This is a genomic window from Paenibacillus sp. FSL H8-0317, from assembly GCF_045040685.1.
GTDB lineage: Bacteria > Bacillota > Bacilli > Paenibacillales > Paenibacillaceae > Paenibacillus.
This window is the reverse complement of record NZ_CP150294.1, coordinates 1,903,160-1,960,830: the sequence shown is the minus strand read 5'-3', so window position 1 is coordinate 1,960,830 and position 57,671 is coordinate 1,903,160. Positions and strand designations below refer to the sequence as shown.

54 protein-coding genes and 1 tRNA gene (1 of these 55 cut by a window edge) are annotated in these 57,671 nt (G+C 45.3%); 14 read left to right on the top strand and 41 right to left on the bottom strand.

Annotation, left to right across the window (positions count from 1 at the left end; all coding sequences use genetic code 11):
* Window positions 1–4: 4 nt before the first annotated feature.
* The 3 genes from MHB43_RS09105 (at window position 5) to MHB43_RS09095 (ending at window position 2,171) form a co-directional block, all read left to right on the top strand.
* The gene (locus tag MHB43_RS09105; RefSeq protein WP_256975042.1) at window positions 5–421 is read left to right on the top strand and encodes a helix-turn-helix domain-containing protein; all 417 of its coding nucleotides are present in this window, start codon (window positions 5–7) and stop codon (window positions 419–421) included.
* Window positions 422–436: 15 nt separating this feature from the next.
* Window positions 437–850 (top strand): ImmA/IrrE family metallo-endopeptidase, encoded by a 414-nt coding sequence (locus MHB43_RS09100; RefSeq protein WP_222215865.1) that lies wholly within the window; start codon window positions 437–439, stop codon window positions 848–850.
* A 115-nt stretch (window positions 851–965) separates the two neighbouring features.
* Complete coding sequence (locus tag MHB43_RS09095) at window positions 966–2,171, top strand: tyrosine-type recombinase/integrase (RefSeq protein WP_405131789.1); 1,206 nt, start codon at window positions 966–968, stop codon at window positions 2,169–2,171.
* Between the two features lie 95 nt (window positions 2,172–2,266).
* Here MHB43_RS09095 and MHB43_RS09090 read toward each other — a convergent pair.
* The 10 genes from MHB43_RS09090 to leuB form a co-directional block, all read right to left on the bottom strand.
* Window positions 2,267–2,337, bottom strand: a tRNA-Gly gene (locus tag MHB43_RS09090).
* A 160-nt stretch (window positions 2,338–2,497) separates the two neighbouring features.
* Window positions 2,498–4,624 carry an EAL domain-containing protein gene (locus MHB43_RS09085; RefSeq protein WP_339183477.1) on the bottom strand — a complete coding sequence of 709 codons (2,127 nt, stop codon included), beginning with the start codon at window positions 4,622–4,624 and terminating at the stop codon, window positions 2,498–2,500.
* A gap of 289 nt (window positions 4,625–4,913) precedes the next feature.
* Entirely contained in the window at window positions 4,914–5,870 is a 957-nt protein-coding gene (locus MHB43_RS09080; protein ID WP_047842252.1) for an aldolase catalytic domain-containing protein, read from the bottom strand.
* A gap of 83 nt (window positions 5,871–5,953) precedes the next feature.
* Window positions 5,954–7,267, bottom strand: coding sequence for a hypothetical protein (locus tag MHB43_RS09075; protein WP_405131788.1), 1,314 nt, complete (start codon window positions 7,265–7,267; stop codon window positions 5,954–5,956).
* Window positions 7,264–8,379: a DUF58 domain-containing protein gene (locus tag MHB43_RS09070; protein ID WP_237176229.1), complete on the bottom strand. Its 1,116-nt coding sequence runs from the start codon at window positions 8,377–8,379 to the stop codon at window positions 7,264–7,266. Before MHB43_RS09070 ends, MHB43_RS09075 begins: the two co-directional genes overlap by 4 nt.
* 4 nt (window positions 8,380–8,383) lie before the next feature.
* Window positions 8,384–9,349: an AAA family ATPase gene (locus tag MHB43_RS09065; protein WP_405131787.1), complete on the bottom strand. Its 966-nt coding sequence runs from the start codon at window positions 9,347–9,349 to the stop codon at window positions 8,384–8,386.
* A gap of 121 nt (window positions 9,350–9,470) precedes the next feature.
* Complete coding sequence (locus tag MHB43_RS09060) at window positions 9,471–10,577, bottom strand: PAS domain-containing sensor histidine kinase (protein WP_076209212.1); 1,107 nt, start codon at window positions 10,575–10,577, stop codon at window positions 9,471–9,473.
* A gap of 447 nt (window positions 10,578–11,024) precedes the next feature.
* Window positions 11,025–11,441 (bottom strand): hypothetical protein, encoded by a 417-nt coding sequence (locus MHB43_RS09055; protein WP_017689649.1) that lies wholly within the window; start codon window positions 11,439–11,441, stop codon window positions 11,025–11,027.
* A 356-nt stretch (window positions 11,442–11,797) separates the two neighbouring features.
* Window positions 11,798–12,337, bottom strand: coding sequence for a peroxiredoxin (locus tag MHB43_RS09050; RefSeq protein ID WP_036610146.1), 540 nt, complete (start codon window positions 12,335–12,337; stop codon window positions 11,798–11,800).
* Window positions 12,338–12,615: 278 nt separating this feature from the next.
* A complete protein-coding gene (leuB, locus tag MHB43_RS09045; protein WP_036610148.1) occupies window positions 12,616–13,701 on the bottom strand; it encodes a 3-isopropylmalate dehydrogenase in 1,086 nt (361 codons plus the stop codon).
* A gap of 233 nt (window positions 13,702–13,934) precedes the next feature.
* Between leuB and MHB43_RS09040 the strand changes: the two genes are divergently transcribed.
* Window positions 13,935–14,915, top strand: a complete 981-nt coding sequence (locus MHB43_RS09040) for an aldo/keto reductase (RefSeq protein WP_221822893.1) — start codon at window positions 13,935–13,937, stop codon at window positions 14,913–14,915.
* Between the two features lie 261 nt (window positions 14,916–15,176).
* Here MHB43_RS09040 and MHB43_RS09035 read toward each other — a convergent pair whose 3' ends face one another.
* The 4 genes from MHB43_RS09035 to ilvB all read right to left on the bottom strand — a co-directional run bounded on the left by MHB43_RS09035 (window position 15,177) and on the right by ilvB (window position 20,343).
* Entirely contained in the window at window positions 15,177–16,718 is a 1,542-nt protein-coding gene (locus MHB43_RS09035; protein WP_076209215.1) for a 2-isopropylmalate synthase, read from the bottom strand.
* 140 nt (window positions 16,719–16,858) lie between these two features.
* Entirely contained in the window at window positions 16,859–17,851 is a 993-nt protein-coding gene (gene ilvC, locus MHB43_RS09030) for a ketol-acid reductoisomerase (protein ID WP_036669754.1), read from the bottom strand.
* A 261-nt stretch (window positions 17,852–18,112) separates the two neighbouring features.
* Window positions 18,113–18,595 (bottom strand): acetolactate synthase small subunit, encoded by a 483-nt coding sequence (gene ilvN / locus MHB43_RS09025; RefSeq protein WP_024628317.1) that lies wholly within the window; start codon window positions 18,593–18,595, stop codon window positions 18,113–18,115.
* Window positions 18,592–20,343, bottom strand: coding sequence for a biosynthetic-type acetolactate synthase large subunit (gene ilvB, locus MHB43_RS09020; RefSeq protein ID WP_036610160.1), 1,752 nt, complete (start codon window positions 20,341–20,343; stop codon window positions 18,592–18,594). Before ilvB ends, ilvN begins: the two co-directional genes overlap by 4 nt.
* 604 nt (window positions 20,344–20,947) lie before the next feature.
* Here ilvB and MHB43_RS09015 point away from each other — a divergent pair.
* Window positions 20,948–21,391, top strand: a complete 444-nt coding sequence (locus MHB43_RS09015) for a GNAT family N-acetyltransferase (protein WP_237176231.1) — start codon at window positions 20,948–20,950, stop codon at window positions 21,389–21,391.
* 6 nt (window positions 21,392–21,397) lie between these two features.
* On the opposite strand, the gene MHB43_RS09010 is transcribed toward MHB43_RS09015, so the two are convergent.
* From MHB43_RS09010 to MHB43_RS08970, 9 genes are all read right to left on the bottom strand, one after another.
* On the bottom strand, window positions 21,398–21,787 hold the full coding sequence (locus MHB43_RS09010) for a hypothetical protein (RefSeq protein WP_047842246.1): 390 nt from the start codon (window positions 21,785–21,787) through the stop codon (window positions 21,398–21,400).
* Between the two features lie 215 nt (window positions 21,788–22,002).
* Window positions 22,003–22,965 carry an ABC transporter permease gene (locus MHB43_RS09005; protein WP_091014847.1) on the bottom strand — a complete coding sequence of 321 codons (963 nt, stop codon included), beginning with the start codon at window positions 22,963–22,965 and terminating at the stop codon, window positions 22,003–22,005.
* Window positions 22,966–24,045 carry an ABC transporter permease gene (locus MHB43_RS09000; RefSeq protein ID WP_036610168.1) on the bottom strand — a complete coding sequence of 360 codons (1,080 nt, stop codon included), beginning with the start codon at window positions 24,043–24,045 and terminating at the stop codon, window positions 22,966–22,968.
* On the bottom strand, window positions 24,038–25,576 hold the full coding sequence (locus MHB43_RS08995) for an ABC transporter ATP-binding protein (RefSeq protein WP_036610171.1): 1,539 nt from the start codon (window positions 25,574–25,576) through the stop codon (window positions 24,038–24,040). Before MHB43_RS08995 ends, MHB43_RS09000 begins: the two co-directional genes overlap by 8 nt.
* Window positions 25,577–25,874: 298 nt before the next feature.
* On the bottom strand, window positions 25,875–26,915 hold the full coding sequence (locus MHB43_RS08990) for a BMP family protein (protein ID WP_221822889.1): 1,041 nt from the start codon (window positions 26,913–26,915) through the stop codon (window positions 25,875–25,877).
* 579 nt (window positions 26,916–27,494) lie between these two features.
* Window positions 27,495–27,854: a 50S ribosomal protein L20 gene (gene rplT / locus MHB43_RS08985; protein WP_017689664.1), complete on the bottom strand. Its 360-nt coding sequence runs from the start codon at window positions 27,852–27,854 to the stop codon at window positions 27,495–27,497.
* A gap of 88 nt (window positions 27,855–27,942) precedes the next feature.
* Complete coding sequence (gene rpmI / locus MHB43_RS08980; protein WP_017689665.1) at window positions 27,943–28,146, bottom strand: 50S ribosomal protein L35; 204 nt, start codon at window positions 28,144–28,146, stop codon at window positions 27,943–27,945.
* 24 nt (window positions 28,147–28,170) lie between these two features.
* Entirely contained in the window at window positions 28,171–28,665 is a 495-nt protein-coding gene (gene infC, locus MHB43_RS08975; protein WP_017689666.1) for a translation initiation factor IF-3, read from the bottom strand.
* 335 nt (window positions 28,666–29,000) lie between these two features.
* A complete protein-coding gene (locus tag MHB43_RS08970) occupies window positions 29,001–30,239 on the bottom strand; it encodes a glycosyltransferase family 2 protein (RefSeq protein WP_036610177.1) in 1,239 nt (412 codons plus the stop codon).
* Between the two features lie 710 nt (window positions 30,240–30,949).
* Here MHB43_RS08970 and MHB43_RS08965 point away from each other — a divergent pair.
* Both MHB43_RS08965 and MHB43_RS08960 read left to right on the top strand, forming a co-directional pair.
* Window positions 30,950–31,477: a phosphatase PAP2 family protein gene (locus MHB43_RS08965; protein ID WP_017689668.1), complete on the top strand. Its 528-nt coding sequence runs from the start codon at window positions 30,950–30,952 to the stop codon at window positions 31,475–31,477.
* 51 nt (window positions 31,478–31,528) lie between these two features.
* Window positions 31,529–32,680, top strand: coding sequence for an MGDG synthase family glycosyltransferase (locus tag MHB43_RS08960; protein ID WP_221822887.1), 1,152 nt, complete (start codon window positions 31,529–31,531; stop codon window positions 32,678–32,680).
* A gap of 140 nt (window positions 32,681–32,820) precedes the next feature.
* Here the strand turns inward: MHB43_RS08960 and MHB43_RS08955 are convergent, their stop codons facing one another.
* The 3 genes from MHB43_RS08955 to MHB43_RS08945 form a co-directional block, all read right to left on the bottom strand.
* Window positions 32,821–34,374 carry an ABC transporter substrate-binding protein gene (locus tag MHB43_RS08955; protein WP_405131786.1) on the bottom strand — a complete coding sequence of 518 codons (1,554 nt, stop codon included), beginning with the start codon at window positions 34,372–34,374 and terminating at the stop codon, window positions 32,821–32,823.
* 100 nt (window positions 34,375–34,474) lie between these two features.
* Window positions 34,475–35,338 carry a carbohydrate ABC transporter permease gene (locus MHB43_RS08950; protein ID WP_405132409.1) on the bottom strand — a complete coding sequence of 288 codons (864 nt, stop codon included), beginning with the start codon at window positions 35,336–35,338 and terminating at the stop codon, window positions 34,475–34,477.
* A gap of 96 nt (window positions 35,339–35,434) precedes the next feature.
* On the bottom strand, window positions 35,435–36,340 hold the full coding sequence (locus tag MHB43_RS08945; protein WP_237176236.1) for a sugar ABC transporter permease: 906 nt from the start codon (window positions 36,338–36,340) through the stop codon (window positions 35,435–35,437).
* 408 nt (window positions 36,341–36,748) lie between these two features.
* Here MHB43_RS08945 and MHB43_RS08940 point away from each other — a divergent pair, with 408 nt between their 5' ends.
* Window positions 36,749–39,001 carry a helix-turn-helix domain-containing protein gene (locus MHB43_RS08940; RefSeq protein WP_339183456.1) on the top strand — a complete coding sequence of 751 codons (2,253 nt, stop codon included), beginning with the start codon at window positions 36,749–36,751 and terminating at the stop codon, window positions 38,999–39,001.
* Between the two features lie 132 nt (window positions 39,002–39,133).
* Here MHB43_RS08940 and trmB read toward each other — a convergent pair whose 3' ends face one another.
* A complete protein-coding gene (gene trmB / locus MHB43_RS08935; protein ID WP_076252463.1) occupies window positions 39,134–39,889 on the bottom strand; it encodes a tRNA (guanosine(46)-N7)-methyltransferase TrmB in 756 nt (251 codons plus the stop codon).
* 152 nt (window positions 39,890–40,041) lie between these two features.
* Window positions 40,042–40,242, bottom strand: coding sequence for a hypothetical protein (locus MHB43_RS08930; protein ID WP_017689675.1), 201 nt, complete (start codon window positions 40,240–40,242; stop codon window positions 40,042–40,044).
* Window positions 40,243–40,560: 318 nt separating this feature from the next.
* Between MHB43_RS08930 and MHB43_RS08925 the strand changes: the two genes are divergently transcribed.
* From MHB43_RS08925 to MHB43_RS08910, 4 genes are all read left to right on the top strand, one after another.
* A complete protein-coding gene (locus tag MHB43_RS08925) occupies window positions 40,561–41,514 on the top strand; it encodes a TIGR01212 family radical SAM protein (protein WP_339183453.1) in 954 nt (317 codons plus the stop codon).
* Window positions 41,515–42,099 (top strand): class I SAM-dependent methyltransferase, encoded by a 585-nt coding sequence (locus tag MHB43_RS08920; protein WP_339183451.1) that lies wholly within the window; start codon window positions 41,515–41,517, stop codon window positions 42,097–42,099.
* A 189-nt stretch (window positions 42,100–42,288) separates the two neighbouring features.
* Window positions 42,289–43,266 (top strand): type I phosphomannose isomerase catalytic subunit, encoded by a 978-nt coding sequence (locus MHB43_RS08915; RefSeq protein ID WP_405131785.1) that lies wholly within the window; start codon window positions 42,289–42,291, stop codon window positions 43,264–43,266.
* 41 nt (window positions 43,267–43,307) lie between these two features.
* Window positions 43,308–44,288 carry an alpha/beta hydrolase gene (locus MHB43_RS08910; RefSeq protein WP_339183447.1) on the top strand — a complete coding sequence of 327 codons (981 nt, stop codon included), beginning with the start codon at window positions 43,308–43,310 and terminating at the stop codon, window positions 44,286–44,288.
* A gap of 130 nt (window positions 44,289–44,418) precedes the next feature.
* On the opposite strand, the gene odhB is transcribed toward MHB43_RS08910, so the two are convergent.
* The 6 genes from odhB to MHB43_RS08880 form a co-directional block, all read right to left on the bottom strand.
* Window positions 44,419–45,690, bottom strand: a complete 1,272-nt coding sequence (gene odhB, locus MHB43_RS08905) for a 2-oxoglutarate dehydrogenase complex dihydrolipoyllysine-residue succinyltransferase (RefSeq protein ID WP_405131784.1) — start codon at window positions 45,688–45,690, stop codon at window positions 44,419–44,421.
* A 5-nt stretch (window positions 45,691–45,695) separates the two neighbouring features.
* Window positions 45,696–48,569: a 2-oxoglutarate dehydrogenase E1 component gene (locus MHB43_RS08900; RefSeq protein WP_405131783.1), complete on the bottom strand. Its 2,874-nt coding sequence runs from the start codon at window positions 48,567–48,569 to the stop codon at window positions 45,696–45,698.
* 634 nt (window positions 48,570–49,203) lie between these two features.
* The gene (locus tag MHB43_RS08895) at window positions 49,204–49,638 is read right to left on the bottom strand and encodes an NUDIX domain-containing protein (protein ID WP_339183441.1); all 435 of its coding nucleotides are present in this window, start codon (window positions 49,636–49,638) and stop codon (window positions 49,204–49,206) included.
* Between the two features lie 52 nt (window positions 49,639–49,690).
* Window positions 49,691–50,176, bottom strand: coding sequence for a GNAT family N-acetyltransferase (locus MHB43_RS08890; protein ID WP_339183439.1), 486 nt, complete (start codon window positions 50,174–50,176; stop codon window positions 49,691–49,693).
* Between the two features lie 386 nt (window positions 50,177–50,562).
* The gene (locus MHB43_RS08885; protein ID WP_339183437.1) at window positions 50,563–51,045 is read right to left on the bottom strand and encodes an 8-oxo-dGTP diphosphatase; all 483 of its coding nucleotides are present in this window, start codon (window positions 51,043–51,045) and stop codon (window positions 50,563–50,565) included.
* Between the two features lie 238 nt (window positions 51,046–51,283).
* The gene (locus tag MHB43_RS08880; RefSeq protein WP_339183435.1) at window positions 51,284–52,072 is read right to left on the bottom strand and encodes a DUF3891 family protein; all 789 of its coding nucleotides are present in this window, start codon (window positions 52,070–52,072) and stop codon (window positions 51,284–51,286) included.
* Between the two features lie 192 nt (window positions 52,073–52,264).
* Between MHB43_RS08880 and coaA the strand changes: the two genes are divergently transcribed.
* Window positions 52,265–53,194 carry a type I pantothenate kinase gene (gene coaA / locus MHB43_RS08875; RefSeq protein ID WP_036610217.1) on the top strand — a complete coding sequence of 310 codons (930 nt, stop codon included), beginning with the start codon at window positions 52,265–52,267 and terminating at the stop codon, window positions 53,192–53,194.
* Between the two features lie 64 nt (window positions 53,195–53,258).
* Window positions 53,259–53,621 carry a DUF423 domain-containing protein gene (locus MHB43_RS08870; RefSeq protein ID WP_076252477.1) on the top strand — a complete coding sequence of 121 codons (363 nt, stop codon included), beginning with the start codon at window positions 53,259–53,261 and terminating at the stop codon, window positions 53,619–53,621.
* 69 nt (window positions 53,622–53,690) lie between these two features.
* On the opposite strand, the gene MHB43_RS08865 is transcribed toward MHB43_RS08870, so the two are convergent.
* From MHB43_RS08865 to MHB43_RS08835, 7 genes are all read right to left on the bottom strand, one after another.
* Entirely contained in the window at window positions 53,691–54,242 is a 552-nt protein-coding gene (locus MHB43_RS08865) for a histidine phosphatase family protein (RefSeq protein ID WP_405131782.1), read from the bottom strand.
* Window positions 54,243–54,266: 24 nt separating this feature from the next.
* Window positions 54,267–55,049 carry a glutamate racemase gene (gene murI, locus MHB43_RS08860; RefSeq protein WP_405131781.1) on the bottom strand — a complete coding sequence of 261 codons (783 nt, stop codon included), beginning with the start codon at window positions 55,047–55,049 and terminating at the stop codon, window positions 54,267–54,269.
* A 115-nt stretch (window positions 55,050–55,164) separates the two neighbouring features.
* Window positions 55,165–55,551: a hypothetical protein gene (locus tag MHB43_RS08855; protein WP_405131780.1), complete on the bottom strand. Its 387-nt coding sequence runs from the start codon at window positions 55,549–55,551 to the stop codon at window positions 55,165–55,167.
* Window positions 55,552–55,617: 66 nt separating this feature from the next.
* Complete coding sequence (locus MHB43_RS08850; protein ID WP_221822843.1) at window positions 55,618–55,758, bottom strand: hypothetical protein; 141 nt, start codon at window positions 55,756–55,758, stop codon at window positions 55,618–55,620.
* A gap of 78 nt (window positions 55,759–55,836) precedes the next feature.
* Complete coding sequence (locus tag MHB43_RS08845; protein WP_405131779.1) at window positions 55,837–56,496, bottom strand: GNAT family N-acetyltransferase; 660 nt, start codon at window positions 56,494–56,496, stop codon at window positions 55,837–55,839.
* Between the two features lie 59 nt (window positions 56,497–56,555).
* Complete coding sequence (locus MHB43_RS08840; RefSeq protein WP_405131778.1) at window positions 56,556–56,927, bottom strand: hypothetical protein; 372 nt, start codon at window positions 56,925–56,927, stop codon at window positions 56,556–56,558.
* Window positions 56,928–57,024: 97 nt separating this feature from the next.
* Window positions 57,025–57,671, bottom strand: the 3' portion of a protein-coding gene (locus MHB43_RS08835) for a serine/threonine protein kinase (protein WP_405131777.1). It continues 229 nt past the right edge of the window; the window shows 647 of its 876 coding nt (coding positions 230–876); its start codon lies off the right edge, out of view; the stop codon is at window positions 57,025–57,027.

Sequence of the window (57,671 nt, the reverse complement as noted above, 5' to 3'; positions counted from 1 at the left end):
TGTTGTGGAGATAGCAGATAAAATCTTGGAGTTAATGAAAGAAAACGGGGTTACAAAATACCGTCTTGCCAAGGAAACAGGTGTCTCTTACACAGGTGTTACTAAAATACTTTCAGGACAAACGAAGCACCCTCAAATAGATTCAATTAAATTGATTGCCGATTACTTTAATAAACCGCTGACTTATTTCACTGATGAAGCAAATCCAAACCAAGCAAACCAAGTGCCTGAATGGGCGACTTCCAAAGATAAAAGGGATTTTAAAAAGATGCTAGAAGACGATGGGGAATTAATGTTTGATGGGGTCCCACTCGATGAGAATGACAAGAACAGGATTAAAGATATGCTGACTGGGCTATTCTGGGAAGCCAAGCAAATGAACAAACAGGCGCGCAAAAAGAGTAAAGACAACAATGAATAATGGTAGGTGGTTCTAGTGGATGACATTGTTAAAAAGTTGATCCGTAAGCATAAAACCAATGATCCATTTTCTCTTGCGCGCTGCCTGAATATTAATATCCGCTTTGCGGATCTCGGGAAAAATACGCGGGGAATATATCATAAAGCTCTACAAAGAAGATTCATCATCATACATAATGATTTGTCGCCCGAATGGCAAAGGTTCATATGTGCCCATGAACTTGGCCATGACCGGCTTCATAGAGGAGTTAACCGATTCTTTATCGAAGAGCATTCGTTCTTCAATCCTGGAAAGTTTGAACGCCAAGCCAATGAATTTGCCGTCAGCTTATTAACAGCAGGAGATAGCATATCAAGTGGAGAGTCCATCCATGAACTATTTAGACGTAATCACATCCCGCTTGAATTGATCAATTACATACAGAATTAAATATAGCGTAAATTTTCACTACCAAAAAACCGAACATATGTTCACTTTAAGGAGGTGATTTGTATGTAATTGGATAAATAATTATCCTATATCAGTTCCAGAAAGGAAGAATGACATGGCTTGGAGTGAACATCTAGGTGGTAACAAGTACAAAATTGTTGAGCGGGACCCCTCAAAGGCGTCCAGACCGAAAAGGTCTGTTACTGTCTACATGCCGGAAGAGATCGCACGTTCAAAATCAGAGAAGAAAAAGGAAGCCTGGCTTGCGCTTGAAGAAGCTAAATGGAGTGAACAAGTAATTGCAGGAAAGGCAGTCAAACAGGAGGACATCACTTTCAAGGATTTTATTCCGAAATGGGAGAAAGGCTACGCTGCCGGGAATATGGGCGAATACACGCAGAACGTGAACCTGTATAATCTCAACAAATATGTAGTTCCAGAGTTTGGCCATCTGAAAATTAGTAAAATAACAACTCTGCAGCTCGTTACATTCTTTGGAGAACTGAAGCGTGAGAACGGAAAAGAGTTCGCTACCAATTCGAAATTGAATATCTATAAAGCTGCCAAGTCGGTTTTTGACGCTGCCCATGATTGGGAGCTGATTGCGAAGAACCCAATGGCTGGCGTTAAGAGACCACAAACCAGCAAGAAGGAAAAGAAAGTTATGCGCGGTGTGAAGAAGGCATTCAATAGTTCGGAGACAGAAACGGTCCTGCTGGCTCTCTACGACCTTCCAGATAGATGGAGGCTGTATTTTACCGGGTCCCTCCTTGGAGGATTCCGACGAGGAGAAATGTTGGCCGTGGAGTGGACAGATGTTGATCATGATCGGGGAGCTATCTGGATCGATAAACAGATTACATTTGATAAGGACGGGAAAAAGATTGAAGGTGAAGTGAAGACAGAGGAATCTGAAGGCTGGGTAGCTATGCCGAAGTGGTACATGGCTCAGCTAAAGGAATATGAACGGAAGTGGAGAAAGGAAAAACTACAGTGCAAAGATTGGGCTGGAGAGAACAAATCATATGTATTTCATGGCGGTAAAGGAATTATGTACTTCCCTACAACGCCCACCAGTACCTGGCGAAAGTTTCTACTGAAGAAAAGTATTCCACATGTCAAACTACATGGACTTCGGCACACGGCAGCCATGCTGCTCAGAGAAAGCGGCGCGGATCTCAAAACTATGCAGGAGCGATTGAGGCATACCAAGATCGGAACAACTGCGGATATCTACACTCATTCGTCTGACATGATCTCCAGAGAGGCAGCAGACCGTTTAGAGGTGTTTGATCCTAAAAGATTGCGATTTGCCCCATGAGTTGCCCCATAAACAAAAATAGTCTGTCATTTGTCGAATTTAGGGTAAAGAAAAAACCCTTGCGCCACAAGGGTTTCAGGTGTTACAAAGTATAAAGCGGGTGATGGGAATCGAACCCACGCTATTAGCTTGGAAGGCTAAAGTTCTACCATTGAACTACACCCGCATGATTGAAGATTTAATTGTTATGTTCCTTAGGAATTTAACAGTGTTTTTACAAATAATAATATACCATGATCCTCTATAGCATGCAAGTCACATTTCCCATTTTTTTCATTACACATCCATCAAAAAAAGCAGGAGCACCCTCGCGCCCCCGCTGTTTCCTATCCTGTAGGCTTATCCACATCTCTCAAAAACTGCTTTTCAAATTCAGCGGCTTTAATCGGTTTGCTGAAGAAATAACCCTGAGCCTCGTGACAATGTTGATTGCGAAGAAAGACCATCTGATCTTCGTTCTCCACGCCCTCAGCTGTGACTTTCAGTTGTAAATGATGCGCCATTGAAGTGATGGTGGATACGATCGCGGCGTTATTGCTGTCCTCCATGACTTCATTGACGAATGAACGGTCAATCTTGAGCCGATCAATCGGCAGATCCTTCAGATAGTGCAACGAGCTGTATCCCGTTCCAAAATCATCAATACTGATATGCACACCAATTTCTTTGATTTTGCGCAACTGTTCGAATGACCGGTCTTTATCAAATGTCATGCTCTCTGTAATCTCCAGTTCAAGCCACACAGGCTCTAGTCCCGTCTCTTTGAGAATGCCATTGATATTGTCCAACAAATGGGAGTGCCTGAATTGTCTCATGGACAGATTCACCGAAACACACAGTTTACGATAACCGGCTTCCTGCCACTGTTTGTTTTGTGCACACGCCTCACGAAGCACCCATTCGCCAAGTGGCACAATGAGCCCACTCTCTTCTGCCAGAGGAATAAATTCCGCCGGAGATACCGAGCCTCGCTGCGGATGCTGCCAACGCACCAGGGCTTCCATGCCAACGATTAGTCCACTTTGCAGATTAACCTGCGGCTGGTAGACCAGGTAGAACTGACCCCGATCCAACGCTTTGCGCAGATCATTCTCAAGCTGCAAACGCTCCTGTGCCTTCATCTGCATCGCATGGGCAAAACGATTCAGTTCCATTCCTTGTTCCTTTGCACTGTGCAAAGCCGTATCTGCATTCTGAATAATCTCCAGTGGTGACTCCCCATCGTGTGGGAAAATGGCCATCCCGATTCCAAGTGTAAGATGATACTCATTGCCATCAACCAAGACGGGCTTCTCAAAAAGCTGCAAAATGGATCTTGTCCGACGCAACGCTGTATCGGTTGAACTAAAATCTGTCATCGTTAATGCAAACTCATCTCTTCCCAATCCAAAGACTTCTTCTCCTGGAAGTGACGAATGTTTCAGTCGTTGACCTACCTGACGCAAAACCCGGTTAGCTGCTTGCTGTCCGAGCGAATCATTAATGGTTTTGAACCGATTAATATTCAGGACCAGTACACCAACAAGCTGTTCCTGCACCACGGCATCATCCATCATTTTTTTCAACCGCTGTGAAAGGCGACGACGGTTTGGAAGTCCCGTTACATCATCATGATGAGCAATATAGTTCATCTTGGCTTCCGCCACCTGCTGTTGCAGGAAAGGCGTGTCCACTACGGACGTATACAGTCCTTTTTGAATGAAAAAATATGCCATACAATTACTCAGCAATCCTAATAACAGATTGAGATCGTTCACCCCAGTTGCTGAAACAAAATAACATTCACCAAAAAAGAAACACAGAATGCCACATAGAATGGTTGGTAGATCAGCATCTTTGGTTTTTTTCCATTGCACAAACATAAGAACCGCAATAATGCCATAGAGCAATCCGACCATAAGATGAACTCGGGTGAAGATACCACCCAGCACTTCCCCGTCAAGCATACTCGGCAACATGCTCCATTCCTGAATAGCCATTATGTACAAAATAACAAAGGTACCCAATGTCCCACTGAACAGTAAGAATTTGCGTGGTAATGCAATTTCTTTCTCATGTAAGGTATACACGAGCAGTAAACCTACTGAACATACCAAAGATCCCATGGTTGACATCATTAAGGAGAACTCCGATTCCATCATGGCTCCATTTGGGATCTCTTCTGCAAATGAAACAATATGAACCAATTCAAACAGACCAATCAATAAAAAGAGTGTTGTCAATAATGCCCTCCGAAGAGTTAGCTTCTGTGTCCGAAACAACCAGCTTTGATTGTAAATGCCGATACAAGCAGCTACCGCGGCAAATCCACCCAAGAGTGTCAAAACTGGGTAACCCGATATGATCAGATCAGAGCTTGAAGAAGAACGAAACCATTGACTTGCGAGGAAACACAATAAGCCGCACACAGCGACCCAACTTATGTTTCTCTGATCTTGCAGATTAACCTTCATACCGTGTTTTCCTTCCCGGGATCACCTATCCTGAATTACATTAACCAAACTTAAAAATTTACTACACGATTCGACAAAAATCATATTAACCAACGTTCAATTCACATGCATACACATGCTATCTGGTACATAATAACATTTAATTTTGTATACGTGAACTAAAAAATAGTTACTCCTAGGAATATTTATTCATAAATATAGAGAAAAACAAGGCATTAAGAACTAAAAAAACATGAATCTCCAGTTAGAGTCCATGTTTTCCTATTTTGCAACTGTATTTCAGACTATATTACTTATCAAAATTCACTTCTGGTGTTGTTAATTTATCATAGAAATCAACAACCTTATCCTTGTCTTCCGATGAACGAATCGCCATCGCTGAACGTGGATGCTCGTCCAACGCACCTGTAATCATGTAAGGCAGAATGTAACCCCATTCTTCTTTTTCTCTCAGTGGAACCATCAACTGTTCCAATACACCAAGCACTGGACGCAAGTTGTATTTTGTTCCTTTGAGATGAGCTACAAGCAATTCGGTTGGACAGTTTCCTGCCGCACGTCCCATACCATACACAGAAGCATCAAGCAGTTCAACGCCAAGTTCTGCCGCAACCAATGTGTTAGAAAACGCAAGTTGCATATTATTATGTGTGTGAACACCAAGACGCTTGTTAGGCAAGTGAGTCTTGAACTTCTCTACCAGATATTTCACATCATTATGGTCCAAGCTACCGTAGGAGTCTACAATGTAAACAACATCCACAGCGCTTTCTTTGATCAATTCAAATGCTTCCAGCAATTCATTCTCCATAACATTGGAGAGTGCCATAATATTCAGTGTAGTTTCATATCCACGATCATGGAATGTTTGAACCAGTGCAAGTGCCTTGTCTACATCTTTGCTGTAGCAGGCAACCCGGATCAGATCCAGCATGCTCTCACTGCGAGGCAAGATATCATTTTCGTCCACACGACCTACGTCAACCAGTGCAGACAGTTTGGTATTGCCTTTTTGAGGAATAACTTTACGCAGGAAATCATCGTTCAGGAAACGCCATGGTCCTGCTTCCTCGGCGCCTTTAAGCAACTTCGGAGAGTTCTTATATCCAATTTCCATATAATCAACGCCAGCTTCATTCAATCCAGCATATAGCTGTTGAACAAAGTCCACGCTAAAGTCCCAATTATTCACCAATCCGCCATCACGGATCGTACAATCTACAATTTTGCAATGATTTGTCTTCATTAATGTCTGCTCCTTTTCTGACCAACTTGTGTATTCCTCTCATGATACTTGAACGTGACAAGAAAAGTAAAGGGATTCCGGACTTATTTACTTCGATAAGATCTCCAGATTCGGTCAATCTCAACCATATCGGAACGATCGGGAGCTTTCTCTCCATAACGGACGGCATTATACGTATCTGGCAGTCTCGAAGACAGCTCATCTTCTTCTACCTTCACACCATTCTGAATAATGGTCTGTGCAGCCTCCAGCGGAGTGTGCGTCCCTTGTATTACCACGCCTCGATGAGCAGCTCTTTCAATCCAAGTCCGATAGTAATACCGAACACGTTCAGCATCCTGTGCAGGGGGCGCCTCTTTCTTACGAAACCAATTCTTTCGGACTTTTGCTGGCGCATCAAGCGTCTCACTGACATCGATATACTCCGTCCGTGGTTCTGCCTTCTTTTCACCTGGTTGTAACATCCCCTTGAATCGATCCATAAGTCTGTTTATCGTTTTTTGTCCCAACCTCAGAAGCAGCCACAGAATTGCTCCTGCTACAGCACACATCACTACCCATCCGAGGATGTTCCAGAAGACTGAGGGCTCGGATGGCGGCTCTCTCCAGTCATTCGGTATATTTAGCGGCTGATTGGGGTTGTCCATTGGTAATCGTGGCTCCTCGCCGGAAATCGGACCAAACCATCCCCTGATCCATGCGAGCAAGCGATCACGTAGCGGTCCCAGCCAGGCAGCCAGACTTGGGAAAGCACCAATCGCGACGATAACAATAAACATCCACATGAACCGCTGATGATTCGCACGTGCAAAATCTCTTAATACCAATCTTCTCTTGCCATCATTGAGTATTGCCTGATCCAGTTGCAGCATATATCGTCCAACCAGCCAAAAGGCAAAACTGATCACTCCCGCAATATAGATCCATAGGGTATAGGTTCGTATCGGCTGCATGAATTCCAACGAGTTCGAAGCAATCATAAGCACGATCGCACTGATTACACCTATAATCTGCAAGCGCCATAACAACACAGAATGAAAGACTGGCTGGAAGGTCAGCCCTGCATAAGCCGAGATGACTCCACACAGTACCAATGTGATGATATCCGGCAACGGGAGAATGAGGCTCATCCCAACAACGAGTGCGAAGAGAAATCCTATGACGAGTGCCGTTACTCCACGAATGAATGTATTCTTCTCGCTAAAACCTGGAATTTTATGCTGAATGAACTGTCCCAACCAACCTACAAGAACAACCAGGATGAATAATGTGAACGGCAAATGTTCCATTGCGTAGAATGAAGCAAGCGTAAATATCGGAAAAAGGTATATGCCCACCATCAAGACGGCAAGCATCGCTATGAGTCCTTTGGTCGTCGCTACCGGTCTGTTCCTCATGCACTCACCGCCTTCGTATTACCCTTCATGTCCTCCACCGGGAGAATCGTCACACGATGTCCTTGTTCGTGCAGACGTGCAATCTCGTGCTCCATAGCGGCAGATACATAGGATGTAATCAGCAGATAGCTGCGGATTTGCTGTGCTTCTTCATTCAGACGTACTTCATCATTTAGGAATTGCTCCATGGGCACCATACATTTCAACTCTGTCTCAGCCATAGCTTCCAGTAACCGTTCCAGATGAGGCGTGCCATAATCTGGCTCAATCCGAAGTGTATCGCGCCCTCCACCCACATGATAACCATTATGAGCGAAGCCTGCCGGTAGTCCTCTACCGATGGCATCCACTGCAGCCGTGGCAGCGTAACGGAGTGCCCGTTCAATCTTTTCCGGTCGAGTGACAACACTCCACATATCTGCAGATTCCTGAATGTTGACTACAATCCAGGATTGCGGATCAGCCGTCCATCCCTGCTTGTAGACTTGTAATTCACCTGTACGTGCACTCGCTTTCCAGTGAATACGATTCATGGGGTCGCCTGCACCATAAGGCCGAACACCCAGGATCAAGAAAGGATCTTCAACGATCCATCGTGATACTTCCACTTCTCCCTGCCATACCTGATAAATTGCAGGAAGATCCTCTGCATTCATTAATGAAGGATACACGATCATAGACATTTGCAGAGGAATCGGTTTGGTGGAACGCCACACGCCAAAGAGATCCCCACCTGTCATCGTTGCTGTATTTAATGGATAAATCCCACGCTGAGTACATGTAAAAGGATGCTTGCGCGTAATACGAGTAAACGGTTTTAACGTAAAAATACTCTTATGGTTCTGATAGATCTCGCCTTGACTAATATCCATACCTGAGCCGGAACGAAATACAAACGACACTGGCATCATCGATTCAAGTCTGAGCCACGGTACGGAGACTCGTTTCTCATTTGATATCGTCTCCACCATCTCAAGTTCATCTCCAGCGTAACAACGTAGCTTGCTGAATTGTCTGCTGTACCTGAGTTTTCGCAGTGCAGGTCGTCCAAACCACACACCATGTATAACAACGACAATGCCTCCAACAAGGACAAGCCATAATAATGCCATAAGATTAACGCCCGCTTGTAGCGAGATTCTCCGTAGGCACTTCTGTCTGATTCAGAAGTTCCTGGATGATACGCTCAGCCAAGCCCTCTTGTTGTCTGATCCGGTTACGGAATACAAGTCGGTGGGCCAGCACAGGTTCCGCCAGAACTTTAATATCATCAGGTAAAACAAAGTCTCTGCCATGCAGTGCAGCCCATGCCTGACTTGCCTTGAGTAATGCCTGAGCCCCTCGTGGACTTACGCCAAGCGAGAGCTCGGGATGCTGTCTTGTCGCTTCGGTTAACTGAATGATATATCGTAGCAAATCTTCGTTAATTTGCACTGTTTTATACGTATCCTGTGCCTTCAAAAGTTCTTCACGACTGATCACTGCCGAGAGATCATCAACAGAACGACTGGCTACCGTACGTCTCAAAATTTCTACACTCTCTTCACTGCTTGGATAACCCATACGAATTTTCATCATAAAACGATCCATCTGCGCTTCAGGTAGCGGAAAAGTTCCCTGGTTATCTACAGGATTCTGGGTGGCGATAACGATGAATGGCCGTTCCAGCTGTCTCGTTGAACCATCGATACTGATCTGGCGCTCTTCCATACACTCCAGCAAGCTTGATTGTGTACGCGGTGTAGCACGGTTAATCTCATCGGCTAGTACAAGATTGGCAAATAAGGGGCCGGGTCGGAATTCAAAATCACCTTCTTTTTGATTAAAAAAATGAATCCCTGTTAAGTCAGAGGGCAGCAAGTCCGGTGTAAACTGTATCCGTTGGAATGTGCAGTCCAATGAAAAGGCTACCGATTTGGCTAGCATCGTTTTCCCAGTACCCGGTACATCCTCCAGCAGCACATGTCCTGACGCTATGATCGCTGTCATCACCAGCCCTATGGTATGCTGTTTTCCCACAATCACTTTTCCCACATGATCCATCAGTTGTTGATTCATTCGTTCCATTCCTTGGATTTCCATCTGCATCTCATCCTTCCGTTATGGAGCTTATGTATTCGCATTCATTACTAACTATAACCCTTATTGGCAACATAAAACAAAGGAGTTGGCAAATGGCCAACTCCTAGACTCCCCGCTTTTCTCAATATACCAAGGGTAACATAATCATAAACCGCGTGCCTTCGCCCTTTTTGCTATCCACAGAGATGGTGCCTCCATGATTCTTGATGATTCGGTAACTCACCGAAAGTCCAAGCCCCGTTCCGCTCTCCTTGGTCGTGAAGAATGGATCAAACAGACGTACAAGCGTGTTATGGTCCATCCCATGACCGTTATCCGCGATGGAGATCTGCACGAACTTGTTTTCAGTGGCGGTAGATATTCGAATTAGACCCGTGTGTTCTTCGCCGACTTCCTCAATGGCATCCATTGCGTTTTTCACCATATTCAAAATAACCTGCTTAATCTGTTTGACATCAATGGATACATTCAGCGGGGCATCCCCTTCATCCAGTACGATCTCGCATCCCTTCATCAAACCTTCGCTTTCGGTCAGCAAGACCACCTCTTTGAGCAAAGAGTCGACGGACATTACGGTCTTCTGTGGAGCTGACGGTTTGGAAGAATTCAAAAATTCGTAGATGATGTCATTCGCCCGATCAATCTCCGTCAGTATGATGCGAGCGTACTCGTCTTTGCCGAGCTGCAGCAAATGGGGCCTGAGCAGTTGGATGAACCCACGGATTGCAGTCAACGGATTACGAATTTCATGAGCAATAGATGCTGAAATTCGCCCCAGCATCGCAAGTTTGTCATTTTGATAAGCGGTCTGTTCAATTTGTTTATAATCAGATACATCTTTGACGCTGAACAAGAAGTCGCCATCCATCTGATCACCGTACGTCACAGTAACCAGCCAATGCCTTCCGTATTCATCAATCAATTCATGATAGCGCTTACGGTGGAAAATAGTTTCCCGATAGATTCGTAAAATTTTCTTTTTCTTGAATCGGCTCATCTGTGGATGATGCAGCATTTGCATCAGGGTGCAGCCGCTCAACAGACTTCTTGGAAGTTCCAACAACTTTGCCATCTGAACGTTAATAAACGTCAATACACCGTGACTGTCAAACAACATAATACCGCTATCCAGATGTTCCAGTACATTCTCGTACTTGTTGTTATCCAGATGCACAGGCGGGAATCCATCCGTTGGTTGAGGCACTGTATCCTGAAATTCACTAATCATGTCAGGTTCCTCCTTTTCACGTAAATGATAAACTTGCCATTCGGACATCATATCATCACAGAAACAGGAAGGGCCGATTTTATTTTTCATTACCGGTGCCCTTTCGTTGGGGGGCTGAGCCGAAAATATGGATGGCATGGCCGGAACTCATGCTGGTCTATTCCCGGTAACCAACAGTTGATCCGGAAAATCATATACGTTTGTCCCATTCTGACCTTCTCCTATTCCCAAACACGAACATTTTTTGCTCCGCCTCTTTTGCAAGTCTGTTTTTATCATAGACAAGTTTATAGAAGAGAGTCAATCGGAGAAAGTGTCGAATGGAAATTATTTTAAAAAAAACCTCGAACTAGTTCCAGAATACAGCACAAAAACGAAGCCGTTTCACCCAATAGGCAAATCAGCTTCGTTTTTAATATCTTTAATTTGTGATATATCCAAGTTCATCTATAGTCCGGTCTTATTATGCTGAATTTTCAGTCTGCGCTGACTCATCACAGCTAATCGACGTTTAAGTTCGCTTTCCCACTTCTCGTCTTTGGTTTCCTTCGCGAGCCTGAGCAAATCCAGAGCCATATCAATCTGGCGCTGCACAATGACCATGGCATCCTCACTCTCACGGTTTACACAGTTTTCGAAAATCGCATCTTCATCTTCTGTTACATAATCCTGAAAATCGATCTCGGATGCACCGTCTCCATGCGCATATTCAGCGAGAATTTCATATTCATTTTCCACTTTATAATGCACCTCAACCCGGTGACACACCGGGCAAAACAGCAGGGGAACATTATGAACCTGGGTGCGGTAATGCTTCAGCGTGCCCTTCGTTCCAACCATACTTGCCCCACAACAGTAACTCATTTTTGTTCACCCTCCTTATTCGTGCCGGGACTTTTTTGATAAACATTCAATCCCGTACACTTCCAGCACTTCCGAAAAGGAATAGTTCCATCAGTGTATCACATTCATGTACAGATTATAAATGCAGAGCACCGGAATATTTACCGGGTTTCCATACCCTATTCGCCTTAAAGGCCATCAATTCCTCTTTCAACAGATAAAAAGAAGACTTTCTTCTAATATATTATTAACACGCTTAGCTGCTTGTTCAAACACTTTTGATTAACTTCGTGATAACTTCCGTCAAAAGGGTGCAAAAAGCCCTCAATCCCTAACGGGATGAGGGCTTGAACAAAAACCGTTCAAGTTAATCTTGCTTACAGGTTAGTGTCGCCTGGTTTCCAGTTCATTGCACACAATCCGCCGGATTGCAGTGCTTGCAGTACGCGAAGTGTTTCTTCAACACTACGGCCTACATCGTTGTGGTTAACCACTTGATATTTCAATTCGCCTTCTGGATCGATGATGAACAGACCGCGCAATGCTACGCCTTCTTCTTCGATCAGAACGCCGTAATCTTTAGCCACTTGCTTCGTGATGTCAGAAGCCAGCGGGAAGTTCAATTGACCCAGACCATTGCTGTCTACAGGTGTATTGATCCATGCTTTGTGGCTGTGTACGGAGTCTACACTCACGCCAAGGATTTCTGTATCCAAAGCTTTGAATTGCTCGGAAGCAACGCTCAAAGCTGTAATTTCAGTTGGGCACACAAATGTGAAGTCCAAAGGATAAAAGAAGAATACAAGCCATTTGCCACGATAATCGGACAGTTTAACGGAACCAAAGTCTTGTCCGTCTCCCGATACTGTTTCCATTGCGAAATCCGGTGCTGGTCTACCTACCAAACGTTCTGCCATAACTAAAAATTCCTCCTTTGGGATTATGTAAGCATCCTTGCGGATTGCTCATCATCAAGAAAAACGCGTACGCTTTTCCTGTAATTAAAATGATTTGATACTTGATAACAAGTACAAGTAAAATGTTATCATCCGGACTTCCCAAAGTCAAGATTATAAACATTATTTTTTTATAATCATTATAAATAAGGATTTTTCGTGGCAAAAATCATAAAGCAACAGCCCTCTGTACATTCCATAATTGGAAACAAAGGGCTGCCATGTTTTTGATCCTATAATTACGCTTGTTTCTGAATAGCCGCCACGATCAAATCGCCCATTTCGGTCGTGCTGATCGCTGTGCTCTTGTCTACAGCAATATCACTTGTGCGGTGTCCTGCGTTCAATACATCCGATACAGCCGCTTCAATGGCATCCGCACCTTCCGTATAACCAAAGGTTGTACGGAACATCAATGCCAAAGAGAGAATGGTTGCAATCGGATTAGCGAGGCCTTGACCTGCGATATCCGGTGCAGAACCGTGTACCGGCTCATAGAGTCCGAAGCTGCCCTCTCCCAGTGATGCAGATGCGAGCATACCGATGGAACCTGTCAACATCGCTGCTTCATCACTCAAGATATCTCCAAACATGTTTTCCGTTACGATGACATCGAAGCTGGACGGACGACGCAGCAATTGCATCGCGCAGTTGTCTACCAGTACATGCTCCAGTTCAACATCCGGATAATCCGGTGCTACCCGGTTCACGACTTCACGCCATAGACGGGAAGTTTCCAATACGTTGGCTTTGTCTACAGAAGCCAGCTTTTTGCGACGTCCTTGCGCAATTTCGAACGCCTGACGAACGATCCGCTCCACTTCTGTTACATTATATGCACATGTATCCACAGCCTCTTCGCCCTGTGCACTTTCACGTCTGAACTTCTCTCCGAAGTAGATCCCACCTGTCAACTCACGTACCACCATCAGATCTGTACCTTCCAGTACTTCAGGCTTCAGCGTTGAAGCATCCTTCAAACAATCAAATACGACAGCCGGACGCAGGTTGGAGAACAATCCAAGTGCTTTGCGAATACCCAGCAGGCCTGTTTCCGGGCGAAGCTCTTTGCTGTTGTTATCCCATTTTGGGCCACCAACCGCTCCAAGCAGGACTGCATCTGCACTTTTACATACGCTCAGTGTTTCTTCAGGAAGAGGTGTACCCTTCTCATCAATCGCGATTCCGCCAAACAGCGCATGTTCTGTCTCAAAACGATAACCGAATACTTCCTCCGTACGTTTAAGAACTTTCTCAGCCTCAGCTACGACTTCAGGGCCAATTCCGTCACCTGCAATAACTGCAATTTTTTTTACGTCTGCCATTGGGTTGTCCACTCCTTATATTTCATTCATTATTTATTCATAAAGTAACGTCTCATATTAACTCTCTCTTTTGTATCATATTCCAAGGTCATTTGACCAAGATATACAATCTATGACTTTAATAGATTTTACCTATAAGCTAATAGAGATTAGCCTGCACAAGTTGTTCCTGACCTCCCGGTGGGGTAAAATATAGCTGAATTCAAATCAGGTACGCAGGAGGGATAAGCAACATGCAATATTCGTATTTGGGTAAATCAGGCCTCAAGGTCAGCCGAATCTGTCTCGGTACCATGAATTTTGGGCCTGCTACAGATGAAAAAGAAGCTTTCCGCATTATGGACGCAGCACTCGATGCAGGCGTGAACTTTTTTGATACCGCTAACATCTACGGCTGGGGTGAGAATTCCGGTCTTACCGAAGAAATTATCGGACGCTGGTTCAACCAGGGTGGTGGCAGACGTGAGAAAGTGGTTCTGGCCACCAAAGTCTATGGCTCCATGCATGATGATACAGACGGCCCCAACAACGAAGCTGGCCTCTCCGCCTACAAAATCAGACGGCATCTGGAGGGTTCCCTCCGCCGTTTACAGACGGATCATATCGAGCTATACCAGATGCATCATGTAGACCCAGCCGTATCATGGAATGAACTGTGGGGTGCATTTGAGAATGCCGTTCATCAGGGTAAGATCGGTTATGTAGGATCGAGTAACTTTGCTGCATGGCAGATTGCAATCGCTCAAAGCGAAGCCAAGAATCGTCATTTCCTCGGCCTGGTTTCCGAGCAACATAAATATAGTCTCAACTGTCGTTTGCCTGAGTTGGAAGTACTGCCCGCTGCCAAAGAGCTGGGCCTCGGCGTCATTCCATGGAGTCCACTGGATGGTGGATTACTGGGACGTAACGCTCTGCAGAAGCTGGAAGGAACACGCAGCGGGGGCATCGCTGGACGGATCGAGCAGCAGCAAACTCAGCTTGAAGACTTTGCCGCACTCTGTCGTGATCTCGGTGAACCACAGGATACAGTGGCTTTGGCATGGGTTGCAGCCAATCCGGCAGTGACCGCCCCGATTATCGGACCGCGTACACTGGAGCAGTTTGAGACCGCACTCAAATGTCTGGACGTGACTTTGGATGAAGCTGTGCTCAAACGTCTGGATGAGATTTTCCCGGGTCCAGGTGGACATGCACCTAATGCATACGCGTGGTAATAGCTTAATAGTGTAAGCCAATGCAATAGGTAAGCGTTGAAAAGATTTCTGTGTTTTACTGCCATAATCATATAAATACAAGCAAAAGAGTCTGACCCTCCACAGGAGAGTCAGACTTTTTACGTACCTCATTGAACGTAACAAAGTAAGCCGAACGATCTACTAAATTAATTAAATTAAAGATTAATCATTCTAGCAGCATACATGTGTCTCGGCTTATAGTTAAGTTCAATGAAGGCTGCGTGCTTCTTGCATCGGAGCCTACAGGTTAACGTTTACACGGTTCGTATAAGTCTTGCGCTTCTCAATCAATTGATTCAGGCCGTCTACATAGGCACGTGCACTTGCACCCAATATATCTGTGCTTACGCCACGTCCTTGTACCGAAACCTGATTCTGAGTCAGCACAACATGTACTTCACCCAATGCATCCTTACCATGTGTTACCGATTTGATGGAGTAGTCAGACAACGTTACGTCTTCCCCGCTTACTTGGTCAATCGCATTGTAGATTGCATCTACCGATCCGTTACCCTCTGCTTGCTTCTCAATTGTATCCCCGTCAAGCGTCGCAATGCGGACTTTGGCTGTTGGTATCGATTCATCTCCGTACGTTACGAAGATGGATTCCAGTTTATACACCTCAGGTGCATCCTGCAATTTCTCTTCAATTACGGCAAGCAGATCTTCGTCAGTAACTTCTTTTTTCTTATCAGCCAGATCTTTGAACTGGGCGAAAGCACGATTCAATGCTTCTTCTTCCAGCTCATACCCCAGATCAATCAACCGTTCACGGAAAGCATGACGACCAGAATGTTTACCCAGTACAAGTTTGCTTTCCTTCAGACCGATGGACTCTGGAGTCATAATCTCATACGTTGTTTTTTCCTTCAACATGCCATCCTGGTGAATGCCGGATTCATGTGCGAAGGCATTTGCCCCAACAATGGCTTTATTTCCAGGCACAACCATACCTGTCAAACGGCTAACCAAACGACTGGTCCGTGCAATTTCAGACAGCTGCAGCGAAGTTTTCGCCTGGAAAAATTCCTGACGTGTCTCCAGTGCCATAGCAATTTCCTCGATCGCCGTGTTTCCGGCACGTTCACCAATGCCATTGATCGTACCTTCGATCTGATCGGCTCCATTGAGAATGGCTGCAAGTGTATTGGCCGTCGCCATACCCAAATCATTATGACAGTGGGCACTCAGCTGTACCTTTTCAATACCGTGTACATTCTCCTTGAGGTGTTTGAAAATGTTGCCGTATTCATATGGGCTCAGGTAACCAACCGTATCCGGAATATTCACAACGGCTGCACCTTCTTCAACAGCCATATTTACCATTTCCACGAGGAAATCATACTCGGTACGACCTGCATCCTCAAGTGAGAATTCAATCTTCGAGAATGTTTTCTTGGCATAACGAATCGCGGAACGAGCTGTATCCAGTACCTGCGCTTTGTCCATACGCAATTTATGTTGGCGGTGAATGGGTGAAGTCGCCAGGAAAACGTGAATGCACGGGTCCTGTGCACCTTTAAGTGCTTCCTTAACCGCATCAATGTCTTGCTCTCTGGAACGGGACAAGCCAATTACAGTCACATTTTTGACTGCATTTGCTACTGCATTGACAGCTGCCAGGTCACCTGGAGATGCCGCCGGGAAACCCGCTTCCATCCGGTCAATGCCAAGCCGCTCGAGCTGATGGGCAATTTCCACCTTTTCACGAGTGTTCAGATTGACTCCCGGGGATTGCTCTCCATCACGCAGCGTTGTGTCAAATACATAGATTTTACGCACGCTTCGCACCTCCTGTACTTGTTATTATATGTTTCTCTGAAACCAGCAATAGCGGCTCACGCATAAGCACGGCCGCTATTCCCAGTTAAAGCTCTAAGTTTACTTGAATACCTTTAAGTGCATGTTCTAGAAGTTAATGCTTACTTCTTGATCCAGTGCATCATCTCACGCAATTGTCCGCCAACCACTTCGATTGGGTGTTCAGCTTCGTTACGACGAGTTGCTGTCAGGAATGCACGTCCGGATTGGTTTTCCAGAATGAAGTCGCGTGCGAATTTACCTTGTTGGATATCCGTCAGTACTTCTTTCATTGCTTTCTTCGTATCTTCAGTTACAACGCGAGGTCCAGTTACATAGTCACCGTACTCAGCTGTGTTACTGATGGAATCACGCATGCTTGAAAGTCCGCCTTCATACATCATGTCAACGATCAGCTTCAGTTCGTGCAGACATTCGAAGTACGCCATTTCAGGAGCGTAACCCGCTTCTGTCAATGTTTCGAATCCAGCTTTTACCAATGCACTCACGCCACCACACAGAACAGCTTGCTCACCGAACAGATCTGTTTCTGTTTCTTCACGGAAGGAAGTTTCGATAACCCCTGCGCGTGTACAACCGATACCTTTAGCATAAGCCAAACCGATTTCTTTTGCTTTACCCGTTGCATCTTGCTCAATCGCGATCAGGCCTGGTACACCAAAACCTTCCACATAAGTACGACGTACCATGTGACCAGGGGACTTAGGAGCTACCAGCAATACATCGCTGTTTTTTGGAGCAACGATTTGACCGAAATGAACGTTGAAACCGTGTGAGAAGAGCAATGCAGCGCCTTCTTTCAGGTTTGGTTCGATTTCGTTTTTGTATACAGAAGCTTGAGTTTCGTCTGGCAGCAAGATTTGAACTACATCTGCGCGGCTTGTTGCTTCAGCCGGGGACAGAACTTCAAATCCGTCATTTTTTGCAGTGTCGAAGGATTTACCTTCACGAAGTCCGATGACTACGTTCAATCCACTATCACGAAGGTTTTGAGCTTGGGCATGGCCCTGGCTACCATAACCGATTACCGCGATCGTTTTTCCTTTCAATACGTTAAGCTCTGCATCCTGTTCATAATAAGTAGTTACTGGCATGTTTATAAGTCCTCCTTTGTATTGTAAAGAACCCTTCATTAATGAGCGGGTGTCTCAAGGGACCGCCTCGCTTGGAGTGTCAAAAGCATCTCTGGTCTGATCCGATCCGTTCAGACACCCGCCCATTAATGCGGGAATGTAGCTATATTTTCAAGCGTTACATCACTAAAATGTTAAATTACAACTGTTAGGGGACTGACACTCACATAAGATCAACTGTATATGTTAGCTAACCGTCGTCCCTTTTCATTTATTATAGCTTTATACGTTGCCGCGTACCAATGCAGTGATGCCTGTACGGGACAATTCGCGAATGCCATATGGCTTGAGCAATTCAATCATAGCATCAATTTTGTCCGTATCTCCAACTACTTGCACAATCAGGCTGCCTGGACCCACATCTACAACGGATGCGCGGAATGTTTCTACCACACCCAGAATTTCAGGTCGCTCGGAAGGCTCTGCTTTCACTTTGATCAGGGCGAGTTCACGGGCTACCATCGGTTTCAGGCTGAAATCAACCACTTTAATAACATCGATGATTTTGTACAATTGTTTCTCAATCTGCTCTAATGTTTTATCGTCACCAATGGTAACAATAACCATCCGGGAGAGTCCAGGTTCTTCCGATTGACCTACTGTAATACTCTCAATGTTAAATCCGCGTCGACCGAACAACCCTGATACCCGCTGAAGGACGCCTGGCTGATCGTTTACCAATATTGAAATCGTATGTCTAATCATTCGTCAGCATCCCCCATCAGCATTTGATCAATTGTTGCTCCCTGCGGAACCATTGGATACACATTTTCATCCTTGCGTACTACGAATTCTACAACGACTGGTCCTGGTGTATCCAAAGCTTCCTGCCAAGCACGCGCTGCTTCTTCTTTATTCGTTGCACGTAATCCTTTCACGCCATATGCTTCAGCCAGTTTTACAAAGTCCGGACTTCCTGCAAGATCAATGTGGCTGTAACGGTTCTCATAGATGAGTTCCTGCCATTGGCGAACCATTCCAAGTACCTGATTGTTAATGATCACAATTTTTACCGGTATATTGTTAATGGCACAGATTGCGAGTTCTTGGGAACACATCTGCATTCCGCCGTCACCGTTAATGGAGATAACAAGTCTGTCCGGATTGGCCATCTGAGCACCAATTGCAGAAGGGAATCCAAAGCCCATCGTTCCGAGACCACCCGAAGTTACCCATGAACGTGGTTGATTAAACTTGTAATACTGTGCTGCCCACATCTGATGTTGTCCCACATCCGTAGTTACAATTGCTTCACCTTTGGTTGTATCATTCAGCATTTCAACAACCCACTGCGGTTTCAGCACTTCGTCTGAATCCGTATAGCTGTAAGGCTTCTCTTGTTTCCACTGTTTGATCTGGTCTCTCCATGCATCTGCACGCTCTGCACGTCCAACTTCTTTGTTGGCTATTTCAAGTACGGTCTTCACATCACCAACGATTGGAATATCGGTTGCAATGTTTTTACCAATCTCAGCCGGATCAATATCGATATGGACGATTTTGGCATGTGGAGCGAATCCGTCCAGCTTACCTGTTACCCGATCATCGAATCGTGCGCCGATATTAATCAGCAGATCCGACTGTTGGATGGCCAGGTTGGATGTGTATGTTCCGTGCATTCCTGGCATCCCTGTCCATAGTTCATGCCCACTTGGGAATGCACCAAGCCCCAGAAGGGTTGTCGTAATCGGAATGCCTGTCTTCTCAACAAACTCGAACAGTTCTTCATGTCCTCCCGAGTATACCACACCGCCACCGGCCAGAATCATTGGACGTTCTGCTTCCTGAATGGCCTGAGCCAAACGGTCAACCTGCAGTTTGTTTGGTACTGTCCGTGGATTGTACCCTCTTAATGTAACAGGTTCAGTACTCGGTTCAAATAAGGTTTTGTTGGCTGAGACATCTTTTGGAATGTCGATCAGTACAGGACCTTTACGGCCGGTGTTGGCAATATGGAATGCCTCATGAATGATACTCGACAAATCCTTAACATCTTTTACCAGATAGCTGTGTTTGGTGATCGGCATTGTAATCCCGGTAATATCCGCTTCCTGGAAAGCATCCGAGCCGATCAGGCTGGAATTAACATTTCCCGTAATGACAACCAGCGGCACAGAATCCATATATGCCGTGGCTATTCCAGTAACCAGATTGGTTGCTCCCGGCCCGGAGGTAGCGATACAAACACCAACTTTGCCGCTTGCACGTGCATATCCGTCAGCTGCATGAATTGCACCTTGTTCGTGACGGGTTAAGACGTGTTTGAAATCCTCGAAACCATACATTGCATCGTAAATGTACAACACTGCGCCACCCGGGTAACCAAATACGCAATCCACACCTTCAAGCAACAAGCTTCTCAGCAGAATCTCGGAACCGCTAATGACCTCCGGCTTCATCCATTTTTCACGTAATTCATCTGTCGATCGTACTTCTGGAATTTGAGCTCCCATTAGTCATCCTCCTCTCGGAATTTACACCATTCTGACATTTAAAGTTACAAAAAAAACCTTCCATCCCCTGCAAACAAGTTCATGCTTGCGAGGGACGAAAGGTTATCGCTTCCGTGGTACCACCCAACTTTGTCCGAAATTTCGCAATAACGGACCTTACCAGGTACAACAAAACGAATAGCTCAAACGAACATAGTCGTTTCCCATACCTGTTGTCTGTAACGCAGACATACGATTTTCCCTAATACGCGAAAGGAGTGACATCCAGTGCTTTTCAGGAAAACAGCTCCGAGGTGAGCTCGTATATAAGGGATAATGGTGGTGGTTTCAGCAATTCCAGCCACTCTCTGAGCAAAAGAGCCCTTAAAACTTCGTCCTCTTCATAGCCGATGAAATATTCTCGTTAAATGTTAGGAACATTATATGATTCCTCCAACCGATAAGTCAATACCTGTTTTGCATAAAAATTCAGAGAACCTTCCTTCCCCCCTCTTCAGCCTATAAGGTTGCCCTAATCCCAGCGCTTCATTCAGTCACCTTTTATCTTGCTTCGGGCATAGGATATACGAGCAGCACGACTGGTCCTGAAAGGAGGCTCCGCATGGTGATTCGGCAACGCACATCCAAGCTGGATGATGGCGCCATCATGAAGCTGATTGACACTCAACTTGTTCCTTTATCCCATATGAGCGAAAAGGAAATTAATAAAATCCGCAAAGAAATACCCCTGCGAATGAACAGGGGCATGACCTTTGTTGTCTCGCCGGAGCCAGACAAAGCTGCTGTGGCATTCATCCATTTTCTCATGCATGGGGAATTGCTCTATGTCGATATGATGGCCGTTAGTCCGAAAGAACAACGCAAACGATACGGGCAAACTTTATTGCTCAAAGCAGAGAGCTTTGCGGCATCCCGGGGTTGTCGAAGGTCTAAAGTTATGGTGGATGAGGGCAATACCAAAGGGCTTCAGTTTTATCAAAAAAATGGATACAGCGCAATTCGATACATCATGATAAGCCGCTGCTACGAATTGGAAAAAACATTATAGAATGTCCTAGAAAAATCCTGGTGGACGTGGACCTGGACCATAAGGGCCGAATCCAGGACCAGGTCCATATCCGCCACCAGGTCCTCCAGGTCCATATCCCGGTCCGTAGCCTGGACCATATCCAGGGCCTGGTTTTGGTCCAGGTCCATATCCGGGACCGAAGCCGGGACCACCTCCATAAGCATAAGGCAGTGTGGCAATAGCAAGCAGATCAAACAATACCAGTGGCAGTATCGCTTTTGTACGTACTTTTTTGCCATTCAGACGCTTCAGTACCAGTTTGTTGCCCGATACTTTCAACAGCTTTCCCGTAACCCGAGTGCCGTCTTTTTTGATTGCAACAATATTTTTGCCTATTAATTTCATCGCTTCATCACGCGTAACTTGTTGTTTCATACTTTCCCCTCCTCCTCGGATCGTTCAAAACAGTGTATTCGTCCATCACTGAATTCGCCTGTTTCTTTGTCCCTACCTGAAAATATGGGTACTTGCACGAGAACCAATGTAAACATGAAAAAGTGGCTGGGCAACGATCAAGAAAACAAAAAAAGGCCCGCACAAGGCGGACCCTTTTATCAAGCTTTTGGATAGTGAATTGACATATTGCAAGTTTACCTTTTACCCGGGTCATACGCTTCACCGAGTGCAGACGGAGCCGAAGAACGTCCAACCGCTGCAACGAGAACGATGATGGTAAGCAGGTAAGGCAACATGAAAATAATTTCCTGGGGAATACTTTGTGACCATTCAAACAACTGTACATAGTTTCGTATCGCTTGTGAGAATCCAAAGAAGACAGCCGCACCAAAGGCACCAATCGGATTCCACTTACCAAAGATCATAGCTGCAATGGCAATATAACCTTGGCCGGAAACCGTATTGTGTGAGAATGTACCCGTAGTCGTCAACGTAATCGCAGCTCCACCAATAGCGGCTAGTGCACCACTGATCATAACGCCAATATAGCGATAACGAAGCACTTTAACACCAACCGTATCCGCCGCACTTGGATGTTCACCTACAGAACGAAGGCGCAGACCAAATGGTGTTTTGAACATGATGTAATACGTCAGGAATACGAATAGAATGGCCAGATATGTCGTTGGATATACGTTCTTGAAGAAGGCTTCTCCCAGCAAAGGAATGTCTTTCAACAATGGCACATCAAACTTGCTGAAGCCTTGAACCAACGGTGAATCGCCAGAACCTTCAAACAACAGTTTAACCAAATACAACGTACTTCCTGCTGCCAAAAAGTTAATGACGATACCACTGATAATCTGGTCTGCCTTAAATGTAATAGACGCAACGGCATGTATCAGCGATACCAGTACGCCCAATACAATCGCGAGCAAAACCCCCATCCATGCCGATGTCGTTCCACCCATGCCCGCTTCTTGAGCATAATGTGCCCCGATTCCAGCTGCAAAAGCACCAAAAACCATAAAACCTTCAAGTCCAAGGTTGGTTACACCTGATTTTTCCGAAAAAATTCCGCCGAGTGATGCAAAAATCAATGCCGTAGCAAAGACAAGCGTCGTATTGATAATTTGCCCAATTGTCAACAAGTCCATCTACAACACCTTCTCTTTCTTACGCTTCGAATAGAACGGTTTGAGTATCCAGCGCACGATGCCTTGTGCCGCAATGAAGAAGATAATCGAACCGATCACAATCCGAATAATCTCAGGCGGAACATCTGCAGCAAAACTCATACCTGCAGATCCGTACGTGAGGGTACCAAACAACACTGCCCCCAATAACACCCCAAACGGATGATTCAAACCAATCAGGGCAACCGCAATTCCGTCAAAGCCTGTTCCCGGTGAACCCGACATTACGGTTTGGTATTGGAACACACCAAGAACCTGGAAGGCACCACCAAGACCAGCAAGCATACCACTGATAAACATCGCTTTTACGATATTCCGGTTAACATGCATACCTGCATATTCAGCCGCATTAGGGTTGTAACCTACCGCGCGGATTTCATAACCTTGTTTTGTTTTCCACATATAGATATAAAAGAGCACAGCCATCACAAGGGCAATCAACGTCCCCATGTGTACACGGGAATTGCCCATCAGTTCAGAGAGCCATGTCAAACTAATCGAAGCCGATTCGCTGATATCCACGGAACGATTCTCGCCCTTCAACAGCAAGAATTGGCGAACGATAAGGTTGGCCAGATACAGACCAATCCAGTTCAACATGATACTACTGATAACTTCATTGACCCCACGTGCCGCTTTTAGATAACCAGCAATAGCGGCCCACAGACCACCAAACAATGCACCGGCAATCAAAGCCAGTGGCGCATGAAGGTAGATCGGCAAACCTGCAAATTTAACACCAACAAATGTTGCAGCGGTCATACCGACGAGAAATTGACCTTCTCCCCCGATGTTAAACAACCCTGCACGTGATGCAAATGCAAATGCAAGTCCAGTCATAATTAGTGGTGTCATTTCCCGTACTGCTTCACCAAAGTTGTACATGTCGCCAAATACCTTGGTGAACAATGCACCATAGGCTTCAATTGGATTGTAGCCACCAATCAGCATGACAACTCCACCGAGAATAAGACCCATAATAATAGCTACTACAGGCAAAATAAATGAATCTCGGGTAAACCATTTCAATACGTTATTCATGCGCAGTACCTCTCTTTTGGGTGCTGCCCGCCATCATCAAGCCGAGCTCCCTATCATTGGTTTCTTCCGGCAGCACCTCGCCAACGATCTGTCCTTCATAAATAACAGCAATTCGGTCAGATACATTGATAATCTCATCAAGCTCAAATGAAATCAGCAGAACAGCCTTCCCTTGATCGCGCTGTGCAATCAATTGCTTTTGCACGAATTCAATAGCCCCTACATCCAATCCACGCGTTGGTTGCGCAGCGATAAGCAGTTCAGGGTTTTTATCAACCTCACGGGCGATAATGGCCTTTTGCTGGTTTCCTCCGGACAAGGACCGAGCCTTGGTCTCGATGCTTGGTGTACGCACGTCAAATGCCTCAACAAGTCGTTTTGCCTGCTGTTTGATGGCATCAAAGTTAAGGAACCCTTTACGGGTATATGGTGCTTTATAATACGATTCCAGAACGATATTTTCACTCACTGAAAAATCAAGTACAAGTCCGTGTTTATGGCGATCTTCCGGAATGTGGGCTACACCCGACTCCGAGATATGGCGTGGAGAATGATTGGACAGCTCCTTGCCCTCCAAAAGAATCGAACCGCTCTCTACTTTACGAAGTCCGGTAAGGGCTTCAATCAGCTCACTTTGACCGTTGCCATCCACGCCTGCGATTCCGACAATCTCTCCTGCACGTACGTTCAGGTTAAGTTGGTTCAGAACCGAAATACCTTCTTTATTCTTGGCCGTTAATTTACTGACTTCGAGCACATTGGCTCCAGGTGTAGCCGGTTTTTTGTCCACTTTGAATGTGACATTCCGCCCCACCATTTTCTCTGCCAGTTCATTTGGATTCGTTTCCGAAGTTTTGACCGAATCAATCACTTTACCCCGACGGATAATCGTTACCGTATCGGAGATTTCCATGATTTCTTTCAGTTTGTGCGTGATCAAAATAATGGACTTTCCTTCAGCTACAAGCTTCTTCATGATGATCATCAGTTCTTTGATCTCTTGAGGAGTCAATACGGCTGTAGGCTCGTCAAAAATCAGAATGTCTGCACCGCGATACAACGTTTTAACAATCTCTACACGTTGTTGCATTCCGACAGAAATATCATGAATTTTGGCATGAGGATTCACCTTAAGTCCATACTGTTCGGAAAGACGCTGAACTTCAGCCGCTGCTTTTTTATAGTTAATATTGAGACCCTTCGTTGGTTCAGATCCCAAAATAATGTTCTCTGTTACCGTGAACGGCTGTACAAGTTTAAAGTGCTGATGCACCATGCCTATGCCAAGATCGATCGCTCGGTTAGGGCTGTCGATGATGACAGGCTTGCCATTCACTTCAATGGAACCTTCATCTGGCTGATATAGACCAAATACAATATTCATCAACGTTGACTTACCAGCGCCGTTTTCGCCCAGTAGCGCATGGATCTCGCCTTTACGAAGCTGAAGGCTGATGGCGTCGTTGGCAACAATGCCTGGGAAACGCTTCGTAATTTGTTTTAACTCAACGACGGGGGTTGCTGCACCCATGTAATCACCCTTATAACTGATATAGTGTGGTTCCGCAAACGTAAAAAAAACGTCTATCGACGTACTTTCAAAGAAGACAGACCGCGCTTAGCTGAAGTTTTTCTTGCGATAATCGAATGGTTCAGCTGATTAAGAACATATCAATTCCATTATCTTAAGAAAAGCTCCTACCGGAGCGTTGGTGCACAGTGACCTTGTACAATTGTTATGATGACTTGATCAAATGTTCCTGTTCTTGCAATCATAAGGCCGGTCAAGACCGGCCCCAATGATTATTCATTTGCGACTAAGATCAAAATTACTCCGTAGGAACTTTGATTTCGCCGCTGATGATTTTTTCTTTGTACTCTTCCACTTTTGCAAGTGTATCAGCAGATACATTGGCAGTAGAGGTATCAGCAATACCTACGCCGTTTTCTTTCAAAGTCAGGTTCTCGGAACCACCAGCGAATGTACCATCAACTACTTCTTTGTTAACGCGCTTAACTGCTTCGTCAACTTTTTTGATCATGGAAGTCAAAGTGATCTCATCGCCAAACTCAAGAGATTGGTCTTTGTCAACACCGATAACCCATACATCTTGACCTTGTTTCTTACGAGCACTTGCTTCGTTAAACACACCGTTACCTGTTGCGCCAGAAGCGTGGAAGATAATATCTACGCCTTCATTGTAAAGTGTTGCTGCTGCTGCTTTACCCAAGTCAGGTTTATCAAATGCACCTGTGTAGTTAGAAATGAATTGAGCATCAGGGTTAACTGCTTTAACGCCTTCTCTGAATCCTACTTCAAACTTTTTGATCAGTGGGCTTTCCATACCGCCTACAAAACCAATTTTGTTGGATTTTGTTGTCAGACCAGCCACAACACCAACCAGATAAGATCCTTCTTCTTCAGCAAATGTTACGGATTTAACGTTAGGAGAATCAACAACACTGTCGATGATCGCGAGTTTAGCATCAGGGTTTTGCTCAGCTACAGTTTTGATTGCATCAGCCAATTGGAACCCGATACCCCAAGTCAGGTCATATCCGCCTTTAACGAATTCGTTCAGGTTAGGAATGTACTCTTCATCGGATTTACTTTGCAGATATTTAACAGCAGTACCTGTTTCTGTTTCAGTCGCTTGCAGAGCTTCCCAAGCGGATTGGTTAAAGGATTTGTCATTAACTCCACCTACGTCAGTAACCATACCGATTTTGAGGTCGGATTTCGCTTCAGTGGATGTGCCACCTGTATCTCCTCCGGCATTTGTTTCTTCTTTCGGTTTGCTACCGCAACCTGCGAGCATAACCGATACCGCCAGCAACATTACCAAAGACAAGCTGAGCATCTTTTTCATTTCTCTTTTTCCCCCTTAATGATATATCCTTCATTCCAATCCAGCCTACAATTGAACGGTTAACAGATAGCAGGAATGACTTTTATGCAGAATGTATGGTTTCTTCGACATTAAAAGCGCATTCTCACCCTTGAAGCATCCTATCATCTGTCGAAAAACCGAACATTATGACATGGAGAGAAAAATCTAGGACTAGCCTACTAGAGGTGATTATACAATCAACCAGTGTTAAAATCCAGATGTTTCATCACCAAATATCACATATTTTTGTTCTTTTTTTATTGAAAACGCTTAATAATTTAGCGTTTTAACACACTAACGTTACAACGATGTGATGTTATATAACAAAAACATATCGCGAACTTTAGTGATGAGTGGAATTTACCTGTTTTTATTTGTATTATTTCACCGTTCGTATTTTATGTATTCTCATGGACCATTATTCATCAGTTATCTGGTTTCATTGTTCCCTTCCAGACTACAGCCTATTCGCTCTACTCATTCAGAGATTCATCTCCGAATTTCTTCCAAGCCGTAAAAAAAGCCGCCATATAGGTACGGCGGCTTGTATCATACAATTTAAGCGTTGATTTTGCCTTTAGCTACAGTAGCCAAAGAGTTGAACGCATTGATGTCGTTAACGGCCAGATCAGCCAACATTTTGCGGTTCATGTCTACTCCAGCAAGTTTCAAACCATGGATCAGTTTGTTGTAAGACAAACCATTCATACGTGCTGCAGCATTGATACGAACGATCCACAGTCTGCGGAAGTTACGTTTCGTGTTGCGACGGTCACGGTATGCGTATACCAGGGATTTCATTACTTGCTCGTTAGCTGTTTTAAAAATACGGTGTTTGGAACCGAAATAACCTCTTGCCAGTTTCAAAACCTTTTTATGACGACGACGTACTACAAAACCGCCTTTTACTCTTGCCATATTAAAGAACCTCCCAAATAAATATAAATGTATCCGTGGTATGTGTACGGCCGTAGCCGATCCCCCATACGGAATCTACTAATTAGAATTAGCCTTTCAAGTTAGCCAAGCCTTGTTTCAAACGTCTAACATCCCCGGCAGCCATAACTGGGTTACCGTTCAGAACGCGCTTAGCACGTTTGGATTTGTGGGAAAGCAAGTGGTTTTTGTGAGCTTTGTAACGAAGGACCTTACCGGAACCGGTAATTTTGAAGCGTCCTTTCAAACTGCTGTGTGTTTTCATTTTAGGCATTTTGTGTTTCCTCCTCCAATGTTATCAGGCTTTAGGAGCCAAGATCATGATCATACTGCGGCCTTCCAATTTCGGTTGACGTTCAACAGTACAAAGTTCTGCAACTTCTACCTTAACGCGCTCCAAAATCCGTTGACCAATCGCGGCATGTGCAATTTCACGTCCGCGATAACGAACAGAACATTTCACTTTGTCGCCTTCGTTCAAAAACTTAACTACATTACGAAGCTTCGTTTGATAATCGTGCTCCTCAATATTGGAACGGAACCATACTTCTTTAATATCAACAATTTTCTGGTTCTTACGGGCTTCTTTATCTTTCTTTTGTTGCTCATAGCGGAATTTGCCATAGTCCATAATACGACACACCGGCGGTTTAGCCTGTGGTGCCACATTGACCAGATCCAAATTCAGGTCAATCGCCATTTGCAGTGCTTCGCGAATGGGCGTAATCCCAATTTGTTCTCCTTCAGCTCCGACAAGGCGTACTTCCTTCGCCCGAATCTCATCATTAATCATGTGATCTTTACTAATAATCGTCCACCTCCAGGTCATTTTGAATATCCAGTTACACAAAAATAAAAGGGATGCCGGTCAAGCTACCGACATCCCTGTAATCAACACAATTCTTCATGAGTATACACTTCATAAATTATTGGGATCGTTGACCAGCCAACATGTTTGTTGATCAGGTGAGAAGTCGGACTTCTGCTTGTGATTCCATTGCTATTCGCTTTAAGGCACTTGAATACTATATCACCCATGAAATACATTGTCAACATTCTTCACAACTTTTTTTCGTGAATTACACATTTGTGATATCAGATGTCAACAAAGTATCGCGTGCATGTTCCTTACCCTTGTTTGCTTTGCACCTCATCCAACCGTACAACACGTGTATGTTGAGTGTGGCTCCACTGTTTGTTGTTCTGCGTAAAGAAAGCGTAGAACGTAATCGGGTACCAAGACAGTAGGTAGATCGGGAACAAAATCAGATATAGATAAACTTTGGCAAAGGTAACTTTCTCCAGCGCCATGGACAACAGGAACGTCAGAATGTTCAAACCAATAGCCACGAACCCAACCCATAACGGGAAGTATCCATAAATATTAGCAATGTGCGGACCACTGAATATAGCCATGTCTACCCACATCACAGCCGTCATCAGGAACGTAAGCAACACCACATAGACATTGGCTCCATAGATAGCAAGGTCAAATTTCACCAGGCTTCTTTCCTTAATGGACTGCCAGAGCAGCGGGAAGAAGTATCTACGCGCAACTGTAAAGTGACCTTGCATCCAGCGCAGACGTTGTCTCGCTGAAGCTTTGAATGTTAATGGCTTCTCATCAAATACTTTGGCGTCATAGTTGAAAACAGGATACACATTACGTTGCACACTGCGCATCGTAAACTCCAGATCCTCAACCAGACTTGTTGCACCCCAGCCAATTTCCTTCAACAGGTTGGTCTCAAAGCACATTCCGGTTCCTCCGAGGAAATTCGCCATATTCAAGTTATGACGAGACAACTGCCACAGACGGTTGATGTACCAGTAAGATACTCCGTAAGCTGCAGTAATCCAGGAATCCTCCGGATTTTTTGTATCAATGTATCCTTGGATAACACGTGAACCATTGTTCAAGTCATCATTCATCTCAAGCAAGAAGTTACGGTCAACCAGGTTATCCGCGTCAAACATAACAACTGCGTCATACTGACGTGGCAATTTCCACAGGTACTTAAGCATCCATTCGATGGCATACCCTTTACCTCTCAGATCGGCGTTGGTACGTACACATGCGTTTAATCCATGCTCTCTGACAATTTGAGCCGTTCCATCCGTACAGTTGTCACAGATGACAAACACATCGTACAGATCTTCCGGATAGTCAAGTTGTTTCAAGTTCTCCATCAAAGCACCAATGACTTGTTCCTCATTATGTGCTGCGACGAGTACAGCGAATGATTTTGTCGCCGGATAATGTTTCTTTTTCTTTTTCTTAATCAGACCGAACAGCGAAAACGTGAATTGGTACACGGCTAGCAGTGCCAGAATGACCTGCATCGTGACGAATATAGCGTCCAACATCGTTCTCTGTTACCCCCTTTTTTTCAAAACCCAGTTTACTCAAGCATTTCTCTTCCTGATTCTGCAATTTATTTTTTTTTGATCTGCAGAATATGACCCTGTTCTTTTGTGTACTACGTGAATATATCAGGCAATGTTTCAAAGCTTGGTTGCTATCAGTTGGCTGCTTTATCGATTCTGTATCCTTTTCAGTCATTTGTCAAAACCCCAATTCCACTTTCTGAAGCAGAAATGTGATCTTTAAACGCTGAATAGACACTTCGTGATACCGCAACCTCGCATTCATGCCTGTTATATCTTATTTTCAGCCGTTTACTTGATTTTTATTTCTAAAGTCCCTGCTTTTTTCATCAGCATGTTATTCTTCGTCAGAGGCTCTATAACAAATAACGCAAACAGACCTCAAAAAGTTTGAAACAGAACTCACATTTTTTTACCTCATTTCAGCCATGTTGAATCATTGTATCTTTTTTGGCTGGCCCAAGTCAAAAAGTTAAGATGGGTATATATCCACTCTTTAACATGAATTTTACGTTCTTTACATGGGTTCTTCTTGAAAAGGACAACATTTAAAAATATGATAAACATATACCTGAAATAACCTCAAGTTCATGAAAAACGGTTATATACTAATCAGGACGAAACCGGATGTAGAAAATCACCGGAAATAATGCCGCCATTACGGGCGGCCTGACTGGCAGGAGGCCAATATGAGCCGTTTATTCTTAAAGTTTCAAGATTATGATCGAAATGTTTTTATGTGGATCAACGGCCGGCTTCATAATCGTTTTATGAATTTTTGGCTGTATTATTTCACCCATCTGGGTGGAGCAACTTCTTCTATTGCAATATCACTGTTAATCTGGCTGCTTGCTCCAGCTCCATGGAGCACAACAGGACTTCAGGCTTGTATCGCTCTTGCGGTCAGCCACATTCCTGTAGCCATCGCGAAAAAATTGTATCCCCGCATTCGACCTTATCTGGCCTTGCCGGATACAATTACGTTCCGTAATCCCCTGACGGATCACTCGTTTCCTTCAGGACACACAACTGCCATTTTTTCGGTCACGGTTCCCTTTATGACCACTGATCCGATCTTATTGCTAATATTGTTGCCTGTGGCCCTTATTGTCGGATTCTCTCGAATTTATCTGGGATTACACTATCCTTCCGATGTTCTGGCAGGTGCCACAATAGGTACTTTAGTCGCACTTGCAACAGTTGCATTCTGGTCTTAAAGCCGATATGTTTAGACTCAGAAAAACCTAGCAGGAACAGGTGAAGCAAGCGTGGAGAAAAAAAGAGTATTACTATTATCTGAAGGCTTTGGTACGGGTCATACTCAAGCCGCCTATGCACTGTCCAGCAATTTGCGAAAGCTCTCGCCAGACGTGCAGACAAAAGTGCTTGAACTGGGAAGTTTCTTAAATCCCAAGGTTGCACCTCTGATTATAACAGCATACAAAAAAACGGTTACCAATCAACCCAAACTTGTCGGATACGTATACAGACACCAATATAAAAAATCATTGAACAGGCTGACAACACTGGCGCTGCATAAACTGTTCTATACACATACACGCAGCGTTGTTCGCCAGTTACGTCCCGATGCGATCGTCTGTACACATCCGATTCCAAGTGCTGTCATATCCAGACTGAAGCGTCTGGGTGTACAGGTTCCCCTATGCACAGTCATCACCGACTATGATGCACATGGGACGTGGATTAACCGTGAAGTAGACCTTTATCTGGTTTCTTCAGATGAGGTTAAGTCCAAACTAATGCTACGCGGCGTACCTACAGACAACATTCGAGTCACGGGTATTCCGGTGCATCCGAATTTCTGGGAGCATCCCGGGCGAGAAGAGATTAGAAGCAGATTCAACCTCAAGAACATGCCCACTGTACTTGTGATGGGCGGCGGTTGGGGAATGCTCAGCGACAAGCTGGTCCATCCGCTGCTGACACGCTGGCATGAAGATATTCAGATCATTTTTTGTCTGGGTCGCAATGATAAAGCACGGATCAGCATGGAACAGAACCCCATGTATCGCAAAGAAAACATTCATATTTTGGGATACACCAACGAAGTGGACAAATTGATGGAAGTATCCGACCTGCTGATCACCAAACCTGGGGGAATGACATGCAGCGAAGGCTTGGCCAAAGGAATTCCAATGTTGTTCCACAACCCTATACCTGGTCAGGAAGAAGAAAACGTCCACTATTTTACCGCAAGAGGGTTGGGAGAACCCATAACATCGCTCGACGTAGTGGTCAAATGGATGAACAAGCTGTTGCATCACTACCCGGATGTTGTACGTAAACGCAAACGTCATCTGGCGGAAATCGCCAAGGTTCATCCGCTGCAGAGTGCTCAAAGTATTATCGATCTGCTGGAGGACGTTCGTCCTTCATCCGCAGAAGAGGCCCGTTTATGAATTTATCCCATTAGGATGTCGCTTCCCGTATTCTTCGTCTAATCAAGCCTCTAACCAACGGCTTCAAACAAGACTGCAACCACATTGAAAAGGTGCCTTCGAATCCGAAGGCACCTTTTCTTTATGAAGGAAAGTACAAACTATTGTATGCCTGTAGACTTCAAGTACTCCTGCCACTGCTTGGTGTAATCTGCCTGAATTTTTTCCAATCCTGCTTGTTTAGCCTTCTCCATAAATGTGTTCAATCCAGCCTCTACGTCTGCCACCAAACCTACATTAAGCGGATACAAATATTGTTTTTCCACTTGCTCCAATGCAGCCTTCTCGGCTTGGTACGGAGTCCAGTCTTCAGCAAATCCTGTAAAGATATCCGGCTTTTTGATTTTGTCGAGATCTTCAAACATGGTCAGGACATCATCAAAGGTTTTATCATAGAGCATGAATTCCGGATTACGCCAAGCCCAGCCATTCATGCCCTCACGCGGGAAGCCGTTTGTTTGTGCATCTCCGACCATTTTGTAATATCCATTATCTACCTCGAAGTTTTTGCCTTCAATACCGTATTCAGTCAACCAATTATATCGTTTGTCTGTCACAAGTTTCTCATAAAATGCCAATGCTTTTTCCGGGTTTTTACTGCTACGCGGAATCGCAAAACCATTGTGGATCGGGTGAACCGGTTGTGCAAACCCTTTCGCATTCGGGTAAGGGAAATAAGCCAGTTTCCAATCTGGATGCGTAGACTGTACCTTGATTACATCTGCATTAAATTTGTTAGGGTTTTCCCCGGACAGAACAACGGCCGCTTTTCCATTTTGCAGCAACGAGTTGGATGTATCTTTTACATTCAGTACGTTTTTCGGGAAAAATCCTTTGTCCATCCAACGTTTGTATGTTTTCAGGTCTTCCAGGTGTTGCGCGGATCCCCAATAGGACGTCACAGTTGATGGTGTGTCATACATAATATCCAGTCCATATGGAAGTTGACCTGCTGTATTAACCAGCTTGGATGTCAATTGACGAATACCATGGGTATGGTTGGCATTGCTATCCGCAATCGGAATCATATTGGGTTCGTTGGCTTTGATGCCCTCCAGATATGCTTCAAGCGTTTCCAAGGATTCCGGTTTTGGAAGATTGTACTTCTCGCGCAAGTCCTCACGGTACGCAATTCCCTCCGTTACATACTCAATCCAAGTTGATGGAACAGTATAGATTTTGTCATTGATTTTGACAGCATCCCACATGTCATCAGGGACATGAGCTTTCAGTGCTGGCGCTGCTGTAGGCAGCATTTCATCCAGTGGCAGAAACGCGCCCTTCTTGGCATAGGACTGGTAGAATGTCCAATCCGCTGTGAAGATCAGATCGATCGGCTGTCCGGAAGACAGCAGCAGTTTATATTTTTGATCCCAGTCGGTCCATGAGGTGTAGTTGAATTTCACATTGACGTTCAGATCAGCCTCCGCCAGCTTATTGATCTCGGATTCAATAACAGGCAGATCTTTGGGAGCATCCCCAAGCATGTAAAATTGAAGTGTGACTTTCTCTCCTTTGTTCCCGGATGTTCCTCCTTGTTCACTTCCTTGCTTCGATCCCCCCGAACCGTTATTACATGCGGCAAGTACCCCGGCGAACAACATCAGGGCAAGTACCAGAGACAGGTGCCGAATTGTTTTGTTACGCATACGCATCCTCCCTTTTTGTGGTGAACCTTTATATGTTAGCGCAGACTCGCCATGTTTCAGACCGGAAATGATGTCAATGGCCTGACGCCCACAGCGTGTTCACGTTCTAACCTTTCACTGCACCAATGGTGAGTCCTTTAACAAAATAACGTTGTACAAACGGATACAGGAACAAAATCGGTCCCGTTACAACGATAGCCATTGCCATCTTGGTTGATTCGGTAGGCACATCCTGACTGAGTGTGATCCCTGTGCCAATTGCCATCTGGTCAATGAAAGTAATCGTGTTCATCGTGTTGTAGAGATAAAATTGCAGTTGGTACATATCCGGGTTGTTAATGAAGAGGGATGAGGTAAACCAGTCATTCCAGTAACCCAGTGCCAGAAACAGACCTACGGTGGCGATACCAGGCATCGCCAGTTTCAACACAATGCTGACATAGATGCGGAAGTCATTCGCTCCATCAATTTTGGCGGACTCAATCAATTCATCCGGCACTGCCGAGCGAATGAAGTTTTTCATCAGGATAATGAGGAATGGCGTCATCAACCCCGGGAAAATCAGTACGGTGTACGTATCTGTGAGATTGAAGTAGTTCGCCAGCATAATGTACCAAGGTACAAGTCCCCCACCAAACAGGGTTGTGAAGTAGATAAAAAACGAGAATGTGTTCCGATATTTAAAATCCTTACGCTGGAGCACAAATCCGGCCATCGTGATGAGGAACAGCCCTAGCGTAGTTCCCACCACCGTTGTAAAGACCGTTACCCCATAAGCCTTGAGTACCTGAGTCGGGAATTTGAACACCATTTTGTAACCTTCTAGGGAAAAGTCCGTTGGAAAGAGGTGATAACCATCCCTCACAATGGACTCGTTGCTGCTGAATGAACCGGATAGAATCAGCAGAAACGGTAGCAAGCACATGATTGATAAAATGATGATGAAGCTGTAGGAAATCAGTTGAAACATGAAAGTGAATTCCGAATCTCTGAGACGAGTATTCGTACGAGTGTGAGTATTCATTGGCGTGTTCATGATCGTTCTCCCTCCTGCCCTGCGGGCGTTCTAGAACAAGGCGTAGTCCTCATTTACTTTGCGGATAATATAGTTGACGGTCATGATCAAAATGAATCCAAACAAGGACTGATACAGACCCGCAGCCGTTGCCATCCCGATATCAAACGTTACTTTCAGTGAACGATACACATACGTATCAATAATATCTGTAGCGTTGTACAATACCCCGTTGTTACCGATCAGTTGATAGAACAGGTCAAACTGCCCCTTCATAATGCTGCCGAGTGAGAACAACAACAGGATGACAAAGGTTGGCTTCAGCATCGGTACCGTAATGTACCAGATCCGCTGAAATATATTGGCCCCGTCGATTCGGGCGGCTTCATAATACTCATCACTGATCCCCGTTATGGCGGCCAGATAGATGACCATGCTGTATCCAAGATTTTTCCACAGATAAAAGATGATGATCAGGAACACCCAGATCCAGGGTGTGTTATAAATGTCGACCGGGCCGGCCTCAAAACGTTTGAGCACCGTGTTCACAAAACCCGACTCGTAGTTAAACATGTTGTAAGCGATTACACTTAATAGTACAAATGAGATGAAATACGGCAAAAACATGACGGATTGCGTAATTTTTTTGAATAACCTGCCCCGGATCTCGCTAAGCATAATCGCACAGAAGATCGCAAGACCGTTACCTAATATAATGAAGGCGAGATTGTAACCCACGGTATTGGTTGTGAGCTTGAGCAACATTCCGGATTGCCACAGGAACCTAAAGTTCTCCAGACCGACAAATGGACTACCAAATAATCCGCCTTCAAAATCATACCGGGTGAACGCATAATAGATGCCGATCATCGGAAAATACGAGTTAATCAGAAAAAAGATCAGCGTGGGCAACAGCATCAGAAACATGATTTTGTTTTTGTTCAATTCTTTGAGCATGGCTCGATCCCTCCCGAATTTCTTGCGGTGCTGCGTGGTGGAGCTCTCTTTTTATTGTAGATGCTCTCTTCACTCACGGATACTGAAGCTTCCCTTCAGAAAATGAACGATTCTGCGAAATGAACTATGAACAAAATGAACGAACCATGAAATGAATAGACATCCACACACATCCGTTCACAAATGTTGATATCGTGCATAGGCTACACCTAGTGAACAATCCAGCGAAAGTTGAACTTTATGTAGGCAAAACAAGCAAAATGGCTTGTCCACCATTGATGTAAACGCATACATAATATATAATTCAAGTTACTCTTGCTCTTCTGCTCATCCATATATTAAGCCTCACGTATGTACATGAATTTCTATGTTATTCACCCAAAACAGGAGGTCCGAGGGGGAAGATGAATGCGTAAACGTTCAGAGGACAGTCAGAAAGTCTTCACACGGATTCTGATCGGCATTATTATCAGTACCGTCGCTACCTTACTTGTCGCTTCTTCTATTTTGTACGTCAACTATAATCGGATCGCTCTTCGCCAGGTGTATCGTACAGATATGAACAGTCTTACTCAAACCAGCCGTGAAGTGGCCAAAATGACCGAGACTGCGAAATCATTGTCATATCAGATTTATCAGGACTACACCATCTCTTCATTACTGCTCTATTCCAAACCAAATATCTATGAGATTACATCGGCGATGGAGCAGCTAGACAACTACCGTATGTCCCTTCCCTTTATCGAATCCATCTATGTATATAACTCCAAAAGTAAAGAATTCTTTATCAGTTCCAACATGCGCAATGGGCAGCAGTCCATCTCGGAGATCGATGATCAGGGGATTACAAACATCCTCCAACGCTTCCATGACTATAAACCTTTTGTGCCTATCCCGCGTACATATCAGGTCGGCTCTACCGAAGCAACAGAGGTTAACAGCTACACCTATCTCTGTTATGACACGATTAATGATAACGCGAAGCTAAACTATGCTGTCATCGTTAATATCAAAGATGATTGGCTCAGTCCGAATATGAATGCTGTGGATCAACCCGGCAAAACCTTTATCGTGAATGAGAATGGAGACCTTTTATCTGACTTTGGCGACCGTGCATTGATGAGAAATCTCTCCAGTGAAGCTTTTATGAAGCCAATTATGCAGGATACGGAACAGTCAGCTTACTTTACCGAGAAGGTTGACGGAGAAAAATCCCTCATCACCTATACCGCTCCCGATGACCTGGGTTGGCGTTATGTGAGAATAACACCTTATGATCTGATCACCTCAGATATACGGAGCATGCGCACACATACCGTTCTGTTTTGTGTTGGACTTCTCTTCGCAGGGTTACTGCTCTCTTACCTTGTGTCCCGAAAATTATATCACCCTATTGATAAGGTGATTGTTCGTTTACGTGTGATGGAAGCAGAGCGCCGTGGCAGTCTTCATTTGTTACGGCAGGATTTTCTGCGGGGAGCTCTGCAGGGCCGTGAAACAGTAACTGGAGGTATGCTGGAAGAACGAATGAAGTTCTATGGTTCCTCCATTGATGTTCAGCGTGCATCCAGACTGGTATTGCTGCGTATTGATCATTTTACCGAATTCAGCGAAACGTATCGTGATGAGACCCAGCTTGTAAAATACGCCATGATGAACATCTGCACCGAGACAGCCGATCTTCACTACAATGCGGAAGCTGTCGACATGGGCGGTGATCTGATCACACTCATCTTCAATGAAAAAACGGAAAGCCATGAACTTGGGCAACCTGCTCATAACCGGATCGAAGAGCTGCTACGTATGATGCAGGCAGCTGTAATGACCCATTTGAAATGCTCCATCTCCTGTACGATCGGCACGGAAGAAGATTCATTGGAAGACAGTATTGCATCCTATACCAGATCAGCCGAAGCCTCACTGCATCGTTTGTTCATGGGACCGGGCTGTCTGATCTATACCTCTGACATCATGGCGTATCACGCCAAGGAGTACGCATTCCCGGCAGGTAAGGAAAGACAACTAGTCGATCATCTAATGACAGGTAAGACACGAGAAGCAAAACAAGTCTATGCAGACATCGTCGGCGAGACAGCCGCATATCCATTTACCGTCTTCCAGCTAGCCTTATCCCATCTGACGATGACACTGAACCATGTACGAAATACCCTCAAGAAGAATAATCAACTCACGCTTGATTCAGTCTCGGATGGTCTAATGCTGCCTGTCAAAGACGCGGAAGACATCAGTGAAGTACATGAACACTTCTATCGGATGTTTGATGAGCTTGGTTCCAAAGTGGAGGAGAAACGTACACTGAAACATGAAGAATTGATTCGTAAAATCAATGGCATTATTGAGCGGGACTATGCGGAGCCCAATCTATGTCTAACTTCTATCGCAGATGAGTTGAGCATGTCGCCCATCTATGTAAGCAGGCTCTACAAACAGCTTACCTTGAAAGGGCTTACGGACGTGATTAATGAAACCCGCATAGCCAAGGCCCAGCATCTGCTGGTAGAGACAGAGAACTCTGTTGCCGATATTGCCGAGAGAACGGGATTCACCAACAGTTCATACTTCTATCGCATGTTCAAAAAGTTCAACGGGGTTACACCAAACGATTATCGCCGCAAAGAGTTTCATTCAGAGAACTTTTGAAATCATCCCAGACTTGAGTTTATGGAGCATGGCATATTGATTGTTCATGCAAAAAAAGAGCGACCTATGAGAATGAAACCATTCACCTCATGTGTCGCTCTACCTAATTGAGTTTAAGTTAGATTTTTCGAATTATTCCTGTTCCTGATCTTCACCAGACTCATCAGAAGCTTCACGAACTTTATACTTGTCCAGACGTGTCTGCTGATACTCACGCAAGGCCTCTTCACCCACAATCACTTCAACCCGGTGAATGTTCATACCTTTACCCATGAATTTCTGCTCGTACTCCGTCATCACATGTTCTTCATTCAAACCATCACGATGCAGATTCAAAGAAATATTGGTCATTTGCAGGCCGAAGTCGGCAATGGCGTTGAGTGAGAAATCAAACAGCGTCTCCGAATCGGTTTTGAAATGAATCTGACCTTTGGGATTAAGCAATTCTGTGTATTTCTTCAGGAAGCGCGGATGCGTCAACCGACGACGTGCATGCTTTGCTTTTGGCCAAGGATCACTGAAGTTCAAATAAATGCGCTCCAGTTCTTCCGGTTCAAAAACTTCTTCGATCTGTTCGATATTTGCCAGCGCAAGCTTCAGGTTAGGGGGTGTCTCCACATCAGCCTGACTCCACGCATTACGAGCTTTCTCACTGGCACGACGCACCAGTTCATCATACATATCAATACCGATGAAATTAAATTCCGGATATTTATAACTCATTTGGCTGATAAATTGACCTTTACCCATACCAAATTCCACGAAGATCGGGTGATCATTGCCAAACAGTTCAGACCATTTTCCTTTATGTTGCTTGGGGTCCAGTACAACAAGATCAACTTGTTGCTCCAGATTTTCTCTTATCCCTTTTCTGCCACGTAAACGCATTTTATTCCTCCATTTGTCCCATACTTGTCTCAGAACTATTTTGCCGAAGAACTGGCAAATTGTAAAGAGCAATGAAAAGGGAATCTTCGGATCTGCCACTTTGGGCAAATCTCAAAGATTCCCTCTTCGATTTATTTGGAATTGGGGTCCAACTACTTTAGTAGTTCATAGTCTACCTTATCTTGGTGTGAAAAATCAAATGTCTTTTCGAAAGCATCGCGAACTTTTTGTCTTGCAGCCGCTTTCACTTTCGGATTTCCATTAAAACGAACACCTGTTAAAGCCAGCGCTTCTTCTGCCGTCAATTCAACAGACACATGATTCAATTCTTTGTTTTTAACTTGGGAATTCATTCATATCACCTCACGGTATAGTATGGTCCATGACGTCAACGTTGATTCAAATGCTATGATGAATAATACCCATTAGATGGTGTCTGACGCTGATTTAAATATAACATAAGGTGTAAACTATAGCAAGGAGAAAACCTTGATTTTACGGCCTATTTTTGCGTTTCGATTCCCTTTTTTTTTAGTTTTTTGATACAATGATAAAAGTTCATGAAGACACCTATAATCGCTATCCATCGTCTATGACGGAAATCGCATAGCACTTCTTCTTTTGTTCACGTATGATTACTGTAATTCGACAGCCAAAGGAGTACCCTGAAGATGAATGCACCTGCATTACAGCCCCCTCTTTTGTGGGGAGATAAACGATTCCATACCTGGAATTATGAGATGCGCGATCAATTTAACAATAAGGTTTTCAAAGTGATGCTGGATGCTGGATTCACCTGTCCCAACCGTGATGGTTCCATTGCCAAAGGTGGCTGCACCTTCTGCAGTGCGCGTGGATCAGGCGATTTTGCTGGCAGCAGACGTGAAGATCTGGTCACCCAATTCAATACAATTCGAGATAAACAGCACCTCAAGTGGCCTACAGCCCATTATATTGGCTACTTCCAAGCCTATACGAATACGTATGCTCCGGTTGAGGAGTTGCGCGAATATTTTGAAGAAATTCTGGAGCAACCCGGTGTTGTTGGTTTGTCCATCGCCACTCGCCCGGATTGTTTGCCAGATGACGTTGTTGATTATTTGGCTGAACTCAACGAGCGCACTTATCTGTGGGTTGAGATGGGACTTCAAACGATCCATGATTCCACATCAACATTGATTAATCGTGCGCACGACACAAAGTGTTACGAAGAAGCGGTTGAGAAACTGCGCAAACGGAATATACGTGTGTGCACACATATCATATATGGTCTGCCTCAAGAGACACATGAGATGATGCTGGACACTGGACGTGCAGTTGCCAATATGGATGTACAGGGAATCAAGATTCACCTGTTACATCTCATGCGCAAAACACCAATGGTGAAGCAATACGAAGCTGGTCTTTTACGTTTTCTGGATCAGGACGAGTATATCAAGCTGATCGTAGATACACTGGAGATGCTTCCACCGGAAATGATCGTACACCGTCTTACAGGCGACGCACCACGTGATCTGTTGATTGGACCGATGTGGTCCATGAACAAATGGGAAGTGTTAAACTCCATTGATCGTGAGCTGCGAGAGCGGGATTCATGGCAAGGTAAGTATTGGAGGCGAGTATAGATGGGCTTTCTTTCAGTTCTCAGCTGTGCGCATCAGTGGATTGCTTCCCGTCTGCAGCAAGGTGATCTGGCGATAGATGCAACGGTGGGTACAGGAGCAGACACACTATTTTTGGCACAACAAGTTGGCCGGCGTGGTCAAGTCATTGGATTCGATATTCAAAGTGAAGCCCTCACGCTGGCACAGGCCCGGATTCGAAAACAAAATGATGAAGCCAAGCTTGGCTCCATCTCCATGCTTCAACTAAGCCATGATCGAATGGCAGAAGCAGTGCCTGAGTCATGGCTTGGTACGGTTGGTGCAGTTATGTTCAATCTGGGGTACCTGCCTTCAGAAAGTGCAGATTCCTCCATCATCACCGAGACTGACAGCACGATCGCTGCACTCGAGGCTGCACTCGCTTTATTACGTCCTCGCGGAATTATTACGGTTGTGCTCTACCCCGGTCATGACGGAGGGGCACAGGAAGCAGAAGCTGTATTGGACTGGTCCTCTGCCCTTCCGGTGGAACAGGCACAGGTTGTGATCTATCGCCAATTGCAGCGAGAAACTTCTCCTTTTCTGATCGGAATCGAGAAAAAATAATTTCCTTTGTTCACCAAATACAATAAACTAGACACAATCGCAAGGCGAGCTATTTACGGCTTTTTCTTACTGCGATCTGTGTTCTACATCTACATATGCAAACGTATTCACTTGTTTGCTCATGGCGACTACATGCCCATGACTGATTAAAGCGATCCACCATTTCATATACTAGAGGAGAGATTACTGATGTCTACGCCATACCCATTACAATTCCAACCTGAGTTCAAAGAACGTGTGTGGGGCGGTCGTGCGCTGGAGCAATTCGGCCTTACGCCCCCTGAAGGACATATCGGAGAAGGATGGATGATTGCGGATCATCCCAACGGTACAACCAAGGTATTAAATGGAGCACTGGCTGGCAAAGGTCTGGATGAAGTTCGTGAACAACTGGGCACCGAATGGCTTGGAACCAAAGGTGTCTCTGAAAAAGGCGGCCGTTTCCCCCTTCTGATTAAGCTGCTTGACTGCAACGATGACCTGTCCGTTCAGGTTCATCCAACAGACGATTATGAGGCACTTCCTCCAGGCGAGCTTGGCAAAACAGAAATGTGGTATGTACTCGACGCAAAACCGGGCGCACACATCATCTATGGCTTGAACGAAGGCGTTGATCGGGCAACATTAAAAGAAGCATTGGAAAACGGCACGGTGATGGATACCCTTCGTCAGGTACCTGTAGAGGCCGGCGATACGTTCTTTATCCCTGCCGGAACAGTGCATGCGCTCTGTGCAGGTGTCGTTGTCGCTGAGATTCAGCAAAACTCAGATACGACGTACCGGATCTACGATTATAATCGTCCAGGGCTGGATGGCAAACCACGTGAGTTGCATGTTGAAGACTCATTAAATGTCACCGCCTATGAGGGCGCAGGTGCCTCAACGATGAAAACAAATAACGCTACTCCTGGTGAATGGCTCAAGCTTGCGGAATGCCCTTATTTTGTAGTTGAAAAAGGTATTGTGAATAAACGTTGGGAACTCTCCACCAATCCTGACAGCTTCACGATTCTCGTTGTCTGTGAAGGAGAAGGAACTTTGGAGTGGGCACATGCTGAATCAGACAGCATTGAATTGAAAGCTGGACAATGTTATCTCTTGCCAGCCAATCTGGGTTATTATACATTAAATGGAAATACCACTGTTCTTCGCTCTTATCTGCCATAAATCAAGCTTATATGTAACCTGTGAAGGAGGAATTACACGAGATGCAGGAATCTACCTTTGCCTTGGTCGCTAGTGAAGGTACCCGTATTCATGTGTACCGCTGGCTTCCCGATCCGGAATGCAACGTTAAAGGTGTAGTGCAAATTGCACACGGCATGGGCGAGACGGCAGCCCGATACGCCGAATTTGCCGACATTCTTACCCAAAATGGCTATGCGGTTTATGCCAATGACCATCGGGGTCATGGCAAAACTGTGGAGAATGCCAAGTTGCTTGGTAATGCTGGTATCGATGCCTTCCGCTGGATGGCGAGTGATATGATCAATCTGGGCGAAGTAGCCGCCAAAGAAAATCCTGGGGTCCCCATGTTTCTAATGGGACATAGCATGGGCTCATTCTTGGTACAACATCTCATGTACGCGGGTCATGAGCAGTACCATGCCTTTATTTTATCCGGAACAAACGGAAGACGCGGTCTGCTCCGGTTTGGAGAGAAGCTGGCCTTCTTGCAGTGTGGCATTCAGGGTGCTACCCACCCCAGCATGCTGCTCAACGCGATTGTATTTGGTGGATTTAACCGCTCTTTCCGCCCCGCGACGACACCGTTTGATTGGTTGTCCCGGGACTCACAAGAGGTTCAGCGATTCATTGATGACCCCCTGTGCGGAGCGGTCTGTACAGCAGGCTTTTTCCGCGACTTCTTCAAATTGCTGCTTGAAGTCCATCTTCCACACAATATGGAGCGCATACCCAAACACAAACCCGTATACCTGTTCTCAGGTGAGAAGGACCCTGTTGGACTTCATGGCAAAGGCGTTCTTAATCTGGTCTCGCAGTATAAGAAGCTTCAGCTGGAGAACATTGAGTATCGCCTGTATCCGGATGGACGCCATGAAATGCTGCATGAGATCAACCGAACAGAAGTAGCCCAGCACGTTGTGAACTGGCTAGAGCGGAATACCCCTGGCTCGAATACACACCCTAGTCCGGTGAGTCCTACTGAGACCGCTGACTCTATATAATAGATTCAGAGAACAACATACCAAAAGCCAAAAGAAACCCCTGAATCGGATGCTCAGCTCACGCTGCACTCCAGTTCAGGGGTTTTCTTGTTAAGCGATATGAATAATAGCTATATTCAAACGTTATGGATTAACCTTCAATCAACAGGGATTCCGGGTCTTCAAGCAGTTCTTTCACGGTCACGAGGAAACGTACCGCTTCACTACCGTCGATGATCCGGTGATCATAGGACAACGCGATGTACATCATTGGACGGTTCTCCATCCGCTCTGCATCAATCGCCACTGGACGAAGCTGGATCTTATGCATTCCCAGAATACCCACTTGAGGTGTATTCAGAATTGGCGTAGACAACAAGGAACCAAATGTTCCGCCATTGGTAATGGTGAACGTTCCGCCTTGAAGATCAGACAACGCCAGTGTGTTGGAACGAGCTTTGGATGCCAGGTCTGCAATGCTCTTCTCGATCTCGGCAAAGCCCAGACGATCGGCATCACGTACAACCGGTACAACCAGTCCTTCCTTCGCAGATACGGCAATGCCGATATCATAATACTTTTTGAGAACAACATCTTCACCATCAATCTCTGCGTTGATTGTAGGGAATTTTTTCAAAGCTCCCACAACCGCTTTGGTGAAGAAGGACATAAAGCCCAGGTTGATCTCATGTTTCTCTTTGAACTTGTCCTTACGGCGTTTACGTACATCCATGATCGCAGTCATATCAACTTCATTAAACGTAGTCAGCATGGCTGCTGTCTGCTGAGCCTCTACCAGACGTTTGGCAATGGTCGCACGGCGGCGAGACATCCGCTGACGCTCCACTGGTTTGGTATAGGTAGAACTTCCAGTTGCCGGAGCACTTGGTGCTGCTGGAGCTTTACTCGCAGGTGGAGCAGCAGGAGCAGGAGCCTGATTGTTATGACTCTTCACATCGTCCTGGTATACCCGTCCAATCGGATCTTTACTCTGAACCTGATCCAACTCGATACCACGTTCACGTGCAAGCTTACGGGCAGACGGTGAAGCCGTCTTGGCACTATCAGATGACTCTGGCGCTGCCGCAACAGGTGCCGATGGTGATGTTGGAGCTTCAGGTGCAGGAGTAACGGCTTTTTTCTCTTCAGCTACTGGTTCGGAAGCGGGTGCACCGCTTCCTCCTCCAGAACCAGCTGAGAGTGTACCGATCGTTTCACCGATCTCTACCGTCTCTCCTTCTTGACGAATGATCTTCTCCAGCACGCCACTTTCTTCTGCGCTGATCTCAATATTTACTTTATCCGTTTCCAGTTCAAGAAGCACATCACCCTGATTAACGGTATCCCCTTCTTTAACCATCCATCTGGATACAGTTCCCTCAGTTATTGACTCACCCATTGCAGGTACTTTAATTTCACTCACAGCTGTTACCTCCCCAGTGGAATATTATTCTTCGTCGTTTGTTTCAACGCAGATGTAATAATCTGTTGCTGTTCCATACTATGCACAAGCTGATAACCGCTGGAAGGACTTGCGTGTTCCGGGCGACCTTCGTATCTAACGGTTGTGCCTTCCGGGGCAACTTCACGAAGACGAGGCTCCATGTATGTCCAGGCACCCATGTTTTTGTTTTCTTCCTGTACCCATACCAGTTCTTTTACATTGCTGAAACGTGCAAGGACACGTTTGATCTCTTCTGCCGGGAACGGATACAACTGTTCCACACGAATAATGTGAAGCCATGACCGATCTGCTTTATCTTTTTCAATAGCATCTTCCAGGTCGATGGCAATCTTGCCACTGCACAAAATAATGCGTTCTACACGATCCGGCTGTGTCCCCAGTCCAGCTTGTTCCAGTACAAGTTCAAACTTGCCTTCACTGAATTCAACTGCCGGTGATGCAACACGCGGGTTACGAATGAGACTTTTCGGTGACATCATCACAAGTGGACGAGCATCTTCCGTTTCAGTCAACGAGGCTTGACGACGCAACAAGTGGAAGTACTGGGATGCACTCGACAAGTTGGCAACCGTCATGTTGTCTTCTGCACAAAGCTGCAGGAAGCGTTCCAGACGAGCACTTGTATGCTCAGGTCCTTGACCCTCATTCGCATGTGGTAACAACATCACCAGACTGGACTTCTGAGACCATTTGGCGCGGCCCGCTGATACAAACTGGTCAAATATAACCTGTGCACAGTTGGCAAAGTCTCCGAATTGAGCTTCCCAAATGACCAATGTATCTGGTGAATATACGTTATAGCCATATTCGAATCCAACAACGGATTCTTCAGACAACGGACTGTTATAGATTGCAAAGGATGCTCTTGCCTGTGGCAAGTGATGTAATGGGCAGAACTTTGCTCCATTCTCCGAATCATGCAACACCAGATTCCGATGAGCGAATGTAGCACGCTCGGCATCCTGTCCACTAATCCGAATTGGCTTGCCATCTGCCAGAATGGTTGCAAATGCGAGTGTCTCCGCAAGACTCCAATCCACTTTTTCCCCTTCGTTCAGGGAAGTGCTCCGACGTTGCAAAATCCGCTGTAACTTCGGATACACGTTGAAGTTCTCAGGCCATTTCAGCAGATCGGCATTAATGCTGCGCAGATTCTCCAGTGGTACCGCAGTCGGCGTAATCGTAACAGCTTCCGGTTCACTGATTTTTCGTTGATAATATTCATGTACTTCATTTTTCTTCATCTGGTCATAAGCTTCTTTTAATTTGTTCGTTACTCCATCGCGAATGCTCGTAATGGACGCATCATCGATAACCGATTCCTGTTTCAACTGATCCTGATACAGGTGGCTTACCGTTGGATGGTTTTTCACCTTGTCATAAACGATAGGTTGAGTCGTTTCTGGATCATCGGTTTCATTATGGCCGTAACGACGGTAACCGATCAAGTCGATCAGGAAATCCTTTTTGAAACGATTGCGATACTCTGCTGCCATACGAATGGCTGCAATACAAGCTTCCGGATTGTCCGCATTCACGTGTACAATCGGAATTTCGTACCCTTTAGCAAGGTCACTTGCGTAATACGTTGAACGGGAATCACCGCTATCTGTAGTGAAACCCAGACGATTGTTGACGATAATATGGATGGTTCCGCCATTCTGATATCCTGGCAGAGCTTTGAAGTTAAGCGTCTCGGCAACGATCCCTTCGCCAGGGAATGCTGCATCACCATGCATCAAAATAGTAGCTGCCTTCGTCACGTCCTGCTTCGGATATCCAGGATCACGACGGTCATCCTGAGCCGCACGAGCAAACCCTTGTACAACCGGATTAACATATTCCAGATGGCTTGGGTTATTCGCCAGAGTAAGGCGTGCCTGTACAGTTTCCCCGTCTTTTACAAAACGGTTGGCACCCATATGATATTTGACATCCCCCGTCCAACCGTAGTTGATTCCAGTCGAACCTTCCGATGGAACCAGATCTTTGTTCGGAGCATGATGAAATTCAGAGAAAATTTTGCTGTACGGTTTGCCCAAAACATGAGCCAGTACATTTAACCGTCCACGGTGGGCCATCCCCATCAGAATGTGGCTTGATCCGGCTTCCGCCATGATGCGAACAGCTTCATCCAGCATCGGCACGAGCACATCGTTACCTTCGATGGAGAAACGTTTCTGCCCAACAAATGTTTTGTGAAGATAATCTTCAAATTGTTCGACTTCAACCAAACGTTCCAGCAAAGCCTTACGTTCGTTCGGCGTAAGTGGAGCTGGTGATGTACGGGATTCCGCACGACGATTCAGCCACTCACGTTCTTGTACTTCGTGTACATGACTAAATTCATAGGCCATGGGTCCAGTGTATATCTGACGCAAGCGTTGGATTGCATCCCATCCGGTTGCTGTCTGCCCATCTGCACCTTCCCAGATCAGGGAAGCAGGCAAAGCTTTCAGATCTTCTTCGTTTAATTCAAAATGCTGAGGTTCCAGCAAAGATGTGTCTGTATCTTCACTGATTCCAAGCGGATCTATATCTGCAGCAAGATGACCATAGGTACGGATGTTCCATACCAGTTTACCCGCTGTAACCGCTTTCTGTAATAATTGAATGTCTACGCTTCCGGAAGCCAATTGGGCGTTGCCGGAATTCGAAGTTGTGCGTGCATCCCTGCCAGACATCGGCGGTGCACCCCATTGTTCAAATAGTTCACGATAAGCCGGTGTAACCGAACCAGGGTCTTGAGTGAATAATTCATATTGTTCCTGTACGTATCCCATATTGGGGCCATAGTAACTTTCCCAGGGCTTCTTGTTGCCTTCCACGATCGTCATCGACGTTCCCTCCGTCTTGATTTAGTCATAAGTTTTTGACGGAAATCATTGACTAAGCCGTAATTTGCGTTCGTTCAACATTTTAAGCGAAATTTTTCATGAAGTCCAATAATCGTGCTGTTGGTGGTAGTAACGTTAGTCCGACGCTCCCGTCAAGGTTTGTCTGCGTTTTCAAAATCAAAGTAAAACAATGATTGTATATACCGTCGCACAGATGTCGAATACTGTCCTGATCCGTTCGAAGGTTACACTTTCTCCACTTCTTCAAGTGAAGTCCGTGTTCTACTATCTATTCTATAAACTTTTACGCTCAGGAGCATTTCCTATTTTTAGTCCAATTGATGCATAAATTAGATGAATCGAATAAATCGATCAATTTGGGTAGAACAACAAACGCTTAATTACAACAAAATAGGCATACGATCTCCCATTTTACCTCCTTAATTGAATTGTGGTCCATTATGTTCAAAAACAAACCGTCAAGTTAAACATTAACCATTTGACGTCACATTCAACAAGTAATTGGGGTTTTCTTCAAGTGACCAACAGCAAAAAGCTGGCCCAGACATGAATTATCCGAGCAGCTTCTTTGGATTCAGCAAATTTAAGTTAACAATAGAGTTGATGATGCGCCTCAAGCTCTACTTTGACTAATCATATACTCTGCAAACGGCGTTAGAGACAGTTCTCTAACCTGCTCCAGTGTAAACCAGTCCGCTCCTAACGAATCTTCACCATCGGGTTCCTTTTTGATATGATTCGGCTGACTGGCTGCGGTCAAAGCAACATCATACAACATCCCGATATGGTGCAGCTCTTCCGGCTCACCTTGATGCACCCATTCCAGTAGACATGACTCCGCAGAATTAATCACCAATTGTAGATGGGTCAGGCCCGTCTCTTCTTCAATCTCACGATGAAGAGCAGCCACTGGCTGCTCACCAAATTCCAGCCTTCCGCCTGGTAAATCCCATTGCCCCTGATATGCTCCCCGAGCCTTATGAATCAACAGGAATTTGTGCTCCCAAGCGACCAAGCCATATACCCCAATATGTGTATATCGATCCACTTACATCTCTTCCTCTCGTCCGTAAGATGTACCTTACTTCAGCGATTACTTCCTATTTCTTTTCATCCTCTGTAAAAGCATCCAGATCTATGGCCATACGGATCATATCCACACAACGGATACCATCCTCTATAATCTCTTCCTCATAATGCCTCACAAAGAAGTCACGATCAACCCCAATGATGCGAAAACCGCAACGTTGGTATAACTTCAATTGATGAAAGCTGGAGTTGCCCGTTCCAATCTCGAGAATCCGGCAGCCCAATCTACGTGCAGCTTCCATCGCTTCCTTAATCATGTGTTTGCCTACACCTTGTCCCTGCAGTTCTTCCTGTACGGCAATATTAACAATCTCCGCAGTCTCTGGACGAGTCTTCAACAATACGAACTCCCCAACCATCTCTCCTTCATATTCGGCAATAAAACAAACACCCCGACTCAGGTACTCATCCACAATTGCTTTTGAAGGATCAGCCATCAATAAAAGTTCGTAGGGTCTCTCTTCTTCCCAGTCCAAAATCCGGAACGACAATTTCATGCCAATCTCCACCTTTTCATCGTACAATATTCATTTACGTCTTGTTTGCAGAAGCCTATGTATGGCAAATCCACAAATATATCATTCTTCATTTCAACAAACTAGTTTACTCAATCTATTAATCACACACTATTACCCACAGACTAGTCATCTCCTATAAAAATAGTAAACTTCATTATATCATAATATTTGGATATAAATATATAGATATGGATGATACATTTTGAGGCATTATTTTTATCCTAACCCAAGCTTAAATGCTCATGAATTAATTTCCATTCCCCATCAAGCGTCGCCGCACTGTATCCTTGCAGGGCATGCTAGTATCCCATGATTTTTACTCCTTCTGACGGTTTAACTTATTGGGTCTAACTCTGTTCAAGTACTCAATCGCTATAAATCATAAATGTCTCTTGCAGTGTACGTCCGGATGACTTCTCCCAGATCACACTCCGCTCAAAAGTACCTTTTTGGAAAAAACGCGGGAGACGTTCAGCAAACCAATCCTGCATAGGCAGCTCAAAAACCCGCTTCATAGGCACCCATAACAGTTCGCCTTCGGGCGGATCTTGCAATAATTGACCCTCGAATGAAGTCGCCAAATAGTTAAATACCATGTACCGCAACCCTTGTTCGGGATCACAGAACTCATCAAGCCCTTTATACGTAATCTCATTGACTACTAGCCCCGTCTCCTCCAGAACCTCCCGCAAGGCACCATCCACGATACTCTCCGGAAAATCTACCTTCCCCCCAGGAGCGATGTATCCCGGAAATCCTTTGCGATCCGGCCGATTCATTAACAACACCTGATCATTCATTTTGTCCCATACCATACACATTGTTAATATCTCTATTCTAGTATCCATATTCGTCCTCCTACTAACATGCGCTTCTCTGCTGTACACTAACATTTCTGGGAATAACCTGTGTTTTCCTTCTTTATTCCCACTCTGATTCATTCGTATTTACACCGGTCTCACAGTATAGTCTATGATGATATATATGCATACGAAAGGCGGACGCCCTGTACACCTGTACATCAGAAGCCCGCCTGTTTTGTGATATTCTATGCTGGTCTTTCCTCAAGCCTGGAGTTTCCAGTTCTCAGTTCAATTCCGTAATCAACACCCGGCGTTCCTTCCATTCAGCCCGGCGATAAGCCTGTTGCATACCAAATTTGCGGATACTTGCCTTTGGCACCGATTTATATGGTAAAACGATCGTAAAGTCCTCATCAAACGGGAAAAAAGACAGGCCTACTTTTTCATTCGATAACCACTCTGCCTGAATCGGCTGTCTGGAACAGGCATCAAACGTACAACTGAGCCCCTCTGCAAAAAAATCATAACGCGCAGCAGGTGTTCCAGGTTCCTCCATACAGAGGAACAGACTGAGCTGATCACAGAAAAGCATGATCTCCACATCACTTTGCAGCCTCTGTTTCAGTGCTTCAGCATCACCACCAAGCTGTTTCTCCCAATCCAGCTGACGTTTGTGTTCTTGCTGCAGATAATCTCGGATGTCATCATCATCCTGAGCATTGGCCCCCAGATTTTTCTGAAATAGCTCCGTGTACATCAAGCTACACAATAATCCGGCGTAGAGGTTTTTCTGACGGACTTCTTCAATCCCTTTATGGTAGAATACAAAACGCGGACGCAATGGATAATCACGAAACGAATACGGCGATTGACTGAAATCATTCCAGAACGGAGATGAATCCAGTTCAATCCAGCCACGGTCATGTTCCTTGGCCGCTAGAATCAATTCATCCCGATGCGAAGCATCAGCTAATAATTCATTTTTCCAGTGGAAAGCCATCTCTCCGGCTACTAATCCATGCTCATGCTGTGCGGTCAAAACAAAATCATGCTCTCTCTCATATACGATCATGTGCTGTCACCCTTCCGCATGGTATACGTTGACTTTAACATAAATTGGGTTAAACTTTCCTATAAGTTGTATTTCGCTCCATTTTGACGAAAGGCATTATGAAGTGCACAATGTAAAGGTGTTGTCAGTTTCCTGAAATTTGATACACTAGGTTGTGTCCACAATTATATTACATACAGAAAGCGGGATCTCATGAATTTATACTCTCCTTACATCGAGTTTAACCGCAAGGAATGGGCTGAACTTAAAGAACATCAGACCACTCTTCCACTGACGGAAGCCGAATTAGAACAGTTAAAGGGATTGAATGAAGAGGTATCGATTCAAGAAGTCGAAGATATATATTTGCCTCTTACCCACTTTATTGACCTATATGCAAGAGTTTCACGAGAGTTGAATCAACTAACGGCCTCCTTTATGAAAAAAGAAGCTCTCCCCACCCCCTACATCATTGGAATCGGGGGAAGTGTTGCCGTGGGCAAAAGTACAGCGGCCCGTTTGCTACAGGCACTGCTCGCCAGAGGTAAGAATAGTCCGAAGGTTGACCTTGTCACCACCGACGGTTTCTTATATCCCAATGCGGTGCTGCAAGAGAAGGGCATCATGAACCGCAAGGGATTCCCGGAAAGCTATGATATCAAATCCCTGATTCAGTTCATGGGTGATGTGAAATCTGGCAAGCCGGAAGTGAAAGCACCCGTCTACTCTCACCTCGCCTACGATGTCATTCAAGGAGAAGAGAAGCAGATCTGTCAACCGGATATTCTCATAATTGAAGGTATCAATGTACTTCAGATCAAAAAGGAAACGCCTTTGCTGGTTAGTGATTTCTTCGATTTCTCCATCTACATTGATGCGGAAGAAGAGCATATACGACACTGGTACGTTGAGCGTTTCAAGCTGCTTCGCAACACAGCGTTCCAGAACACGGATTCCTTTTTCCATCAAAGATTCGCCAATATCGATGAAGAAGAAACCGTGCGTACAGCCAACCAGATTTGGCAGGATATCAATGCCAAAAACCTGCATGAAAACATTTTGCCAACCAAAGGGCGTGCCAGACTGATTCTGAAAAAGGAAGCCGATCACTCCATTGGGCAGATTCAATTGCGCAAACTGTAGACAACACTCGTGCAGTACACTTTGTTGTTATATCTAATTACCCTTAAAAGGAGAGAAAGACACATTGCAAACCCTGATTATACTCGGCAGTATTATGATGTTCCTGGCTGTTGCTTTGGGCGCTTTTGGCGCACACGCGCTCAAGCGCAAACTATCCGCTGACATGATCAAAATCTATGAAACCGGTGTTCAATATCACCTCATCCACGGACTTGGGATCATCCTGATCGGACTGCTGGCAGACCGCCTTGAATCCTCTTCGCTCGTCATGCTTGCCGGGTGGCTGATGTTCGCCGGGATCATCCTGTTCTCTGGCAGCCTGTACGTTTTAAGTGTAACGGGTGTTCGCAAATTGGGAGCCATTACCCCACTTGGCGGAGTCGCATTTTTGGCTGGATGGGTTATGATCATGATTGCCGCATTGTAAACTTGCCCCGTGGATAAACGAAAAGAGTGTTCTGGCTGATATAATATCGCTGGAGCACTCTTTTACTGTTTAATCTGTCCAAATTCTTCGAATGGTGGATAGCCCTGCATCTGGCCGTTGTCGCTCCAGCACATACACATCCGGGTTAGACAGTTTGGTCCACTCTTCATAACCAAAGGATGGTTCATACTCACGAATAAGCAGTGATAATAAGTTCCCATGTGTAACCACGGCCCCATGCTGTTCCGGTCTGCTCCACAACTCTTCCAGTAGTGCCAGCCCCCTTGCAGCAGCGTTTCGAGAAGATTCCCCGCCTTCTTCCACCCAATCCACATCATCGTATGTACGTTTCAGTACATCCATCCAGTTAGGCAGATCAAGAGAGCTAAGTACCCTCTCCTGGAGACGTTCATCCGTATGTATATGTTGCAGCATTGCTATGCCCAGTGGCATAGCCGTCTGAACGGCCCTTTTCCATGGACTGGAGACAATATATGTTATGGCGTGATGAGCCAAGATATCTGCAAGTTTTTCAGCCTGCCTGATCCCTTCATCTGTAAGCTCTGCATGGGGTTCCTGCCCTGTGGCCTTAGCGTGACGGATAAGATAAATGGACTGCATAGCTATCACCTCCTATGGCGTAACCTACTTGGAGTTCATCTCAAGATATTGAAGTGCACTGTACATCTTCTCCTGCTCTTCCGGTCGGCCTGATGAACTGAGGAAAGTGACCTGATCCCCTGTTCTGTCTCCATGTTGAGCCACCAGCCCAAGCCGCTGCTTCAGATGGTTCACTGTGCCTGTACTGCCATCAATAATCTGTATATGATCGGGCAGAACCGTGCGCAGAATGGACGTATAGAATGGATAATGCGTGCAACCAAGCACCACTGTGCCATACCCATGAAGATCGAGATCTGCCAGCTTGAACCGGAAATAATCAGCGATTTTGCCCGGATCAAAATCCAGCTGTTCACACCACTCCACAAGTTCCGGCAGCGCAATGGAATCCACACTGTGGTGATCATCAACACGCGATACCAGTTCGTTATACTTGGTTTGGCTCAAAGTGAGGGCCGTGGCAAATACAAGCACTCTTTTCCCACTGTCACGATTCATCTCCACGGCTGGTTTCACCGCAGGCTCCATGCCAATGATCGGGATATCGTACTTGGCGCGCAGATCCTTCACAGCCAGACTTGTTGCTGTATTACAAGCAATCACGATTGCTTGGACATCCTCCTGAATGATGGCTTCCACACAATCAAAAATATGTCCTCTAACCTCATCCGCAGACTTCGTTCCATATGGGACATGCAGGGTATCCGCGTAATACAGGAATTTTTCTTCCGGAAACTGTTGTAATGCCTGATGCAAAACGGTTAAACCACCGATGCCTGAATCAAAAAAGGCAATTTTCTTAGTCAAGGATTTCACCTCTATAATGTATTCTTTCGGGTTCCAAGAACCTCTCAATGCTGCTCATGCTGACTGGAGGTGAGGTTTGTACTTCCGGCTCATCACACACTAGAATGATAAACCATTATTCTACGTTCATTTTATACTGTCTGAGCCAGTCCTTGCCACTATGCCATGCCTCTACGGGGTTATGCTCTCCAAGCAACTCAGTACTTGCCTGAGCCATGATCCATTCCTTGAGACCATTATCCGGACTGGATTCGAGCTGCTGTAGCAGCAAATGCAATCCTTCCTCACCTGTATTCAAGATGTCGTTGTAAGCCTCCCGGTTACCAGCAATATAATCATTCGGATTGCTGCTGGTCAGGAGAACAGGGTCGCTAACCATCTGCTGCAGGTTGCTTTCAATGGTTGCTGATAATGCTTGGTCTTCTGTCCGAGTCGAACATGCAACTACCGTCAATGCTGTGCATACGGATAACAAACCCAGAATCAGTCTTCTGCGATTCACCGTCCCACTCCTTTCAACAACGAGTTAACGCAACAGATTCGGCTTTCATGCTCAAGCCCCGGCCAACTACAGAACAAGTTCCCATTGTTCTTCGGTAAGCTCCTGACCTGACAACATCTGCTTGCGGACTTCCTTCACTTCAAAGCCCACAGATTGATATAATCCACCCGCCCCTATGGGTGATAAATTCAGCAAAGCTATGATCATAATTATACTCGTTTCGATAGATTCGGATATGCGCATCAATGACATACTGCAGATCCTTTTGTACGAAAGTGCGGATCATCAGACATCACAGTCCTTCCTCAAATCTACAGTTGTGATACTGAAATCCACACCGAACTGAATTAATCCCAGTTTACGGGCAACTTGCTGTGAAGCGAGATTATCCCAAGATGTACTGTAGATTGGCATGCGTCCACGCTCCTTGACATAATACTGCCAGCACTTTACCGTCTCCGCTGCATATCCATGTCCTCTATAACCCGGTGCCGTATATAGACTCGCTTCCGCCCCATAATCGGAGAGCCTTGCGGAGCAACACACTGCCACAGCAGAATCACCAATAACATAAGCGGCAACAGGGCTTTTTTCATACAAGTGATCTGTTAATTCAGGGAAATTCTCTGCCACCAAATAATGCTGCTCCTGACCAATCAACTGAACCTTCTGATTCCACTCGTCAGATGACTCAGGAAAAGCATAGGCGGGTCCCATCCACACACGGTTAACTGGCTCAAAGGTTTCCACCTTGCGAATTAGTTTCGGAATATCCAACGGAAGCTCGCAATCCTTACCCAATTCATTCATTAAATCCGGCGGTAACTGCTCATGGTAATAGATCAGTGAACCAGCAGAAGTCATGCCGATAAAAATGGCTGGAGCCTGCCCACCACCCGGCTCGTTAATGCTTAATAGACGCTGCTGCTCATTGATTGTATACAACGTGCTCACCTGTATTTTCAACATTTCCATAGACGACAGGTTGGATTTTGGAACCATAACTATGAAGTTAACCTTTGCAATAATCGTTTGCCTTCACTGCCTTTACCAGCTTCTTGCTGCTCCAGAAAATCGGATAATTCACGTAAATCAGCCGGGCGATATCCAGCCCCGCACCCGCAATTATGATAGGTATAACCATGACGATACAACATCATCACTTTGGTCCATTGTTTGGTATCATTTTGCTTGGGCGCCTGGAAATCGTGTCCCATGCTGACCATAGACGTGGCACATTGTGGGCACTTATATTCAAGTTGGGCCACCACCTCAGGGCTTAGGTCATGTCTGGAAACTTGTTTAAATGATTTGCGACAAATGAAACATGCATAGATGTCTTTATATGGTCCTGACAAGGCATATCTGCACATCATCTGCACCCCCTTAATAATTTCCATTATACGGGATTTCACACACATATACGAATGGATTTTGCATATTTGCGAAAATCCAACCACTAACTCATTGACCTTAAATCGTAGCTTGTTTCCAGGCCTCACCAAGTTCCGCAATCGATGCGTACCGCTCGGACCGATCATCGCTCACTGCACGTATCACAACCTGATACAACGCTTCTCCGGCATCCCATCTCTCATAGGAACGATCTTTCTCCCCACCAAGCAACCCAAACGCCATTGCCCCCATGTTGAATACATTGGTAACCACATCTATGGGTGCGCCTAGCTCAAACTCTTCGGGTGACATAAAGCGGGAAGATCCCCACATACGCCCCATGGTATTGGTAAAAGAGCCCTTCCGATACAAGTCGATATCACAAATCTTCATAAAGTTTCTGTCAAAATCATAGATCAGACTGCCATCATACAGATCAACAGCTACATAACCTCTTCGTTCCACCTCGATATGAAAATCCAGAATCTGTTCCATCGCCCGAATGCGTGTCTCCACTGGAAGCTGTCTGAACCGATAATAGGGTGAACGCGGATCTTCATACTTGGCCGGAGGCGGAAAATACCAGTGGGAATGTAGACACTCCCCATCCACCCAATCGAATACACAGGCATAACCCTCATCCGTTGCAAAATGATCCGTTAGTCGAATCAACGTGTCATGCGCCAAATCTTCATAAACAGAAACAGATGATTTCAGATTACGAA

Bases quoted from the DNA above. Each gene is read 5' to 3' on its own strand.
- MHB43_RS08910 (WP_339183447.1), top strand. From the start codon at position 43,308: ATGCAGGAATCTACCTTTGCCTTGGTCGCTAGTGAAGGTACCCGTATT.
- ilvC (WP_036669754.1), bottom strand. From the start codon at position 17,851: ATGCCAGTAACTACTTATTATGAACAGGATGCAGAGCTTAACGTATTG.
- MHB43_RS09010 (WP_047842246.1), bottom strand. From the start codon at position 21,787: ATGAAACAACAAGTTACGCGTGATGAAGCGATGAAATTAATAGGCAAA.
- MHB43_RS09040 (WP_221822893.1), top strand. From the start codon at position 13,935: ATGCAATATTCGTATTTGGGTAAATCAGGCCTCAAGGTCAGCCGAATC.
- MHB43_RS08925 (WP_339183453.1), top strand. From the start codon at position 40,561: ATGAATGCACCTGCATTACAGCCCCCTCTTTTGTGGGGAGATAAACGA.
- MHB43_RS08955 (WP_405131786.1), bottom strand. From the start codon at position 34,374: ATGCGTATGCGTAACAAAACAATTCGGCACCTGTCTCTGGTACTTGCC.
- ilvN (WP_024628317.1), bottom strand. From the start codon at position 18,595: ATGATTAGACATACGATTTCAATATTGGTAAACGATCAGCCAGGCGTC.
- MHB43_RS09050 (WP_036610146.1), bottom strand. From the start codon at position 12,337: ATGGCAGAACGTTTGGTAGGTAGACCAGCACCGGATTTCGCAATGGAA.
- MHB43_RS09085 (WP_339183477.1), bottom strand. From the start codon at position 4,624: ATGAAGGTTAATCTGCAAGATCAGAGAAACATAAGTTGGGTCGCTGTG.
- MHB43_RS08995 (WP_036610171.1), bottom strand. From the start codon at position 25,576: ATGGGTGCAGCAACCCCCGTCGTTGAGTTAAAACAAATTACGAAGCGT.
- MHB43_RS08915 (WP_405131785.1), top strand. From the start codon at position 42,289: ATGTCTACGCCATACCCATTACAATTCCAACCTGAGTTCAAAGAACGT.
- leuB (WP_036610148.1), bottom strand. From the start codon at position 13,701: ATGGCAGACGTAAAAAAAATTGCAGTTATTGCAGGTGACGGAATTGGC.
- MHB43_RS09055 (WP_017689649.1), bottom strand. From the start codon at position 11,441: ATGAGTTACTGTTGTGGGGCAAGTATGGTTGGAACGAAGGGCACGCTG.
- MHB43_RS08940 (WP_339183456.1), top strand. From the start codon at position 36,749: ATGCGTAAACGTTCAGAGGACAGTCAGAAAGTCTTCACACGGATTCTG.
- MHB43_RS08970 (WP_036610177.1), bottom strand. From the start codon at position 30,239: ATGTTGGACGCTATATTCGTCACGATGCAGGTCATTCTGGCACTGCTA.
- MHB43_RS09080 (WP_047842252.1), bottom strand. From the start codon at position 5,870: ATGAAGACAAATCATTGCAAAATTGTAGATTGTACGATCCGTGATGGC.
- MHB43_RS08950 (WP_405132409.1), bottom strand. From the start codon at position 35,338: ATGTTTCAACTGATTTCCTACAGCTTCATCATCATTTTATCAATCATG.
- rplT (WP_017689664.1), bottom strand. From the start codon at position 27,854: ATGGCAAGAGTAAAAGGCGGTTTTGTAGTACGTCGTCGTCATAAAAAG.
- MHB43_RS08965 (WP_017689668.1), top strand. From the start codon at position 30,950: ATGAGCCGTTTATTCTTAAAGTTTCAAGATTATGATCGAAATGTTTTT.
- MHB43_RS08865 (WP_405131782.1), bottom strand. From the start codon at position 54,242: ATGCAGTCCATTTATCTTATCCGTCACGCTAAGGCCACAGGGCAGGAA.
- ilvB (WP_036610160.1), bottom strand. From the start codon at position 20,343: ATGGGAGCTCAAATTCCAGAAGTACGATCGACAGATGAATTACGTGAA.
- MHB43_RS09075 (WP_405131788.1), bottom strand. From the start codon at position 7,267: ATGAGGAACAGACCGGTAGCGACGACCAAAGGACTCATAGCGATGCTT.
- MHB43_RS09060 (WP_076209212.1), bottom strand. From the start codon at position 10,577: ATGATTAGTGAATTTCAGGATACAGTGCCTCAACCAACGGATGGATTC.
- MHB43_RS08885 (WP_339183437.1), bottom strand. From the start codon at position 51,045: ATGGATACTAGAATAGAGATATTAACAATGTGTATGGTATGGGACAAA.
- MHB43_RS08850 (WP_221822843.1), bottom strand. From the start codon at position 55,758: ATGATCATAGCTTTGCTGAATTTATCACCCATAGGGGCGGGTGGATTA.
- MHB43_RS09070 (WP_237176229.1), bottom strand. From the start codon at position 8,379: ATGGCATTATTATGGCTTGTCCTTGTTGGAGGCATTGTCGTTGTTATA.
- rpmI (WP_017689665.1), bottom strand. From the start codon at position 28,146: ATGCCTAAAATGAAAACACACAGCAGTTTGAAAGGACGCTTCAAAATT.
- MHB43_RS08880 (WP_339183435.1), bottom strand. From the start codon at position 52,072: ATGATCGTATATGAGAGAGAGCATGATTTTGTTTTGACCGCACAGCAT.
- MHB43_RS09095 (WP_405131789.1), top strand. From the start codon at position 966: ATGGCTTGGAGTGAACATCTAGGTGGTAACAAGTACAAAATTGTTGAG.
- MHB43_RS08920 (WP_339183451.1), top strand. From the start codon at position 41,515: ATGGGCTTTCTTTCAGTTCTCAGCTGTGCGCATCAGTGGATTGCTTCC.
- MHB43_RS08990 (WP_221822889.1), bottom strand. From the start codon at position 26,915: ATGAAAAAGATGCTCAGCTTGTCTTTGGTAATGTTGCTGGCGGTATCG.
- MHB43_RS09065 (WP_405131787.1), bottom strand. From the start codon at position 9,349: ATGGAAATCCAAGGAATGGAACGAATGAATCAACAACTGATGGATCAT.
- MHB43_RS08890 (WP_339183439.1), bottom strand. From the start codon at position 50,176: ATGAAATTGTCGTTCCGGATTTTGGACTGGGAAGAAGAGAGACCCTAC.
- coaA (WP_036610217.1), top strand. From the start codon at position 52,265: ATGAATTTATACTCTCCTTACATCGAGTTTAACCGCAAGGAATGGGCT.
- MHB43_RS08900 (WP_405131783.1), bottom strand. From the start codon at position 48,569: ATGACGATCGTGGAAGGCAACAAGAAGCCCTGGGAAAGTTACTATGGC.
- MHB43_RS09000 (WP_036610168.1), bottom strand. From the start codon at position 24,045: ATGAATAACGTATTGAAATGGTTTACCCGAGATTCATTTATTTTGCCT.
- MHB43_RS09005 (WP_091014847.1), bottom strand. From the start codon at position 22,965: ATGGACTTGTTGACAATTGGGCAAATTATCAATACGACGCTTGTCTTT.
- trmB (WP_076252463.1), bottom strand. From the start codon at position 39,889: ATGCGTTTACGTGGCAGAAAAGGGATAAGAGAAAATCTGGAGCAACAA.
- infC (WP_017689666.1), bottom strand. From the start codon at position 28,665: ATGATTAATGATGAGATTCGGGCGAAGGAAGTACGCCTTGTCGGAGCT.
- MHB43_RS08945 (WP_237176236.1), bottom strand. From the start codon at position 36,340: ATGCTCAAAGAATTGAACAAAAACAAAATCATGTTTCTGATGCTGTTG.
- MHB43_RS08840 (WP_405131778.1), bottom strand. From the start codon at position 56,927: ATGATGTGCAGATATGCCTTGTCAGGACCATATAAAGACATCTATGCA.
- MHB43_RS08930 (WP_017689675.1), bottom strand. From the start codon at position 40,242: ATGAATTCCCAAGTTAAAAACAAAGAATTGAATCATGTGTCTGTTGAA.